Raw genomic sequence first — 57,357 nt, 5'->3', positions numbered from 1 at the left:
CCGCTGGCCACGGCCGGGTCGTCGAGCTCGCGGGCCGAGCGGGCCAGCAGCAGGACCCGCAGCCCCTGTGCGTTGAGGCCGTCGACCTCCTCCAGCGCCGGGTCGCCGCTGGGCAGGAGCACGTCGGGGGCGCCGAGCAGCCAGGTGTTGTTCTCGCCGTCGCCCTCGCTGAAGCTGGCTCCGCTGTACTTGCGGGCGGAGGAGAAGGGCAGCGACTCCGTGCAGCGCCACTCGGCGCTGTCGGGGCAGGCGTCGATGATGGCCTGGAGGCTCGCGTTGGGGCGGGGGTCGGACTCGCCGAGGGCGCCGAGCACCTTCTTGACGTACTCCGGCTCCGCGCCGCCGAGCGGGCGCAGCTCGGTGACGTCCATGCCGCCCTCGGTGAGGGTGCCGGTCTTGTCGAGGCAGACGACGTCCACGCGCGCGAGGCCCTCGATGGCCGGCAGCTCCTGGACCAGGCACTGCTTGCGGCCGAGCCGGATGACGCCGACGGCGAAGGCGACGGAGGTGAGGAGGACCAGACCCTCCGGGATCATCGGGACGATGCCGCCGACGGTGCGGGCGATGGCGTCCTTGACGTTGTCCCCCTTGACCACCAGCTGGCTGATGATCAGGCCGATGGAGGTCGGGACCATCATCCAGGTGACGTACTTGAGGATGGTGGAGATGCCCGTGCGCAGCTCGGAGTGGACGAGGGTGAAGCGGGAGGCCTCCTCGGCGAGCTGCGCGGCGTAGGCCTCGCGGCCGACCTTGGTGGCGGTGAAGGCGCCGCCGCCGGCGACGACGAAGGACCCGGACATGACCTGGTCGCCGGGCTTCTTCAGGACGGGGTCGGCCTCGCCGGTGAGGAGGGACTCGTCGATCTCCAGGCCGTCGGCCTCGCCGACCGTCCCGTCGACGACGACCTTGTCTCCGGGGCCGAGCTCGATGACGTCGGACAGGACGATCTCGGAGGTGGAGATCTCGGCGGTGGTGCCGTCGCGGCGCACGCTGGGTTTGGCCTCGCCGATGACGGCGAGCCCGTCGAGGGTCTTCTTGGCGCGCAGCTCCTGGATGATGCCGATGCCGGTGTTGGCGACGATCACGAAGCCGAAGAGGGTGTCCTGGAGGGGCGCGACGCACAGCATGATCACCCAGAGGACGCCGATGATGGCGTTGAAGCGGGTGAAGACGTTGGCGCGGACGATGTCGGCGGTGGAGCGCGAGGAGCGCAGCGGTACGTCGTTGACGTCGCCGCGCGCGACGCGCTCGGCGACCTCGGCGGTGGTCAGACCGCCCGGCTTGAAGCGGGGGGCGGGGGGTTTCACGGGGTGGACGGGGTCCAGCTCGGCCCCCGCGTCGATGGCGGCGCCGGGCCGCTCGGGCCCGTCATGGTCGATCCTCGCCCACTGGGTCATGTTTTCGACGGTAAAGGGCGTTCCGCCCCTCCACCTGCCGAGAGGCGGGAAGATCCGACCTCAGGATGAGGGGAATCCTCCCGGGGTCGGCCCCGCGGGTCCTACTCCGGCTGCTCGCCCTGGGCGGCCCGCGCCGCCCGCGCGGCCTGTTCCGCCGCGTGGGCCTTGATCGCGGCGTCGCGGCCGCGGACGTACCAGATGCCGATCAGGCCGAGGCCGCCGCCGGCCGCGCAGGTCCACAGCCACCACAGCAGCTCGCGGTCGGCGAACCAGCCGTAGAAGGGCAGCTGGACGACGAACAGGGCGAACCAGAGGATCGTGCCGCCGGTGATGGTGGCGACAACCGGCCCCTCCAGGGGCTCGGGCGCCTCGTGCGTAGGGGTCCACTTCGCCATGCGGACCAGTCTAGGCGGCGGAATTCGGGGTCTACGCGCGCAGATGGACTGGCATCCGTTCATGTGTTCATACTGAAACGGTTTGCCTACGGCCGGATTCCCTCGTAGGAACCACTAATTCGACCCAGTTTGAGGACCGCATGAGCACCTCGGCACCCGCCGCGGCCCCCACCAGCGGGCTGGACCGCTTCTTCAAGATCTCGGAACGCGGCTCGACCGTGGCCCGCGAGGTCCGGGGCGGCTTCGCGACCTTCTTCGCGATGGCCTACATCATCGTGCTGAACCCGATCATCCTCGGCAGCGCCAAGGACATGTACGGGCACCAGCTCGACGGAGGCCAGCTGGTCACCGCCACCGTCCTGACGGCCGCCTTCTCCACCCTCCTCATGGGTGTCATCGGAAACGTCCCGATCGCCCTGGCCGCCGGCCTCGGCGTGAACACCGTCGTCGCCCTCCAGCTCGCCCCGCGGATGAGCTGGCCCGACGCCATGGGCATGGTGGTCCTGGCCGGCTTCGTCGTGATGCTGCTGGTCGCCACCGGTCTGCGCGAGCGGGTCATGAACGCCGTCCCGCTCGGCCTGCGCAAGGGCATCGCGATCGGCATCGGCCTGTTCATCATGCTGATCGGCCTGGTCGACTCCGGGTTCGTCACCCGCATCCCGGACGCCGCGCACACCACGGTCCCGCTCCAGCTCGGCGGCAACGGCCACCTGCACGGCTGGCCCGTCCTGATCTTCGTCGTCGGCGTGCTGCTCACCATCGCGCTGCTGATCCGCAAGACGCCCGGCGCCATCCTGATCTCCATCGTCGCCATGACCGTCGTCGCGGTCGCGGTGCAGCTGATCGCCGGCCTGCCGGACCTCGCCTGGGGCCTGACCGTCCCGCAGTGGCCCGGCAACCCGGTGTCGGCGCCCGACTTCGGGCTCGTCGGCCAGGTCAGCCTCTTCGGCGGCTTCGGCAAGGTCGGGGTGCTCACCGGCATCCTCTTCGTCTTCACCGTGCTGCTGTCCTGCTTCTTCGACGCGATGGGCACCATCCTCGGCGTCGGCGACGAGGCCAAGCTCACCAAGCCCGACGGCACCTTCCCCGGCATCAACCGGGTCCTGCTGATCGACGGCCTGGCCGTCGCCTCCGGCGGCGCCACCTCGTCCTCGGCCACCACCTGCTTCGTGGAGTCCACCGCGGGCGTCGGCGAGGGCGCGCGCACGGGCCTGGCCAACGTGGTCACCGGCGGCCTCTTCACGGTCTCGCTCTTCCTCACCCCGCTGGCCACGATGGTCCCCTCGCAGGCCGCCACCCCCGCCCTCGTCGCGGTCGGCTTCCTGATCCTGGCCGGCTCGGTGCGGGACATCGACTGGAGCGACTTCACCATCGCCGTCCCGGCCTTCATGGCCATGGTGATGATGCCGTTCACCTACTCGATCACCAACGGCATCGGCATCGGCTTCGTGAGCTTCTGCGTGCTGCGCCTGGCGACGGGCCGGGGCCGCGACGTCCCGGCCGCGATGTACGCCGTCGCGGCGGTCTTCGTCTTCTACTACGCGATGCCGGCCCTGGGCCTCACGTAAGCCCGTAGAACTTCTCCGTCTCGTCGACGGCGGCCTTGAACCGCTCGTCGAAGTCATCGCGAATGAGCGTCCGGACGACATAGTCCTGGACGCTCATTCCGCGTTTGGCGGCATGGTGCCTCAGCCGCTCCAGCAGCTCCCCGTCTATGCGCATGCTCAGCACATGTGTCCCCATGCCGAAAGGGTCGGGCCAGAGGGTCCGCGCGTGCGCCCCTTTTCACGCCGGACTCACCCGTACGAGTGATCCGGTCGGATCCCGTCTCCGGGCCCTTCCCCGGCCGTCCGTCAGCCCCCGCGTTCGTTAGCCAGAGTAATGAGTTATTCTAAGTACATGCCAGACCTCTCCCATGGCGACGACGCTGCCGCCGTGAACGATCTCCGCTCCGCCGTGATGCGGCTGGGCCGGCGCCTGAAGCACCAGCGCGTCGACGAATCGCTGAGCCCGACCGAGATGTCGGTCCTCGGCACCCTCGCCCGCTGCGGCCAGGCCACCCCCGGTGAGCTCGCCCGCAAGGAGCACGTCCAGCCGCCGTCGATGACCCGCATCGTCGCGTTGCTGGAGGCCAAGGGACTGGTCAGGCTGGAACCGCACCCCGACGACCGCCGCCAGAAGGTGGTCAGCCAGACGGAGGAGGCCGAGGCGATGCTCGAAGAGAGCCGCCGCAAGCGCAACGCCTTCCTGGCCGGGCTCGCCGCCGAGCTCACCGAGGACGAATGGGCCAAGCTCCGCGCCGCCGCCCCCGTCCTGGAGAAGCTCGCGCACCTTTAGGAACGACGCCAGGAGGCGAACGCTTTTGAGTACCGGAACCGGAGGGAACTCCGCACCCGGCCACCTACCCACCCCCCAGACCCCGAGCGGGAACAGAGGACCGGGCACCCGCTCGAACTCCATGTTCAGCTCACTGAAGATCCGGAACTACCGGCTCTTCGCCGCGGGCCAGGTCGTCTCGAACACGGGCACCTGGATGCAGCGCATCGCGCAGGACTGGCTGGTCCTCTCCCTGACCGGCTCCGCGTCCGCCGTGGGCGTGACCATCGCCCTGCAGTTCCTGCCGATGCTGCTGTTCGGCCTCTACGGAGGCGTCCTCGCCGACCGGCTGCCCAAGCGGCCGCTGCTGATCGCCACCCAGACCGCGATGGGCCTGACCGGCGTCGCGCTGGCCGCCCTCACCCTGGCCGGGAACGTCCAGGTGTGGCACGTCTACCTCGCCGCGTTCCTGCTCGGCCTGGTCACCGTCGTGGACAACCCGGCCCGGCAGACCTTCGTCTCCGAGATGGTCGGCCCCGCGCAGGTCGCCAACGCGGTCAGCCTGAACTCCGCGAACTTCCAGTCCGCGCGGCTGGTCGGCCCGGCGATCGCCGGTGTGCTGATCACCGCCGTCGGCTCCGGCTGGGCCTTCCTGCTGAACGGGCTGTCCTTCGCGGCGCCGATCGCCGCGCTGCTGATGATGCGCACCCGCGAGCTGTACCGGGTCGAGACCCAGCCGCGCGCCAAGGGGCAGCTGCGGGAGGGCCTGCGCTACGTCGCCGGCCGGCCCGAGCTGGTCTGGCCGATCGTCCTGGTCGGCTTCATCGGCACCTTCGGCTTCAACTTCCCGATCTGGCTGTCGGCCTTCGTCGACGACGTCTTCCACGGGGACGCGGGCACCTACGGCGTGTTCAACACCCTGATCGCGGCCGGTTCCCTGGCCGGCGCCCTGCTCGCCGCCCGCCGCGGCAACACCCGGCTGCGGCTGCTGGTGACGGCGGCGGTGCTGTTCTCCGTCCTGCTGCTGGTGACGGCGTTCGCACCCGGCTTCTGGCTGTTCGCGGCGCTGCTCGTGCCCGTCGGGATGTTCGGGCTGACGGTCAACGTGGTGGCGAACTCCAGCGTCCAGATGGCCACCGACCCCGAGATGCGGGGCCGGGTCATGGCCCTGTACATGATGGTGTTCACCGGAGGCACCCCCGTCGGGGCCCCGCTGGTCGGGTGGATCACCGACACCTACGGCGCCCGGCTGGGCATGGCCGCGGGCGGCCTGGTCTCCCTGGCGGCCGCGGTGGCCGTGGGCCTGATCCTGCGCCGCGTCGGCAACCTGCGCCTGCGCGTCGGCCGCCACGGGCTCACGTTCGTCCCGGCGACCCCGCAGCGCGAGCTGGCCCCGGCGGCGTAGGCCGGGGCCGTCCCTGGGGGGTTGCCTAGTCGAACCACCTGTCCCGCGCGAGTTCCGCCGTGCGGGACGGGTCCTCCAGGAGGGCCGCGACCTCGAAGCGGCGGGGCCACTGGGACGCCGCCCAGGCCAGGCCCGCCGCCACGCCCTCCAGGGTGGCCGCGTGCAGCACCCCGTCCGGGGTGAGCCGCCAGTCCAGCTCGGTGCCGCCCGCCACCAGCTCCTCGTGCTCCACGTACGTCTCCGGGGTGGCCGGGCCCAGCAGCACCCGTACCGGGTCCGGGACCTCGTGGACCTCGCCCGGCGTCGTCACCTCCGCCGGGACCGTCTCCGACAGCCGCCGCACCTGGAACAGCTCCGCCAGGTCCGCCGCCCGGGCGGGGGCCACCGGCAGCAGCGGCAGGCCCTCCGTCAGGGGCAGCAGGTCGGGGGCGTCGCAGACGACCGCCTCGGCCGCGTCCACCACGACCACCTCCCCGTCCACCACCGCCCGCAGCTCGTCCGGGAGCGTCACCTGCTCCGGGTCCAGGTCGGCCAGCGCCCCGTACAGCCCGTGCAGCTGCCGGCCCGACACCTCGCGGTCGGGGTCGGCGAGGCGGCCCAGCAGCTCGGCCGCTCCGCCCGGCTCCTCCAGCAGGGCCCGCACCGTGGTGCGCACGCCCAGGGCCCGCAGCACCTGCTCGTCCTCGAAGCCCGTCGCGTCCGCCGGGGTGTACAGGCCCGCCAGCAGCGGGTCGCCGCCCGCCGCGCGCAGCCCCGCCGGGCGGCGGCCGTCGAGCACCGGGTGGTCGCGCAGCCACCAGGCGGTGTACGGGCGTACCGACTGCGTCGTGCCGTCGGGGAGCAGGACCCGCACCGGCTGGGTGAGGGCGTCGCGCAGCGGGGGCTGGGCGAGCATCGCCAGGGCCTGGGGCCAGCGGTCGTCGTCGACGAGGTCGAGGTCCCGTACGGCGACCAGTTCGGTGGCGACCGGCGGCACGGGGGAGTCGGGGAGCTGGTCGAGGATGTCCTCGCACCACACGTCGACGGCGTCGAGCAGTCCGGCGTCGTCGGGTTCGGCGTAGTCGCCCTCGCGGGGCTCCAGCTCGTCGGGGTCGAGGACGACGTCGGTGGCGCGCACCAGCTGGAAGGTGGTCAGCACCCCGCAGGCGGCCAGGGTGTCGGCGTCCCAGCGGGCGGCGAGTTCCGGGTCCAGGTACGGGATCTCGTCCTCGCGGACGACGGAGGCGAGCGGGCTGCCGGCGAGGAGGAGTTCCCCGGCCGGGGTCGGTTCGCCGTCCTCGTCGGGCAGGGCCAGCGCACCCAGCCAGGGTTCGTCGCCGGGGGCCAGGCCGGCGTCGCGGACCAGGGTCAGGACGATCTCGGCGAGCTCGTCGGCGTCGGGGGTGTCGGAGTCCTCGTCCCAGATCTCGCCCGCGTCCAGCGAGCCGGCCACCGCGGCCCGGATCTGCGGGGTGGTCAGGACGGCGCGGGCGGTGGCGGGGAGGGCGCCCAGCTTCTCCAGCAGCAGGTGCGCGGCGTCCGGGTGGGCCACCTTCAGGCCGAGGCGGGCCAGGTCCGCCGGGGTGTCCGTGCCGGGCAGCAGGATGTGGCGCGGGCCGATGGCGGTACGGCCGTCGGCGAGGGGGACGGGCAGGCCCGAGAGCCGGTCCGGGTCGACGCCGGCCAGGGTGTCGTAGAGGTCGTGCCACCACTGCGGGGTGCGCTCGATGCCGGCGATCCGCTCGATGGCCTCGCCGAGCGGGAGCCGGCCCACGCCCAGGGTGCGCAGCTCGGGCCGGCGCTCCAGCCCGGCGGGCAGCAGGGTGGGGAGGACCTCCGCGAGGACCCGTACGGTGTCGGCTCCGGCGCCCTCGACCACCTCGGCCTCGAAGGGGCGCAGCCGGGTGAGCTCCTCGGACGGGGCGGCGGGGGCGAGGAAGCCGGTGCGCGGGAGCCGCCGCAGGACGGCGGCGCGCAGGGCTCCGTCGAGCTCGCCCTTGCCGAGGGGGCCGGGGACGAGGTCCACGAGGGCGGGGGTCACCGGGTCCCAGGCGGCGAGGAGTTCGGCGTAGGCGTCGGCGGCGCGCTCCACGAGGAACTCGGCCAGCGGGCCGGGCGCGTGGTGGCGGCGGGAGGTGTCCATCGGCAGGGAGGCGATGAGCAGGGCCGGGATGCCGAGGGGTTCGTCGGTGGGGGTGGGGGCGTGGACGACGGGCGCGGTGCGGGGGCTTCCGGGTGCGCCGTCGGAGTCGACGGGGACGGCCCAGGTGACGCTCCAGGTGGGCCGCAGCCGCTCCTCGACGGGCCGGTCGGCGAGGAGTTCGCGCTCGATGGGGCCGGTGCGGCGGACGGTGCGCCAGCGGTGGGTGCCGGAGGCGGAGTCCTCGATGACGGTGTAGGGGCCGTCGGTGTGCCGGTAGAGGGTGCGGGTGCCGCCGGCGGGGGTGTCCACGACGACTTCGGTCAGCCCGGGGAGGGTGAGGAGGAGGGCGTCGTCGACTTCGTGCAGGAGGCGTTCGGCGAGGGCTTCGGCGGCGGCGTCGCGCAACGGGAGGACGACGACGGTGTCGTAGCCGTCGGGGGCGGTGCCCTCGGCGGGCAGCGGCAGGCGCAGGAGCGGGACGTGGCCGTCGCGGCGGCGGAGTTCGTCGCCGAGGCCGGGGCTGAAGTGGGCGGCCTCGCGGGCCATTTCGCGGGCTTCGGCGAGGGACCAGCGCACCCCGCCGTGCCGGCCGAGGACGGCGGGCTCGTCGGAGACGGCGAGGACGGCGGCGAAGCCGACGCCGAACCGGCCGACGGTGTCGGCGGCGGAGGCGCCCTCGCGCTTGGCGGAGGCGCGCAGGGTGCTGAGCGACTCGACGCCCGTCGCGTCGAGCGGGGCACCGGTGTTGGCGACGGCGAGCACGCCGTGGCCGCCCTCGCCGGGGACGGCGGGGTGCAGGGTGAGCCGCAGCCGGCCGGGGACGCGGCCGCGGGCGGCGGCGTCGGAGGCGTTCTGGGCCAGCTCGACCACGAGCCGGTCGCGGTAGCCGCCGAGCGCCAGGTCCTCCTCGGCGTTGGCGTCCTCGCGGAACCGGGCGGGTCCGGCGGCCCACGCGTCGAGCACCGCCCGCCGCAGCCGGGCGGTGCTGAAGGGGTCCAGGCCGCTCTGGGCCGCCGTCACTCGCACGTTCACGCCGCTGCCTCCATGCTGTGCTGCCTCCACGTCCTGCTGTGAAGGTATCGCGTGGGCGACTACGTCTTGGCCGTGAGGTGGGCGAACACGACGACGTCGGAGTCCCAGTGGCGGTCCGCGGTGAGGGCGCCGCCGCAGGTGATGAGGCGGAGTTCGGCCTTGCCGTGGGTGTCCCCGTAGACCCGGGAGGTGGGGAAGGCGTCCTTCTTGAAGGTGTCCACGGCGTCGACGGTGAAGACGGCGGTGGTGCCGTCGGTGCGGTGGACGTCGATCTCCCCGCCCCGGGCGATGTCCTTGAGGCGGAAGAAGACGGCCCGGGGCGCCTGCGGGGTGTCCATGTGCCCGACGATCGCGGCGGCGCCGGGTTCGCCGGGGGTGGGGCCCTCCCGGTACCAGGCGGCGTCCTGGGGTCTGGCGAAGTCGGGTGCGCGCATGACGCCTTGGGGGTCGAGGCCGACGGCGTCGAGGGGGGCGTCGATGTGCAGGGAGGGGATGGAGACGCGGTCCGGGACGGAGGGCGGGAGGGCGGAGACGGCGGCGGGGGCGGCCTCGTTCCCGGAGGCGTCGTCGCCGGCGGCGCAGCCCGTGCCGAGGGCGGCGGCCAGGGCGGCGGCCCCGGCCAGGGCGGCGGCGCGGCGGGCGCGGCCGCCCTGGCCGCGGGCGGGGGCGGGCTCAGGCACCGGCGGGGGCCTGGCCGGTGTTGACGGAGCCCTTGGGCGTCCTGTGCTCGCCGGGGGTCAGGGGCCGGAGGGGCTTGGCGCCGGGGCCGGCCTTGGCCTCGACGGAGAACTTCACGGTGTCGAACTTCTTGCCGCCGGCGAAGGCGGCGGACTTCACGTACGCCTCCTTCTCGGAGCTCTTCACGGTGATGACGACCTTGTCGCCGGGCCGTCCGAAGTCGGTGGACAGCCGGAGGGCGGAGGGCGCGGGGGTCGGCTCGGGCTGGGGGGAGCCGGCCTTGACGGTCAGCTGCGTGGTGGCCCGGAGCTTGGCGCCGTCGGGGGCGGAGCCGGTGAGGGCGACACCGTAGCCGCCGTCCTTGACGTGGGCGACGGTGGCGGTGGCGGTCCAGGTGCCGTCCTGGCCGGGGCTGAGCCTGACGGCGCCGAGCGCGGACGAGGACACGGCCAGGCTCTTCGATCCGGCGGGGGCGGTCACCGTGACGCTGATCGCGTCGCCGGGCTTCACGGCGGAGCTCGGGACCGTCACGGACGCCTTGGCGGCGGGGGTGCTCGCGGACGGGGAGGGGGACGGGCCGCTCTCGGCGGCGAAGGCGGTGGTGGCGGCGCCGCCGGCGACGGCCAGCGTGGAGGCGAGGGCTATCGCCGAGAGGGTGCGTACGGTGCGTGCCTTGCGCATGGGATCTCCTCCTGAACGGGCGGCCGGGATTTTTCCCGGCACACCAGACATGAGGGACATTCCACCGGCTCGGTTGCGCCCGCCTCCCGCCCCCGGCGGGCCCCCTGCCGAAGGTCCCGCGCCGGGAACATGCAGGCGGCAGGGCGGATGGAGGAGGTCCGTTTGCATGCTCTTTGCCCTGATTTTTGGGACCAAGGTCCCGGCGCCCGGGCCCCTGGAACGGAGCCCCGGAACCTGGAACGGCAGGAGCCCCCGGCGCCGGAACGGCACCGGGGGCTCCCCGCGCGTCAGCGGACGCGGACCACGGTCAGAGGCGCTCGATCACGTAGTCGACGCACGCCGTCAGCGCCTGCACGTCCGCCGGGTCGATCGCCGGGAACATCGCGACGCGGAGCTGGTTGCGGCCGAGCTTGCGGTACGGCTCGGTGTCCACGACGCCGTTGGCGCGCAGCACCTTCGCCACCGCCGCCGCGTCGATCTCGTCGTCGAAGTCGATCGTGCCGATGACCGCCGAGCGCTTGTCGGCGTCCTGCACGAACGGGCTCGCGTACTTCGACGCCTCCGCCCAGCCGTACAGGTGGGCCGCGCTGGCCGCCGTACGGGAGGTGGTGAACTCCAGGCCGCCCTGGCCGTTCATCCACTCCAGCTGCTGGTCCAGCAGGAACAGGGTGGCCAGAGCCGGGGTGTTGTACGTCTGGTTCTTCAGCGAGTTGTCGATCGCCGTCGGCAGCGAGAAGAACTCGGGGATGTGCCGGCCCGACGCGTGCACGCGCGCGGCGCGCTCCAGGGCGGCCGGGGAGAACGCGGCCAGCCACAGGCCGCCGTCCGAGGCGAAGGACTTCTGCGGCGCGAAGTAGTAGACGTCGGTCTCGGTGATGTCCACGGGCAGACCGCCCGCACCCGAGGTCGCGTCCACCAGCACCAGCGAACCGGCGTCGGCGCCCGCGACGCGCTTGACCGGCGCCGCGACACCCGTCGAGGTCTCGTTGTGCGTGTACGCGTACACGTCCACACCCGCCTCCGCCACCGGCTCGGGGTGCGTGCCCGGCTCGGAGGAGATGACGGACGGCTCGTCCAGCCACGGCGCGAGCTTCGCGGCCTTGGCGAACTTGGACGAGAACTCGCCGAAGGTCAGGTGCTGGGACTTCCGCTCGATGAGACCGGCGGTCGCGATGTCCCAGAAGGCGGTGGAGCCGCCGTTGCCCAGGATCACCTCGTAGCCCTCGGGGAGGGAGAAGAGGTCCCGGAGGCCCTGGCGCACCGAGCCGACCAGGTTCTTGACCGGGGCCTGGCGGTGGGAGGTACCGAGCAGGGAGTTACCGGTGGCGGCGAGGGCGTCCAGCGCCTCGGTCCGCACCTTGGAGGGGCCCGCGCCGAAGCGTCCGTCGGCGGGCTTGATGTCAGCGGGAATCTGGATCTCAGCCACGAGCGGAGCGTATCGGGTCCCGGACCGGGCGTCGGAAGCGCGTCCACCCGGTGAGACACGGGCGGGTGATACGCGGGGGATGGGAGGGTGTGTCCGTGACGTCTCCAGGCGAACTCGAACGGACCCTGCGGGCCGAGCTGCGCGGGGAGGTGGACTTCGGCGCCGCCGCACGCGCCCTGATGACCATGGACGCCTCCAACTACCGGCGCGTACCGGTCGGCGTCGTCGCCCCGCGCGACGCCGAGGACGTGGCGGCGGCGCTGCGGGTGTGCGCCGAGGCCGGCGTCCCCGTCGTCCCGCGCGGCGGCGGCACCTCCATCGCCGGGCAGGCGACCGGCACCGGGGTGGTCCTCGACCTCACCCGGCACATGGACGCCTTGGTGTCGGTCGACCCGGCCGCCCGCACCGCCGTCGTCCAGCCCGGTCTCGTCCTCGACCGGCTCCGGGAGGCGGTGCGCCCGTACGGGCTGACCTTCGGCCCCGACCCGTCCACGCACTCCCGCTGCACCCTCGGCGGCATGATCGGCAACAACGCCTGCGGAGCCCACTCCGTGGCCTGGGGCACCACCGCCGACAACGTGGCCGAGCTGGCGGTGACCGCGTACGGCGGCGCCGCCCACCGCCTCGCCGACGGCTGGACGGGAGCCCCGCCGGGCCTGCGGGAACTGGTCGACGGGAACCTCGCGGTCCTGCGGACGGGACTGGGCCCCGGCTTCTCCCGGCGCATCTCCGGCTACGGCGGCCTGGACGCCCTCCTCCCCGAACGCGGAACCCGCCTCGCCCGCGCCTTCTGCGGCAGCGAGGGCACCCTCGGGGTGGTCACCGAGGCGGTGGTGCGCCTCGTGGAACTCCCGCCCGCCCCCGCCCTCGCGGTGCTCGGCTACCCCGACGAGAGCGCCGCTGCCGACGCCGCCGCCGGGCTGCTGCCGTACGGGCCGCTCACGGTGGAGGGCATGGCCCGGGACCTGGTCCGCGGCGCCGCCGGACTGCCCCGCGGCGGGGCCTGGCTGTTCGTCGAGACCCGGGACGAGGGGGCCGCGCGCGCCCTCGTACGGGCCGCCGACGCCCTCGACGCCCTGGTCGTCGCGGACCCGGCGGGGCAGCGGGCCCTGTGGCGGCTGCGCGAGGACGCCGCCGGCACCGCGACCCGGATGCCCGACGGGAGCATGGCCTGGCCCGGCTGGGAGGACTGCGCCGTCCCCCCGGCCCGGCTGGGCGCCTACCTGCGGGCGTTCCGCGCCCTGCTCGCCGCGCACGGGCTGCGCGGCACCCCGTACGGGCACTTCGGCGAGGGCTGCGTCCACGTCCGCATCGACTTCGACCTGGCCTCCGCCGCGGGCGTGTCCCGCTTCCGTGCCTTCTCCGGCGACCTCGCCGACCTGGTCGTCGCCCACGGGGGCTCCCTGTCGGGGGAACACGGCGACGGCCAGGCCCGGGCGGAGCTGCTGCCGCGCATGTACCCGCCGGAGGTGATCGGCCTCTTCGCGGCGTACAAGGACGTGTGGGACCCAGCGGGCGGCATGAACCCCGGCGTACTGGTCCGCCCCGCGAGGCTCGACGAGAACCTCCGCTTCGCGGTCCTGCCCCCGACCCCCTTCGGCGACGGGGTCGCCCGCTGCGTCGGCGTCGCGAAGTGCCGCACGCGCGAGACGGGCGGGCCCGGCGTGATGTGCCCGTCGTACCGGGCCACGGGCGAGGAGAGGCACTCCACGCGCGGCCGCGCCCGGCTCCTCCACGAGATGCTCGCCGGGGAGATCGTCCGCGACGGGTGGCGCTCGCCGGAGGTGGCCGAGGCACTCGACCTGTGCCTGGGCTGCAAGGGCTGCCTCAGCGACTGCCCGGTCGGGGTGGACATGGCCACGTACAAGTCCCAGTTCCTCGACCACCACTGGCGCGGCCGCCCGCGCCCCCTGTCCCACTACCTCCTGGGCGGCCTGCCGACCTGGCTCCGGCTGATCGCCGCCCTCAGGGCGGCCCGCCCGGCCAACGCGGCCGGCCGGCTCCTGCGGGTACCGGGGCTGACCCGGGAACGGCCGCTGCCGCAGGTGGCGGGGACGCCGTTCCGGCGGTGGTGGCGGTCCCGCCCGACGTCCGCCGAGGGACACCACGGGCAGGGGCGGGGCGGGGCAAGCCGCCCGCAGGGCAGCCCGCCCCCGCCCCGGGTCACCCTCTTCCCGGACACCTTCACCAACCACCTCACCCCCGAAACGGCCCGCGCGGCCCTCCGTGTGCTGGCCGCCGCAGGCCTCCCCACCACCCTCCCCGCCGGCGGCCACCCCTGCTGCGCCCTCACCTACATCTCCACCGGCCGCCTCACCACCGCCCGCAAGGTCCTGCGCCGCACCCTCGACACCCTCGGCGAGGTGGAGGGCGTCGTCCTCGTCCTGGAACCCAGCTGCGCCGCCGCCCTCCGCACCGACCTCCCCGCCCTCCTCCCCGACGACCCCCGCGCCCACCGCCTCGCCGCGGCGGTCCGCACCCTCGCCGAAACCCTGGAGGAGCACGCCCCCCACTGGACCCCGCCCCGCCTGGACCGGCCCGTCGCCGGGCAGACCCACTGCCACCAGCACGCCGTCCTCGGCGACACCGCCGACCGGCGGCTGCGCGAACGCGCCGGCCTCACCGGCGAGCTCAGCGGCGGCTGCTGCGGCCTCGCGGGCAACTTCGGCTTCGAGCCGGGCCACCACGCCGTCTCCGTCGCCTGCGCGGAAGAACAGCTCCTGCCGTCCCTGCGCGCCGCCACCCCCGACACCGCCGTCCTGGCGGACGGCTTCTCCTGCCGCACCCAGATCGCCCAGCTCTCCGGCCACCGCGCCCGCCACCTGGCGGAGCTCCTCGCGGAAGCCCTTCCGCCGGACCCGATGTAAGCCAGCACACGCAGGCACGACCCTTACCTACCCCTTAATCTGGAGAAATGCCCGCACTCTCCCCGTCCCCCGCGACCACCCCCACCCCCGCACGGCCCTCCACCTCCGCCGCCGCCCCCGCCTCCGCCCGCGTCCCCGCCCGTGTCCCGCGGGGCGGCGGGCGCTTCGGCCCGGTGGCACTCGTCGTCGCGGCCGGCGTCTCGGTGCAGTTCGGCGCCGCCCTCGCGGTCATGATCATGCCCAGGGCGGGCGCGGCCGGCGTGGTCACGCTGCGCCTCGCGGCCGCCGCGCTGGTGCTCCTGGCCGTCTGCCGGCCCAAGGTACGGGGCTACACGCGCGCCGACTGGGGCACCGTCGTCGCCTTCGGCGTGGCCATGGCGGGCATGAACGGCCTCTTCTACCAGTCCATCGACCGCATCCCCCTCGGCCCGGCGGTCACCCTGGAGGTGCTCGGCCCGCTGGCCCTCTCGGTCGTCGTCTCCCGCCGCCTGGTGAACCTCCTGTGGGCGGCCCTGGCCCTGGGCGGCGTCGTCCTCCTCTCCGGCCACGGCGGCGGAGGCCTCGGCTTCGGCTCCCTGGACCCGCTCGGCGCGGCCTTCGCGTTGGGCGCCGGCGCGATGTGGGCGGCGTACATCGTCTTCAGCGCCCGCACCGGCCGCCGCTTCCCCCAGGCGGACGGCCTGGCCCTGGCGATGGCGGTGGCGGCGGTCCTCTCCCTCCCCCTGGGCGTGGCCCAGGCGGGCTCCGCCCTCCTGGTCCCGAGCACCCTGGCCCTGGGCCTCGGCGTGGCGGTCCTCTCCTCGGTACTCCCCTACACCCTGGAACTCCTCGCCCTCCGCCGCCTCCCGGCCCCGACGTTCGCGATCCTGATGAGCCTGGAACCGGCCATCGCCGCCACGGCCGGCCTCCTGGTCCTCCACCAGTCCATGTCCCTGCTGGACGCCTCGGCGATCGCCCTGGTCATCGCGGCCAGCATGGGCGCGGTACGGGCCCAGCGGGGCTGAGGGGAGGGGCGGGGCGGGGCCGGGGGTGGGCGGGGCCCCCTTGAGCGGTCTCAGGGAGGGGTTGGGGCTTTCCCGTCAGTCTCATCGTCCTTCCGTGTCGGGCCGGCCTGTCAAGGGCGCTCCCTTCGGTCGCGTCGCTACGCGATGGCCTTCGGCCACCCTTGACAGGCCGTCCCGCCACGGAAAAACGAAGACTGCCGGGAAACCCCCAAAGAAACGGGACGGATGTACCTGAGACATCCGGCCGTGTCAGGGAGCAGGCGAGGTCGTCGGGGGCCGCCTGACCGGGCATCCGGCCCCCTCACGAGCGCAATCGGGGACGACCCACGCGTCAGATCGCTACGCGCTCCTCATTTCTCAGCGTCCGGCGGCCGTCCGGGGCCGCTGCCCGCAAGAAATGCCAGTCAGAGAGGCATAGAGGGGCATGCGCTCAGGTGAGGGACTTCTCGATGGTCTCGAAGATGTCCGCGTCGGTCTCTTGCTGCCAGGACGGCAGCTCGGGCCAGTCGGCCACGTAGCCCGGCTTCGGGGCGTCGAAGTGCTTGAACATCTGGGCGGTCCAGCAGGTGGCGACGAACCGGCCCTTCTGTTCGCGGGAGAGCCGGTCGGTCTTTCCACCGCTGATCTCGACGAAGTGGCGCACCTGCGCGTACACGGCACCTGCCGCCTCGCGCTCCCACTCCGGCGTGTCCGCCCATGGGGTCACATACCCGGCCTTCGGTTCACCGGGGAAGTGCTGCTGCACTCCCGCGATCCAGGCTTCCCGGAACAGTCGTGCGCCTTCGGTCTGCGACATACCAACCCCTCTCGTCACGATGAACTGAGCGCGGCGATCTCCGCCCCCAGCTCCGCAACGCGGTGATCTCGACTCAGCGGGCCGAACTCGTCGCACAGGCTCCGGAGTCTACGGAGGATGTAGCCCGACGATGAGGCTCGCGCCAGATCCAATGCCTCACGGGCATAGGTCAGGACCTGCTCGGGGTCTCGGCGCTTGGCCCCGATCACCGCCAGGTCGGCCAGTACGGCTCCCCTTCGGCGATACGAATGCCCGAAGGCCAGCGCCTTCTGGCCCAGGGCATTCTGGAGCGCATCCTCTGCCAGATCGAAGCGTCCTAGCTGTACATATCGGGCGCCGCGCTCCTCGGTCAGCCGTGTGCCGTCGAAACGGAGCCAGCCGCCATTCGAGCTTCCTTCGGCAAGATGGTGAACTTCCTCTGCCCGGGCAAGGGCCTTCTCGCATCCGGCCAAGTCCCCCATGCCTGCCAGTACCTCCGCCTGCACCGAGGCGACCCAGTGCCGTGTGGACACGGCGCTGTCGCCCCGATCCGCGACACGTTCCGCAGCGCGCAGCACCTCGGCCGCCTCGCGATACCGCTGCTCGGACACGTCCAGGTAGGCGTGACGCACGAGTGCGCAGGCCCACAGGTCGTATGCGCCGGCTTCCTTGCTCACGGAGGCGGCCAAGGCGTAGGAGGCTGCCGCGTTCCCGTACCGGTTGGCATCGAAGGCCACTTCGCCGGCCAGTTGGAAGAGGTCGGCCGCTGCGTTGAGGAGCGGGAGCGAGCTCCCCGCCCGTGCAGCGGACATGGCCTCCTGCAGAGTTGCCAGCTGGTCCCGAACCACGGGGTAGACCGTGCCCTTGGTTCGCGCGCGTTGGTAGACCTGCCAAAGGTGGTTGTTCATCCGGGCGAAGTCCGCCGGGTTGCCTCTGTGCACGCCGTCGGCCAGCGCCTCCGCCTCGCCGGGGGGAAAGGCGGTCAGCGCGCCGCTGATGGCGAGTATGCGGAGAAATTCACGGCGGATCATCTCGTCGGGGTCTCCCGCGCTCGCATGGTCGCTGGACTTCGGCCGTCCGGCCCCTCGCTCCACGGCTCGTGACGTCGGCAGGAGGGTTTCCAGCTCTTGAAAGCTGATGTCCAGGGTGTTTGCCAAGGCTGGTCGCCGACATGGCTGCGGCGAGATCTCGCCTCTCTCCCAGCGTCCGACCGTTGTACGGTCCACGCCGAGCAACTCGGCCAATTTCTCCTGACTGTAGCCCAGGGTCCTGCGCCGTTCCGACAGTCCCATACGACCTCTTCTTGTGCCCCTGAGCCGTGCACGGATCTGCCTCAAGCCTGCCGCATGGGTGCCGTGGAGGTCCGCTACTTGGACGGCTTTCCTGGGTGTTGCGGCAAACGACTTGGTTGCCGAACCGACGGAAGGGTGCAGACATGGGAACGTCCGACGTCGATCGGGATTGCGGCTCGACCGACCCCTTGCCCAGGGTGAAGGCCCCCGGCGACCCCGGTGCCGATCTCCTGGACCGCGCGCTCGCCGGTTGGGAGCGCTTCCTCGACACCTTCGAGGTCACGACCGATGAGTGAGCAGTACGAGTACGTCCCCCACCGCCTCCTGCGCCGCCGTGTCCGAGACGTCGCCTCCGGCGCCGAGGGCGTACTGATGGCCGTCGTCAACGAGAACGTCTCGGACTGCGCCACGTACGAACGTTGGATGGAACTCGCCTACATCCGGGGCGCATCCGGCCGCGAGTTCACCACCGCCGTCGACAACATCGTCCCCGCCTACGACCAGCCCAAGTCGGCCGCCGGGCGCCGGAATGGGAGAAGCGCGTAGCGATCTGCTGCGCCCCACCGTCCCGGATGACGCTCTCATCGTCCTTTCGTGCGGGTAGCGGCCCCAGACGGGCGGCGGACGCTAAGCCGGGAGGAGCGCGTAGCGATCTGATGCGTGGGTCGTCCCCGCTTGCGCTCGCGAGGGGGCCGGATGCCCGGTCTGCCGGCCCCCGACCACCTCGCCTGGTCCCTGAGTCCGCCGCATGCCAACCAATCCACCGTCCCGTTTCTTTGGGGGTTTCCCGGCAGTCTTCGTTTTTCCGTGGCGGGACGGTCTGTCAAGGGTGGCCGAAGGCCATCGCGCAGCGACGCGACGAAGGAGCGCCCTTGACAGGGCGGCCCGACGCGGAAGGACGATGAGACTGACGGGAAAGCCCCAACCCTCCCTGAGACCGCCCCGCCGGGACCCCGCCCACCCCCGACCCCGCCCCCCGTGCCGTCGTACAGCGCCCTCCTCACCCCACCGGCAGCTCCACGTACGACGGCGTCGGCTCCGGTGACGTGAACGACAGGGTGGCCCTCGGGAGGTTGGCGTCCGCGTAGAAGGGGTCGCGGGGGGTGAGGGCCAGCATCGGGCGGTGGCCCGGCGGGAGGTCGTACGCCGTCGGGTGGAGGTCGACGTCCGCGGTGATCAGGCTGTCCGGCGGGGCGTCCAGGTCGCTGAACGGGGCGTGGGTGATCAGGCGGGCCGAGCCGTCCGGGGCGAGGTCCAGGAGGTACGCGACGACGGTGGAGCCGGAGTTCGCCGCCCGGTAGGTGACGCGCAGGCGCGGGGTGCCGCGCAGGCGGGTGGTGTCCGCCGCCGGGGCGGCGGTCCAGACGGCCGTCGCGGTGCGGTCCACGGCGGCCGCGTCCGGGTAGCGCTTCGGCCGGCCCTCCAGTTCGGCGGACCCGGAGCGGGCGACGGTGTCGGCGACGGTGACCGGTGTCCCGACCCCGCACAGCACGACCGCCGCCCAGCCCGGGTCGGGTGCGTCGGCCAGTTCGCCGGTGCCGGTGAGGTGCAGGCGGCGGACGCGGCGGGTGGGGAGGGGCCAGGCGGGGGAGGGTTCGAGGGCGCGGGTCCACATCACCTCGGAGAGGACCTCCCCCTCCCCGTCGATGCCGTTGTCGACGCCGGCGAGGTGGTGGTCGAACCAGCGCAGGGCGTCCGTCCAGATCCGGTTCGGCAGTCCGGGCAGGCCGGTCATCTCGGGGCCGCAGTGGTCGCCGATGGACAGGTCGACGCGTTTGGGGCCGGTCAGCTCCCGGAACGTCCGCAGCACCTGGCCGGCCGGGAAGAGGGTGTCGTGCCAGGCCTGCGCGCAGAAGACGGGCACCCGTCGCCGGCCCAGCTCCTTGACGTGCGTGAACGGTGAGCGCTGCTCCGCCCACGCCAGGGCCTCCCGGAGGTCGCGGCCGGCGAGGACGTCCTCCAGGGCGCGCTCCGTCGGCCGGCTCAGCCGGGCCCGGGGGGAGGCGGTGAGGAGGGCGTGGACGGCGGCGGTGCGGCGGGTGCCGTTCTCGCGGAGCACCTCCCCGAGGTCGCCCCAGCCGCTGAGCGCGGCCACCGCGTCCACCCGGGCGTCGTGCGCGGCGACGAGCTGGGCGATGCCGGCGCCGTAGGAGACGCCGAGGAAGCCGATCCGGGTGACGGGTCCGGCGGCGCGTTCCAGGAGGTGGTCCAGGGCGTGCCGGCCGTCGGTGACGTCGAGCGGTCCGGCGCAGTCGGCGTGGCCCTCGGAGGCGGCGAACCCGCGCGGGCTGTAGGCGAGGACGTCGTAGCCGCGGACCGCGAACCGGGAGGCCTGGACGGCGTACGCGGGCCAGCCCAGGTCGCTCCACGGCGCGGGCATCACGACCACCGGCCGCGGTCCGGATCCGGTGTGCCGCCAGAGCGCGGCGTCGAGGAGGTCCCCGTCGGCGCCGGTCACCTTGCCCCGGCTGAAGACGGTGGCGGCCCGGACGGCCGTGGCCTCGGCGGCGCGTGCGGGCGGCAGACCGGCGGTCTCACCGGTTTCGAGGGCGGCGGCGAAGGCGGTGAGCGCGGTCGCGTCGAGTTCGGGGTACAGGGAGTGGGCGGCAGGGTGCACGTCGGATCATCCTCGTCATCTCGTCATCTCGACATTTCGTCGTCTCGTCATGTCGTCATGTCGTCGACTCTGCGTCGCGCGGCAGGGACGTGTGCGGATGCGGGGGGCGGCGGCGCTGCTTCTGCTCCGGTGGTACGGGCGGCGCACTCAGTATCGGCGTGGTGCGCGGGGTGTGCCCGGGGGCCGGGGGCCGTACGGCCGGAATCGGCCGTGGGGTGGGGGTGGCGGCGGGCCCGTGGGCCTCGGGGAAGAGGACGGTGGGCTCAAGTGCCGTCCTGTGGGCTCCGGTTGGGTGGTGGCGGGAATCCTGCGGGATCGAATGAAAATCATGCAAGCGTGCTTGATTGTTTCTCGGGTGACTGCCAGGCTTCCCCTCACGCCGAGAGGGGAGCACGCCGTGCCCGAGCCGTCCGTCGTCGCCGTCTTCGCCGATCTCCGCGAGGAGGGCCGTGAACTCGACGCCCTGGTAGGGGGGTTGGCAGAGTCCGACTGGGCGCGGCCGACGCCCGCCGAGGGGTGGGGCGTCGCCCATCAGATCGCGCACCTGCACTGGACCGACCGGGCCGCGCTGCTCGCCCTCACCGACGCCGAGGGGTTCGCTCGGGAGGTCGAGGCGGCCCTCAAGGCGCCGGAGTCGTTCGTCGACGAGGGCGCGGAGGAGGGGGCCAGGCTGGCGCCGGCCGAGCTGCTGGCGCGGTGGCGGGCCGGGCGGGAGGCGCTGGACCGGGCTCTGGCCGCCGCCTCGCCCGACGCCCGGTTCCCCTGGTACGGGCCGCCGATGAAGGCCGCCTCGATGGCCAGTGCCCGGCTGATGGAGACCTGGGCCCACGGCCAGGACGTCGCCGACGCGCTCGGTGTGCGCCGGGCCCCGACCGCCCGGCTGCGGCACGTCGCGCGGATCGGGATCCGGGCGCGGGACTACGCGTACGCCGTCCGCGGACTGGCCGTTCCGGACGGGGAGTTCCGGGTGGAACTGACCGCTCCGGACGGGGCGGGGGTGTGGGCGTACGGGCCCGAGGACGCGGGGCAGCGGATCACGGGGCCGGCGCTGGACTTCTGCCTGCTGGTCACCCAGCGCGCCCACCGCGCCGACCTCGGGCTCACCGCCGCGGGTCCCGACGCCGACCGCTGGCTGGACATCGCCCAGGCCTTCGCCGGTCCGGCGGGCCCGGGCCGTGCGCCCCGGGGGACGCGGTGAGCGCCCGGCGTCCCCTGCGCATCGGCAACGCCTCGGGTTTCTACGGCGACCGGCTGGGCGCGGTGCGGGAGATGCTGACCGGCGGCCCGCTGGACGTCCTGACCGGCGACTACCTCGCCGAGCTGACGATGCTGATCCTCGGCCGCGACCGGCTGAAGAACCCGGACCTCGGGTACGCCAGGACCTTCCTGCGGCAACTGGAGGAGGGGCTCGGGCTCGCGCACGAACGTGGCGTACGGATCGTCACGAACGCCGGCGGGCTGAACCCGGCCGGGCTGGCGGACGCGGTGCGCGCGCTGGCCGGCGAGGTGGGGGTGCCCGTACGCGTCGCGCACGTCGAGGGTGACGACCTGATGCCGTACGGGGACGCGGCGACGGGCGAGGGGGCGCTGACCGCCAACGCCTACCTCGGCGGCGCCGGGATCACGGCCTGCCTGCGCGCGGGCGCGGACGTGGTGGTCACCGGCCGGGTCACCGACGCGGCGCTGGTCAGCGGGCCGGCCGCGTGGTGGTTCGACTGGGGGCCGCAGGAGTACGACCGGCTGGCGGGGGCGGTGGTCGCGGGGCACGTCCTGGAGTGCGGCACGCAGGCCACCGGTGGCAACTACGCGTTCTTCACCTCCCACGACGTGCGCCGGCCCGGCTTCCCGCTGGCGGAGGTCTCCGAGGACGGCTCGGCGGTCGTCACCAAGCACCCCGGCACGGGCGGGCTCGTCTCCCCGGGCACGGTCACCGCGCAGCTGCTGTACGAGACCCAGGGCGCGCGGTACCTGGGCCCGGACGTCACGGTCCGGCTGGACACGGTCCGGCTCACCCCGGACGGGGAGGACCGGGTCCGGATCAGCGGGACCCTGGGGGAGCCGCCGCCGGACACCCTCAAGGTGGGGGTCACCCGGGTCGGGGGCTGGCGCAACGAGGTCGTCTTCGTCCTGACGGGCCTGGACGTCGAGGCGAAGGCGGCGCTGGTGCGCGAGCAGCTGGCGGACGCCCTGGCCGGGGTGGCGGGGGTGTCGTGGACCCTGGCCCGCACCGATCACGCGGACGCGGACACGGAGGAGGAGGCGAGCGCCCTGCTGCGCCTGGTGGTCCGCGACCCGTCGGCGGACCGGGTGGGGCGGGGCCTGACGGGCGCGGCGATCGAACTGGCCCTGTCCAGCTACCCGGGCTTCCACGTCACGGCCCCGCCGGGGGCCGCCCAGCCGTACGGGGTGTTCACCTCCACCCTGGTCCCGGCGGGCTCCGTCCCCCACGTGGCGGTCCTTCTGGACGGCACCCGGGTGGAGGTCCCGCAGGCCGGGGCCCGGCCGCTCGGCGGGGCCGGCGACCCGGATTCCCCCACCCCGCCCCTTCCCGAAACCGGGGCCCCGCCCCGGCCCCCGTCCGGGGGCTCCGGGCCCGGCCCCCTGCCCCCGGGCCCCGGCCCCGGTGCCACCATCCGTGCCCCGCTCGGGCTGGTGGCCGGGGCCCGGTCCGGGGACAAGGGGGGTGACGCCAACATCGGGGTCTGGGTCGAGAGCGACGCCGCCTGGGAGTGGCTGCGCGACACCCTCACCGTCGAAGCCCTCCGGGCGCTGCTGCCCGAGACCGCGCCCCTGGCCGTCGTCCGCCACGAGCTGCCCCGCCTCCGGGCGCTGAACTTCACCGTCGCCGGGATCCTCGGCGCCGGGGTCGCCTCCGGCCACCGCTTCGACCCGCAGGCCAAGGCCCTCGGCGAATGGCTCCGCGCCCGCCACGTGGACATCCCGGCCCACCTCCTGCCCGCCACCCCGCCGGCCGCACCGCCCACCCCCGAGCCCACGCCACCCGCCCCGGAGGGGATCCGTCCATGACCCGTCTCGGTACCGCCGTCGACCCCCTCGCTTCCGAGCATGCGCAGGCCCGTACCGCCGCCCTGGAGCGGCTCGCCGCGCTGGACGGCGAGCACGCCAAGGCCCTCGCCGGCGGCGGGGAGAAGTACACCGCCCGCCACCGCGACCGCGGCAAGCTGCTGCCCCGCGAGCGGGTCGAGCTGCTGCTCGACCCCGACACCCCGTTCCTCGAACTGTCCCCGCTCGCCGCCTGGGGCAGCGACCACCCCGTCGGCGCCTCGATGGTCACCGGCATCGGCACCGTCGAGGGCGTCGAGTGCCTGATCACCGCCAACGACCCGACCGTGCGCGGCGGTGCCAGCAACCCCTGGACCCTGAGGAAGGCCCTGCGGGCCAACGAGATCGCGCTGCAGAACCGGCTCCCCTGCATCAGCCTCGTCGAGTCCGGCGGCGCCGACCTCCCCTCCCAGAAGGAGATCTTCATCCCCGGCGGGGCGATCTTCCGAGACCTCACCCGGCTCTCCGCCGCCGGGATCCCGACCGTCGCCGTCGTCTTCGGCAACTCCACCGCCGGCGGCGCGTACATCCCCGGGATGTCCGACCATGCCGTCATGATCAAGGACCGTTCCAAGGTGTTCCTGGGCGGTCCGCCCCTCGTGAAGATGGCCACCGGCGAGGAGAGCGACGACGAGTCCCTCGGCGGCGCCGACATGCACGCCCGCGTCTCCGGCCTCGCCGACCACTACGCCCTCGACGAGTACGACGCCATCCGCCAGACCCGCCGCATCGTCGCCCGGCTCAACCACCGCAAGCCGTACCCCGAACCGCCCCGCGCCGAGGAGCCGCTGTACGACGCGGAGGAGCTCCTCGGGATCGTCCCGCCGGACCTGAAGACCCCCTTCGACCCGCGCGAGGTCATCGCCCGCATCGTCGACGGCTCCGACTTCGACGAGTTCAAGCCCCTCTACGGCCCGAGCCTGGTCACCGGCTGGGCCACCCTGCACGGCTACCCGGTCGGCATCCTCGCCAACGCCCAGGGCGTGCTGTTCAGCGCCGAGTCGCAGAAGGCCGCCCAGTTCATCCAGCTCGCCAACCAGCGCGACATCCCGCTCCTCTTCCTCCACAACACCACCGGCTACATGGTCGGCAAGGAGTACGAGCAGGGCGGCATCGTCAAACACGGCTCGATGATGATCAACGCGGTCTCCAACTCGCGGGTCCCGCACCTGTCCGTCCTCATCGGCGCGAGCTACGGCGCCGGCCACTACGGCATGTGCGGCCGCGCCTACGAGCCCCGGTTCCTCTTCGCCTGGCCCAGCGCCAAGTCCGCCGTCATGGGCCCCCAGCAGCTCGCCGGAGTGCTCTCGATCGTGGCCCGGCAGTCCGCCGCCGCCAAGGGACAGCCCTACGACGAGGAAGCCGACGCGGGGATGCGGGCCTTCGTGGAGGCGCAGATCGAGTCCGAGTCCCTCCCGATGTTCCTGTCCGGGCGGCTCTACGACGACGGCGTCATCGACCCGCGCGACACCCGTACCGTCCTCGGCCTGTGCCTGTCGGCCGTCCACAACGCCCCCGTCGAGGGCGCCCGTGGCGGCTTCGGCGTCTTCCGGATGTGAGCCCGCCCATGACGAACCCGATCACCTCCCTCCTCGTCGCCAACCGGGGTGAGATCGCCGTACGGATCTTCCGCACGGCCCGCGCCCTGGGCCTGGCCACGGTCGCCGTCCACTCCGACCCCGACGCCGACGCCCTGCACGTCCGCTCGGCCGACACCGCCGTCCGGCTGCCGGGGGCCGCGCCCGCCGACACCTATCTGCGCGCCGACCTGCTGATCGAGGCGGCCCGCGCGGCCGGCGCCGACGCCGTCCACCCCGGGTACGGCTTCCTCTCCGAGAACGCCGGCTTCGCCCGCCGGGTCGAGGCCGCCGGCCTGGCCTGGGTCGGCCCGCCGCCCGGGGCCATCGAGGCCATGGCCTCCAAGACGCGGGCCAAGGACCTCATGCGGGCCGCCGGGGTGCCGCTGCTGGAACCCGTCGACACCGCCACCGCCACCGCCGCGGACCTGCCCCTGCTGCTGAAGGCCGCCGCGGGCGGCGGCGGGCGAGGGATGCGCGTCGTACGCGACCTCGACTCCCTCAAGGAGAACCTGGACGCCGCCCGCGCCGAGGCCCTGTCCGCGTTCGGCGACGGAGAGGTCTTCGCCGAGCCGTACGTGGAGCGCGGCCGCCACGTCGAAGTGCAGGTCCTCGCCGACGCCCACGGCACCGTCTGGGCGCTCGGCACCCGCGACTGCTCCCTCCAGCGCCGCCACCAGAAGGTCATCGAGGAGGCCCCGGCCCCCGCCCTGCCCGAGGAGCTCCGCACCCGCCTGCACGCCGCCGCCGTGGCCGCCGCCCGGGCCGTCTCCTACCGGGGCGCGGGCACGGTCGAGTTCCTGGTCGGCGCCGACGGCCGCCCGTACTTCCTGGAGATGAACACCCGTCTCCAGGTGGAACACCCCGTCACCGAAGCCGTCTTCGGCCTCGACCTCGTCGCCCTCCAGCTGCGCATCGCCGAGGGCGAGGCCCTCCCGCCGGCCCCGCCCGAGCCCTCCGGCCACGCGGTGGAGGCCCGCCTGTACGCGGAGGACCCCGCCCTCGACTGGCGTCCGCAGACAGGCGTCCTGCACACCCTCTCGCTCCCGGACCACGTCCGCGTCGACACCGGGTTCACCTCCGGCGACACCGTCTCCGTCCACTACGACGCCATGCTCGCCAAAGTCGTCGCCCACGCCCCCACCCGTGCCGAAGCCGTCCGCGTCCTCGCCGACGCCCTCTCGCGGGCCCGGATCCACGGCCCGGCCACCAACCGGGAGCTCCTCGTACGCTCCCTGCGCCACCCCGAGTTCGCCGCGGCCCGGCTCGACACCGGCTTCTACGACCGTCACCTCGACGCCCTCACCGCCGGCGCCCCCGACCCCGCCCTCGCCTGCCTGGCCGCAGCCCTCGCCGAGGCCGCCCCGGCCCCCGGCGCGCCGCTCGCCGCCCGCCTCGGCGGCTGGCGCAACCTCCGCTCGCAGCCGCAGACCCGCCGCTACACCGTCTCCGGTACCGAGCACGAGGTCCGGTACCAGCCCGTCGACCACCCCGGCGTACGCGTCCTGGCCGCCGCACCGGAGCTCGTCACCCTCGAAGTCGACGGGGTCCGGCGGATGTTCCACGTGAAACGAGAATCGAACACGGTCTACGTGGACTCCATGCTCGGCTCCCACACCCTGACCGCCGTCCCCCGGTTCCCCGATCCCCAGGACCGCACCGAACCGGGCTCCCTGCTCGCCCCCATGCCCGGCACCGTCGTCCGCGTCGCCGAGGGCCTCACCCCCGGCACCGCCGTCACCGCCGGGCAGCCCCTGCTCTGGCTGGAGGCCATGAAGATGGAGCACCGCATCCTCGCCCCCGCCTCCGGCACGCTCACCGCGCTCCACGCCGCCACCGGCCGACAGGTCGAGTTCGGCGCCCTGCTCGCCGTAGTCCAGGAGGAAACGCCGTCATGAGCCCCACCGAAACCGAAGAGCACCAGGCCCTGCGCACCGCCGTCGCCGCCCTCGGACGGCGCTACGGCCGCGACTACCTCGCCCGCCTCGCCCGCGAGGGCGGCCACCCCGACGAACTGTGGGCCGACGCCGCCAAGCTCGGCTACCTCGGGGTCAACCTGCCCGAGGAGTACGGGGGCGGGGGCGGGGGCATCGCCGAACTCTCCCTCGTCCTGGAGGAACTGGGCGCCGCCGGCTGCCCGCTCCTGATGATGGTGGTCTCCCCGGCCATCTGCGGCACGGTCATCGCCCGCTTCGGCACCGAGGCCCAGAAGCGGGCCTGGCTCCCCGGACTCGCGGACGGCAGCCGCACGATGGCCTTCGGCATCACCGAACCCGACGCCGGCTCCAACTCCCACCGCATCACCACCACCGCCCGGCGCGACGGCGACGACTGGATCCTCACGGGCCGCAAGGTGTTCATCTCCGGCGTGGACATCGCCGACGCCACCCTGATCGTCGGCCGCACGGAGGACGCCCGCACCGGCCGGCTGAAGCCCTGCCTCTTCATCGTCCCCCGCGACACCCCGGGATTCTCCCGCTCGGTGATCGACATGGAACTCCAGGCGGCGGAGAAGCAGTTCGAACTGGTCCTGGACGAGGTCCGCCTCCCCGCCGAAGCGCTGGTCGGCGACGAGGACGCCGGCCTGCTCCAGCTCTTCGCCGGCCTCAACCCCGAACGCATCATGACGGCGGCCTTCGCCATCGGGATGGGCCGCTACGCGCTGGGCCGGGCGGTGGACTACGCCCGCACCCGCCAGGTGTGGCAGGAGCCGATCGGCGCCCACCAGGCCATCGCGCACCCCCTGGCGGCGGCGCACATCGACCTCGAACTGGCCCGGCTGATGATGCAGAAGGCCGCACGGCTGTATGACGCGGGGGACGACACGGGGGCCGGGGAGGCGGCGAACATGGCGAAGTACGCGGCCGGGGAGGCTTGTGTACACGCGGTGGACCAGGCGGTGCACACCCTCGGCGGGAACGGGCTCACCCGTGAGTACGGGCTGGCCTCCCTGATCACGGCGGCCCGTGTCGCCCGGATCGCTCCGGTCAGCCGCGAGATGATCCTCAACTTCGTCTCCCACCAGACCCTGGGACTCCCCAAGTCCTACTGACCCGAAGACGGTCCCGCCGCGGCGGCAGCCGTAGACCTGGACGTCCCCGACCCCGGCCGACCCCCGACCCCCCGCCCCCCGACCGGGTGAACGGCAGACCGGCCGTGCCCCGCCCCGGCCGGGCGGGGGTCCGGGTGGGGCGCGGGGCCCGCGAGGGGTGCCGCGTACCCTCCCCGGAGGGGGCCGGCGCCCCCTCGACAGACCCCTCCGGAGGAGACATGGCCCCACTCGTGCACGCCGCCCGGGCGACCGGCATCACCACCCTGACCCTCGACTCCCCGGCCAACCGCAACGCGCTCTCCGCGCAGCTCGTCGGCGAGCTGCGGGCCGCGCTCGCCGACGCGGGCGAGGAGCCCGGCACCCGCGCCGTCGTCCTCACCCACAGCGGGAACACCTTCTGCGCCGGCGCCGACCTGAAGTCGCCCTGCGACCCCGCCGACTTCCTCGCCCTCCTGCGCGAGCTGACCACGCTCCCCAAGCCGGTCGTCGCCCGCGTCACCGGCCACGTCCGCGCCGGCGGCCTCGGCCTGCTCGGCGCCTGCGACATCGCCGCCGCCGGCCCGCGGTCCTCGTACGCCTTCACCGAGACCCACCTCGGCCTGGCCCCCGCCGTGATCTCGATGACCCTGCTGCCCCGCCTCGACCCCCGCGCGGCCGCCCGCTACTTCCTGACCGCCGAACCCTTCGACGCCGCCGAGGCCACCCGGATAGGGCTGCTCACCCTCCACACCGACGGCGACCCCGACACCGCCCTCGCGCCCGTCCTCGACGGGCTGCGCAAGGCCTCCCCGCAGGCCCTCGCCGAGACCAAGGCGATGGTGGCCGCCGGGGTTCGGGAGGCCCTGGAGCGGGACGGCGACCGCCTGACGGAGCTTTCCGCCCGGCTCTTCGCCTCCGCCGAGGCCCGCGAGGGCATCACCGCCCGCTTCGAGCGCCGGGACCCGTCATGGGTGCGCTGACCGAAGCCGGGAAGGACACGGCCCCCGTCCGGCGCGGCCTCCCCAAGCAGGCCCGCAGCCGGGTCACCCGCCGCCACCTCCTGGAGGCGGCCGTCTCCTGCCTCGCCGAGCACGGCTGGGCGGGCTCCACCGTCGCCGTCGTCGCCGAGCGCGCCGGGGTCTCGCGCGGCGCGGCCCAGCACCACTTCCCGACCCGGGAGGCGCTCTTCACGGCCGCCGTCGAGTACGTCGCCGAGGAGCGCTCCACCGCCCTGCGGGAGCTGTTCCAGGCGGCGCCCGCCCCCAGACCGGCGGTCGTCGCGGCCCTCGTCGACCTCTACACCGGCGCCCTGTTCCGGGCCGCCCTCCAGCTGTGGGTCGCCGCCTCCAACGAGGAACAGCTGCGCCCCCAGGTGACGGAGCTGGAGGCCAGGGTCGGCCGGGAGACGCACCGCATCGCCGTCGAGCTGCTCGGCGCGGACGAGTCGGCGCCGGGCGTACGGGAGACCGTGCAGGGCCTCCTGGACATGGCCCGGGGGCTGGGCCTGGCGAACGTGCTGACCGACGACACCGCCCGCCGGGACCGCGTCGTCGCCCAGTGGTCCGGGATCCTCGACGCCGCCCTGGGCTGAGGGAGCGGCGACGGCGAGGGCGCCGCACCCCCGCGCGGGGGTGCGGCGGCCGGGGACCGCGACGGTCAGGCCGTCGACGCGATGTCCGCGTAACCCTCGATGTCGCGCGGGTCGCGCCGCCCCGGGCCGATGTAGCGGGCCGAGGGGCGGACCAGGCGGCCCGTGCGCTTCTGCTCCAGGATGTGCGCGGACCAGCCGGCCGTACGGGCGCAGCTGAACATGGACGTGAACATGTGCGCCGGGACCTCGGCGAAGTCCAGCATGATCGCGGCCCAGAACTCCACGTTCGTCGCGAGCACCCGGTCGGGGCGGCGGGCGTGCAGTTCCTCCAGCGCCGCCTTCTCCAGCGCGGCGGCCACCTCGTAGCGCGGGGCGTCGAGCTCCTTGGCGGTGCGCCGCAGGACGCGGGCGCGCGGGTCCTCGGCGCGGTAGACGCGGTGCCCGAAGCCCATGAGCCGCTCGCCCTTGTCGAGGGCCTTCTTCACGTAGGCCACGGCGTCGCCGGTGCGCTCGATCTCCTCGATCATGCCGAGGACGCGCGAGGGCGCTCCGCCGTGCAGCGGTCCGGACATGGCGCCGACGGCACCCGACAGGGCGGCGGCGACGTCCGCGCCGGTCGAGGCGATGACGCGCGCGGTGAAGGTGGAGGCGTTCATGCCGTGCTCGGCGGCCGAGGTCCAGTAGGCGTCGACGGCCTTGACGTGCTTGGGGTCGGGCTCGCCGCGCCAGCGGATCATGAACCGCTCGACCACGGACTCGGCCTTGTCGATCTCCCGCTGCGGCACCATCGGCAGGCCCTGGCCGCGGGCGGACTGGGCGACGTACGAGAGGGCCATGACGGCGGCGCGGGCGAGGTCGTCGCGGGCGGTCTTCTCGTCGATGTCGAGGAGCGGTTTCAGGCCCCAGACGGGGGCGAGCATGGCGAGCGCGGACTGCACGTCGACGCGGATGTCACCGGAGTGGACCGGGATCGGGAAGGGTTCCGCGGCCGGCAGGCCCGGGTTGAAGGCACCGTCGACCAGCAGGCCCCAGACGTTCCCGAAGGAGACGTGGCCGACGAGGTCTTCGATGTCCACCCCCCGGTAGCGGAGCGCTCCGCCCTCCTTGTCGGGCTCGGCGATCTCCGTCTCGAACGCGACGACCCCTTCGAGTCCGGGTACGAAGTCGGACATGCGGCGGCTCCCTCAGATAGTGCGAACACGCGCGGTTCCGGCGTGATTCGCGGTCCGGCGCGGTCATCACCGTTGATGCCCGGCACGGCCGATGGTCATCCGTGCGGGGACCCTCGGACCGGCCCCAAGATTTTGTCCGTTCGGCCGGACCTTCGGAAGCGTGACATACGGCACACCCGTCGCCGGGTTGCTGCGGCAGGATGACCGTGTGACCGATGAGGACATTGACCCCGCCGCCATGCGCAAGCAGTACCGATCCGAGATCGTCGAGGAGGCGGGTCTCGACGGGGACCCGATGGCGCAGTTCGCCCGGTGGTTCCAGCAGGCCGCCGACTCGCACCTCTTCGAACCGAACGCGATGGTCGTCTCGACCGCCGACGCCGCCGGCCGGCCCAGCTCCCGCACCGTCCTGCTGAAGCGGTTCGATTCGCGCGGCTTCGTCTTCTTCACCAACTACGGCTCGCGCAAGGCGCGCGAGATCGACGAGAACCCGTACGTCTCGCTGCTCTTCCCCTGGCATCCGATCGCCCGGCAGGTGATCGTGACGGGCCGGGCGGCCCGGATCGGCCGTGACGAGACGGCCGCCTACTTCCGGTCCCGGCCGCACGGCTCGCAGCTGGGGGCCTGGGCGAGCGAGCAGTCGCGGGTGATCGCCTCGCGCGCGGAGCTGGACCGCCGTTACGCGGAGCTGGCGGAGCGCTACCCGGAGGGGGAGCAGGTGCCGGTGCCGCCGGAGTGGGGCGGGCTGCGGGTGGAGCCCGACGCGCTGGAGTTCTGGCAGGGGCACGAGAACCGGCTGCACGACCGGCTGCGGTACGTCCTCGACGGGGGCAAGTGGCGGATCGAGCGGCTCTGCCCGTAGGGGGCGCGGAGACGCAGACGACCCGCGGGCTCGGGTTCCTCTCCTGCAGTGAGAGGAGCCGGCCGGACGTGCCGGCGAGCCCGCGGGTCGGGTGACTGCTTGGGATTGGCGCCGGGCGGCTAGCTTCCGCCGGGCACCGCACTGGGTGCGTTGCTGACGACGGGCCCTTAGCCCGCAGCCACCTCACGCGTCCGGTTTCCGTACATTTCGGGAACCACCTCCCTTCTCGTGTACGGCAGAGCCTAGGCCGCCTCCCGCGGGGCCTCAACTTGTTTATCGGACCCCGCGCGGACACCGGGCAACTCCCCTGTCCGGACGGCCGGTTACTCCCTACACTGGCCGTCCGCCATCGGGGGAGGGGTGCCATGGGCGCCGAGGTGCTGCCGCGCGACTACCGGATCCGGTCCCAGCAGATGACCGCCGTCTACGTCGCCGTCGGCGTCGGACTGCCCGGTATCGCCCTGTCCGTGCTGAACCTGGACGACGTCCCCGGCTCGGTGAAGCTGGTGATCATGGCCCTGGTCCTGATGCTCTTCGGCTGGCTGGTGTGGGCGTCCAAGCGCTGCGCGACCTCCGCCGACCTCAAGGGCGTCCGGGTCCGCCGGTTCACCGGGAGCAGGCGGCTGGCCTGGGAGGACATCCAGGAGATCCGGGCCGTGCGCAACCCGAGCGCGGGCATGGGGCAGAACCAGCCCACCCTCATCTCGTACGCCTACGACGGCGAGGGCCGCCGGGTCCAGCTCATGTACGTGGACGACAACCACGTCGACGTCGAGCGCGAGATCGCCGCGATCCGGGGCGCCTGGGAGGAGCTCCGCGGCCCCGACTGGGCGCCGGACCCGCGGGCGCGCGAGCGGATCGAGCGGCAGGCGGTGCGCGAGGGGCGGATGCTGAAGGCGACGTTCTGGGGGTGCGGGATCTTCTTCGTGCTCTTCGTCGTCGTGATGGTCGTCCTGGTCGTCGGCACCTGAGCGACGCCCCGACGCCTGCCCCTATCGGACATTCAGGGAGGAATCCGAGAAGCGGGTGTGGTCTGTGTCACGTTCCAGTTCAATGATCTGACGTGCCGCACACGCGAACACCTGCAGGGGGTGCCAGGTGAGTGCTTCCGGACGTGGTGAGACCACCGACGATCTGCTCGCAGCGCTGCTCGACGGGATGGACGCCGCCTTGTGCGCGTTCGACTCCGACGGCGTGATCACGCACTGGAACCGCGAAGCCGAGCGGATCCTCGGCTGGAGCGCTGCCGAGGCGGTCGGCCGGCGCGGGTTCGCGGGCTGGGCGGTGCGGGCCGCCGACGCGGACGACGTGCAGGAGCGGCTGATGTCGGCGCAGGACGCGCCGGGCCGCCAGGTGCACGAGTTCGCCTTACTGACCAAGGAGGGCGGCCGGATCCTCGTACGGACCCAGTCCGCCGCGGTGCCGGGCGCCGACGGGAAACCGGCCGGGGTCTACTGCGCCTTCAGCGAGGTCCACGCCCAGATCGACCTGGAGCGCTCCATCGCCCTCAGCGAGGCCCTCATGGACGACGCCTCCTGGGGCGTCGTCCTGGTCGACGTTGACCTGCGCCCGGCGGTGGTCAACGCGCACGCCGCCCGCGCGTTCGGCGCCGGTCGCACCACCCTGCTCGGACGGCCGCTCGGCGATCTGCTGGCCCGGGGCGTCGAGGAGCTGGAGGGGGCGCTCCAGCACGTCCTCGCCGAGGGGGCGCCGCCGGGGCCGGTGGAGCTGTGGGTGTCGGTGCGCACCCCGGAGGGGGAGCGGCGGCGCTGCTGGCGGTGCGGGTTCCTGCGGCTGGCCTCGCCGCTCGCGGAGGAGCCGGTGCCACTGGGGGTGGGGTGGCTGTTCCAGGACGTCACCGAGGCCCGGCAGGCCGAGCTGGACGGCGGGCAGGTGCGGTTCCGGGCCAACCAGCTGCACCGGGCCGGGCGGGCCGCCGCGGAGTGCGCGGACCCGGCGGAGGCGGCGGCCGTACGGCTGGACTTCGCGCTGGCGGGGTTCGCGGAGCACGCGCTGGTCGACGTCCTCGCGGCGGACGGGCGGCGCCTGGTCCGCGCGACGGCGACCCCGTCCGGGCTGGCCCTCCTGCTGCCCGGGCCGGGGGCGATCCCGGTCCGCTACGAGGCCGCGCACCCGGCGCTCCAGGCGCTGGACCGGATCGGCCCCGTCCGAGCGAGCGCGCCGGGGGCGGCGGGCAGCGAGGCCGCGGAGGGGTGGGCCCGGGCCCGCCAGTGGCCGGCGGGGGCCGCGCACGGCCTGTGCACGGTGCTGCGCAGCCGTGGCCGCACGCTGGGCATCCTCACCTTCGTCCGCGGCCCGTCGCGTCCCGCGTTCGACCGCGCGGACGCGGCGTACGCGGAGGAGGTCGCGGCCCGGGTCGCCGCCGACCTGGACCTGGCCGCCACCCACTGACACACGCGGGCGGGGCGGGGAGACGGCTCCGCGCGGCGGCCCCCACGGCACCCCCGGCCCCGTCCGCCCCGCAGGGCTCCGGCTCAGTGCCGGAAGAAGATCCGGTCCCCGTACTCCCGCATCACGCGTCCGTTCCACTCGTGCCCGCCGTCGACGTTCCCCGACCGCAGCAACGGCGGCTCCACGCCCCGCGCGGCCAGCTCACCGGCCGCGGCCGCCATCACCGCCTGCATGATCGCGCTGGTCACCACCGTCGACGCGGGAGCGAACGGCGCGTCGATGCCGTCCGCCGTCAGCTCCGCGTCGCCGACCGAGATCTTGCTGTCGAGGACGATGTCGCAGTGGTCCTTCAGGAAGGTCCCCGACACGTGCCGGGACTTCGTCTCCGTCGTGTACGCCACCGACGTCACGCCGATCACGGTCAGCCCCAGCGCCCGCGCGTTCATCGCCATCTCGACGGGCAGTGCATTGCGCCCGGAGAGCGAGATGACGACCAGCACATCGCCGTCGGAGGCGGGGCTGCTGTCCAGGACCGCCCCGGCGAGCCCGTCGACCCGTTCCAGCGCGCTGCCCAGCGTGGCGGGCATGACGTCCACCCCGGCCGTGCCCGGCACCGCGAGGAAGTTCATCAGGGCCAGGCCGCCGGCCCGGTAGACCACGTCCTGCGCGGGCAGCGAGGAGTGGCCGGCGCCGAAGGCGAACAGCCGGTGTCCCGTCGCGACGGCCTCGGCGATCGCCGTCCCGGCCTCGGCGATCCGTACGCCCTCCTCGTCGCGCACCCGCTCCAGCAGGCCGATGGCGGCGTCGAAGAACTGCCCGGCCAGCTTGCTCTCGCTCATACGCCGAAGGCCCTTCCAGTCGTCGGTGGTCCGCCGCTCACCGTGCGGTCTGGACCAAGGAGGTGTCAATACGGGCGTCAATCCCGGCACCGAAGCCCTGCGCACCGGGCGTCCCGGGCGGCGGCCCGGCGCTCGGGACGGATGTCCCGTACATGCCTTGACGTCAGGCGCGGGACGGTTGTCGGCCCGATGCGTCAGAATTGGGGACAGGGCCAGCGCACGCAATCCGAGGGGCACGAATGTCCGGACTGATCGATACCACGGAGATGTATCTCCGCACCATCCTCGAGCTGGAAGAGGAAGGCGTGGTCCCCATGCGCGCCCGGATCGCGGAGCGGCTGGACCAGAGCGGCCCGACGGTGAGCCAGACGGTGGCGCGCATGGAGCGCGACGGGCTGGTGGCGGTGGCCAGTGACCGGCACCTGGAGCTGACGGACGAGGGCCGCAAGCTCGCGACGCGCGTGATGCGCAAGCACCGCCTCGCGGAGTGCCTGCTCGTCGACGTGATCGGCCTGGAGTGGGAGCAGGTGCACGCCGAGGCCTGCCGCTGGGAGCACGTGATGAGCGAGGCCGTCGAGCGGCGCGTGCTGGAACTGCTGCGCCACCCGACCGAGTCCCCGTACGGGAACCCGATCCCGGGTCTGGAGGAGCTGGGCGAGAAGGCCGAGGCCGACCCGTTCATCGAGGACGGCATGGTCAGCCTGTCGGACCTGGACCCGGGCAGCGAGGGCAAGACGGTGGTCGTCCGCCGCATCGGCGAGCCGATCCAGACGGACGCCCAGCTGATGTACACGCTGCGGCGCGCGGGCGTGCAGCCCGGCGCGGTGGTGAGCGTGACGGAGTCCCCGGGCGGGGTGCTGGTCGGCAGCGGCGGCGAGGCCGCCGAGCTCGACTCGGACATCGCCTCGCACGTGTTCGTCGCCAAGCGCTGACGCGGCGCGGCCCCTGTGGGGGCCGTCGCAGTCCCCTGAAGACGAGTGGTCCCGGCGCCTCGCGGCGCCGGGACCGTCCTCCCCTGGCTGACCTGGAGCCCCGAGCTCTCAAGGTCATCCCCTTCGGACCGTCTTCCCCGAGCGGCCCGCCTCCCTGTTGAAAGGATCTCCATCGGCAGCGGCCGCCAATCCTTGAGCAAGGTCACTCGAAAGAGCGGTGTTGTCGGCGAGACGCCCGTTTTCGAATACGGGTTCGATAGTCTGGCCGGGAGCGAAGGGGGTGCATCCTCGGTGGTTCAGCGCATCGATGTCACTGCAGCCGACGGCGTCCGACTGGCCGCCTGGGAGTTCCGCGATCCGCCCGCCGAGCCACGGCAGCCGGCGGTCCTGTTACTGCACGGCCTGATGGGCCGGGCCCTGCACTGGGCCGGCACCGCGAGCTGGCTGGGCGAACACCGCCGCGTGGTGGCCCTGGACCAGCGCGGGCACGGCCAGAGCGAGCATCCGGCGGCCAACGGCGCGGCCCGTCCCGGCCCCGTCCTTCCCGCCCTCGGGCGTGAGGCCTTCGTGCGCGACGCCGAGGCGGCCGTCGAGCAGCTCGGTCTCGGCCCGGTCGTCCTCATCGGCCACTCCATGGGTGCCCTCACCGGCTGGCAGCTCGCGGCCCGCCGCCCCGACCTCGTCCGCGCCCTGGTGATCTGCGACATGCGGGCCTCCGCGCTCGGCGAGGCCTCGCAGCAGGAGTGGGAGGAATGGTTCCGCCGCTGGCCGCTGCCCTTCCCCACCCAGGACGCCGCCCGCCGCTGGTTCGGCGAGGACGACCCCCGCGTGGAGCGCCCCGACCCCGGCCGGGGCGCCTTCTTCGCCGAGGTGATGCACCAGGCCCCGGACGGCTGGCGCCCCCTCTTCTCCCGCCGCCAGATGCTGACGGCCCGCGAGACCTGGGTGTACGACGCCCACTGGGAGGAGCTGGCCAAGGTCCGCTGCCCCACCCTGGTCGTCCGCGGCCTGGACGGCGAGCTCGGCCGCGCGGAGGCGCAGGAGATGGTCCGCGTCCTCCCCGCCGGCCGGTACGCCGAGATCCCCGACGCCGGCCACTACGTCCACTACGACCAGCCGGCCGCCCTGCGCGCGGCGCTGGAACCCTTCCTGGAAGAGGTCGCGGGCATGGCCTCCAGATGACCCGCCCGGCCCACCGCCGGTGCGCCGCTCACTCGATGGGGTGGATCGCCGCCTGCCACTGAGCCCAGCGCGGCCCGCCGTACGCGCGTGGCCGCGGCGCCCCCAACAGGCTGTGGCCTGTCCAGTGGGAGCCGCCGGCCCGCTGCGCCCCGGCGGTGAGCAGACGAAGGGTCCCCATGTCCACGTCCCCGTCCACAGCCACGTCCACCTCCACGTCCACGTCGACGTCCGCGTCCATCCCGCCCGCCCCCTCCGCGGGCGCGCCCGCGTCGGCCTCCGGGCGCGGCAGGACCCCGCGCCGCAACGCGCTCGCGGCCGCCGCCGCCGGACTGGCGCTCGTGCTGGCCCTGCCCGCGACCGCGCTCGGCGCCCCGGGCGACCTCGACCCCACCTTCGACGGGGACGGCAGGGTCGCCACCGACTTCGGCGGCGGGAACTACGACGAGAGCCTCGGCATGGTCATCCAGGCCGACGGCAAGATCGTCACCGTCGGCACCACCGTCCCCGCGGCGGGCGGCTCCTCCGACATGGCGCTGGCCCGCTACAACCCCGACGGCAGTCTCGACCCCACCTTCAACGGCGACGGCGACAACGACGGCCTGATCACCACCGACCTGCGCGGCGGCGACGACGTGGCCGACGCGGTGGCGGTGCAGCCGGACGGGAAGCTCGTCGTGGCCGGCTACAGCTCCGAGGCCGACACCCCCGGGTCGTTCACCGTCGCCCGGTTCAACCCCGACGGCAGCCTCGACACCACCTTCGGCAACGGCGGCTCCACGTTCACCGACTTCGGCACCACCGGCCCGCAGCACGCCTTCGGGGTGGTGATCCAGCCCGGCGGGGCCATCGTGGCCGCGGGCGAGAGCGGCGCCGACGTCGCGCTGGCCCGCTACAACGCCGCCGACGGCAGCCTCGACACCACCTTCGACGGCGACGGCAAGGTCACCACCACCTTCCCCGGGGGCTCCGCGAGCGCGTACGACGTGACGCTCCAGTCCGACAACAAGATCGTCATCGCGGGCCGCTCCGGGTACAACTACCCCTCCAACGCCTCCGACTTCACGCTCGCCCGCTACCAACCGAACGGCAGCCTCGACACCGGCTTCGACGGCGACGGCAGGCTCACCACCGCCTTCCCCGGGCCCGGCGTGGCCAACGGGGTCAAGGTCCAGCCCGACGGAAAGATCGTCGCGGCGGGCAACAGCGGCTTCGACGTCGCGCTGGCGCGCTACAACCCCCTCGACGGCAGCCTCGACACGACCTTCGACGGCGACGGCACGGTCACCACCGACTTCGGCACCAACACCGTGGACGGGGCCGCCGACCTGGCCCTCCAGCCCGACGGCAAGATCGTCACCGCCGGCATCAGCCAGGCCGACTTCGGCGTGGCCCGCTACAACCCCAACGGCTCCCTGGACAACGGCTTCGGCACCGGCGGCAAGGTCCACACCGACGTGTCCTTCGGCTTCTACGACACCGCCAACGCGGTGGCCCTGCAGTCCGACGGGAAGATCGTCGTCTCCGGCAACACCGGTGACGACCGGGGCCTGGTCCGCTACCAGGCGACCACGCCGCCGCCCCCGCCCGGCGTGGACCTCGCCGTCACCAAGACCGGCCCGGCATCCGTCAGCATCGGCGACCAGGCCACGTACACGGTGACGGTGACCAACACGAGCGCCACCACCACCGCCACCGGCGTCTCTCTGGCCGACACCCTCACCGGCCCCGGCTCCCTCCTGTCCGCCACCCCCGCCCAGGGCACCTGCACCCTCACCGCCACCAGCGCCAACTGCCCCCTCGGCACCCTCGCCCCCGGCGCCCAGACCACCGTCAAGCTCGTCGCCGAACCCCGCGCCACCGGCACCCTCTCGGACAAGGCCACCGCCTCGGCCACCCAGACCGACCCCGCGACCGGCAACAACACGGCGACGGCCGCCAGCACCGTCAACAACGCCCACGGCTGCACGATCGTCGGCACCAGCGGCGCCGACACCCTCAACGGCGGCTTCGGCAACGACGTCATCTGCGCCCTGAGCGGCAACGACACCGTCCGCGCGGGCTACGGCAACGACACCGTCTACGCCGGCCCCGGCAACGACAACGTCGACGGCGGCTACGGCAACGACTACCTGATCGGCGGCCCCGGAAACGACACCCTGACCGGCAACTTCGGCAGCGACCGCCTCGACACCGTCGACGGGGTCTCCGGCAACGACCGCGCCGACGGCGGCTACAACACCGACACCTGCACCACCGACCCGGGCGACACGCGCATCAGCTGCCCCTGATCCCCTGACCCCCTGGGCGGCGTCCGGGAGACCCTTCACCAGGCCTCGCGGACGCCGCCCTCCCCGCATTCCGCCCCCGAGCGCCCCTCAGGCGTGGACCCGTACCCACGCATCCCCGGCCCGCAGCCACAGGACCCCGTCCCGGCCCTGGCCGCACCGCAGGTGGACGGGCCCGGGCAGGCGCAGCTTCTGCTCGCCGGCGACGGTCCACGCGCCGTCGGTGCCGAGGCCGACGCGGATCAGGGTGGTGGAGCCCTTGCCGTGGTCCCGGCGGCTGAGGACGGCCCGGTCGCCCCTCACCGCGATGCCGTCGATCCCGTGCGCCGGGCTGCGGAAGGTGGTGACCTCCCCGGTCGCGGGGGTGACGCGGCTCAGGTGGGTGCCCTCTGCGCTGCCGCCGTACCAGGCCAGCCACACCGCCTCCCGCTCCGTGGCGGCGGCGAGCCCTTCGAGGGGCCACGCCGGCAGGCGCCCGTCCGGCCCCCACATGTGGACGCCCTTGCCGCTCCAGCCGGCCAGCCCGGCGGCGGTCTGCGGGTGGTGCCCGTAGATGCCCTCGTCCCCGTACGCGGTCCAGATGCCGCCCCGCCGGTCGGTGACCAGCGCCGGGATGTCGTCCCCGACGCAGAACGCGCGCTCGACCGTGGCCCCGTCGGCGCCGAGGACCACCGCGTTCGGTTCCCACCGGCCCCCCTCACCCTGGCGCGTACGGCCACGCACCAGCAGGAACCGGTCGCCGGGCAGCACGGCGAAGTGCCCGGCCCCGGGCTCCACTCCACGCAGCGGGACGCGCCGCTGCACGGCCCCTTCCCCGGACACGAACACCACTTCGGCGTCACACCGTTCCTGCGCCGCCAGCAGTACGGCGATCCCGCCCTCCACCCGAGCGGTCCACAGCTCCGCCCGCCACCCGGCGGCCGCGTCCGCACCCGGCAGACTCCACACGACGTCGGGTTCCCCCACACCAGCCACAGCCGCCCACCTTCAGGACTCCGACGACCCCCGCCACCGAAGACCGCCACGCTACCGTGGCCCTCATCCGAGGCCGGGGCGCGGTATGAGCGCGAGCCGACCGTCACCCCGCGGCCAGGCCCCAGCGGTTGAGGGTCTGCGTCGTGCCGTCGAAGGTCAGCCAGGTGCCGTCGCCGAGCGGGCGTACGTCGCCGTCGACGGCCGCCCCGTCGGGATACGAGACCCGGCCCCGCTCCTCCAGGGTCCGCGCGTCGAGGAGCCGGTGGCCGGCGAGGTCCGGGAACTCCTCGTAGTCCGAGATCGAGACGATGACGGTGTCGGCGTCGACGAAACCGCACCCGTAGTCCCAGCACGGCCGGTCGTCGAACTCGTCGGCCGGCGGCCGCGCCGTCGCGAGGACGTCACCGTCGAGGGCGTGGAGCCGCAGGTCGGCCCCGTCGTGCTCGATGGTGAGGAAGCCCGGGTGCGCCGGGTGGACGTCGACCAGAATCCGGTCCAGGTCCTCGTTGAGGTCCCATGCGGTCAGCTTCTCGCCGTCCCAGCGGGCCCAGTGCAGCAGGATGCCGTCCTGGCCCATGCCGATGGACAGCCCCATGTGGATGCCGTCGGGATGGGAGAGGTGGTACGAGCCGGCCGTCGCGCTGTCCAACGGCAGCCGGGCCAGCTCCCGCCCGTCCGCGGCGTCGAGGACGACCCACTGCTCCTGCCAGTCGTCCTCCCCGTCCCCGGTCACGATGTGCGCCCAGACGAACCGGCCGTCGTCCGAGACCCGGCACGACCCGTGCTCCAGCCCCCGGCACACCTCCTGCTCGTCCCCGCTGTGCGGATGCCCCAGCTCCGGCCCCCAGCACCCGTGCCGGTACTCCCAGAGCACCTCCCCGCCCCGACCCACGGCCCGCACGGCCCGCTGCCCGGAGAACACGGCGAACGCCCCGTCGGGACTGACGGAGTGCACCCCCCGCTCCCACCCCGGCCAGGGCACCCCGAACACGACCTCCGGTGCCAGCTCCCCACCGAACAACGCGTCGAGCCGATACACCTCCAGCTCCACCCCGTTCCGCACCAGGGCCCGCGGCCCGTGAGCCCCCCGCCCCTCAAACCCGAACCCATGGACGAGCCCCCCCGCCCCCACCAACCGCACCGAACCCCGCAACTCCACACTGACCGACATCCCCCGAACCTAGCTCCCGCTTCTGACAGCGGGGGCGCCGGTCGGTGGAGGAGGCGAGCCGTTCAGTGCCGCTCCTGCCCCCGGGCTCAGCGTCGAACAGCTCCCTGGCCCTCAGGAGAGCAGGGTGTGCTCCAAGATTGAAACATGCGGGAAAATCTGGACCTCAAGACGTCCTTTCGTATCCCTGGTGTCAAATTCCGCGAGCAGCTTTGACCCCTCGGCGCTATCTGCGATGCGAAGAAGTGTCGCCCCTTCGCGAAAGAGGCTGAGAAGTTCTCTTCCCGTAGTCGCGCGCCACGATACTGCAACGGATCTACCGATGGCGTCGTAGGAAAACTTGAGCTCCTCATCGGTAACCTCGGAGAAGTCCAGCTCGTATTGGAAGTCGCCTACGAGAATCGCCTGGACGCCGAACGTGTTGGCAAAGTCTTGAGGATCTGGAGTGGTAAATATCGCGCGACCTCGCTCTGTCTGCGTGCGGGTAAAATCGGCGGCCCTTGCTATTTGAGGATGTTCGCCCACCAGCCGCCGCCCTTGAAGATGACCGTGGTAAGTCGCTTCGTTCCGTCCGGCATCAAGTGCCAGGTTGCTTCAACCTGGCGCATCCCGGTGGGGCCCGTGAGGACGGAGTATGTTGTTCCGAAGTCCCCCCACTCGTTCGTGAAGCGCTCCTCGAAGCCGTTCTTTATCGCTTCTTCGAGATGCTGGCGGACGTATTCCCTGGAGGCGGGCGTGTCGTGGAAACCGATGCTCTTTAGCTGCTCCGCGTTCTGGTTGGCTCTTGGTGTATTGTGGCCGTCGGACTTAATCTCTTTGTCGAACAGATAATTGAGCTTTCCTTCGGAGATTTCAGGACAGCCCTCGGGTGCCAGCCCAAGGGGGTCCGACCAGGTGTGCGGGTTGCCGACGTACATCGCCGGGTTGGGATCCGGCGCCAGGCCCAGGGGGTCCGGGGAGAGGTAGCGGGCTGTTTCGGGGTCGTAGGTGCGGAAGTAGTTGTGGTGGAGGCCGGATTCCGGGTCGTAGTACTGGCCCGGGAAGCGGAGTGGGGTGTAGGCCGTGGCGTCGCGGTTCCAGGTTGTGGTGCCCCACAGGGTCGTGCGGGTGTGCCACGCCGTCGTGCCGTCCTCGGCCAGGAGGTGGGTCGGGGTGCCGATCAGGTCGGTGACGATCGCGAAGAAGCGGTCGTCGACCGTCGCGTCGTCGAAGTGCTCCGTCTGGGTGACGGGGTGGAGGCCCTGGTGGGTCCAGGTCAAGGTGATCCGGCCAGTGGTCTCCTCGCAGAGGGTGGCATCGTCCCAGCTGAAGAGGGTCTCTTCGACGATCTCGCCCGACGCCGACAGGCGTTGCTTGGACGTGCGCCGGCCCAGGGGGTCGTACGTGTAGTGCCAGCGCGTGCCGTCCGGGGTGGTGACGGCCGTCAGGCGGTCCTCCGCGTTCCACTCGTACCGCCAGGTGTCCGGCTTGCGCGAGAGGCGGGTCTTCTGGCGGAGGGTGACGCGGCCCAGTGCGTCGTGTTCGTAGCGGACGGAGCCGGCGTGGGTGATGCGGGTGCCGGTGTAGGCGCGGCTGCCCTGGGCGTCCGCACCGGGGTGCTGCGTCGGCCAAGAGGCGCTCGTCTGGTTGCCCGCCTCGTCGTACGCGTAGCGCTCCGACCAGTTCCCGGCCTCCACGGCCGTGACGCGGGCGGCCGCGTCGAGGGTGAAGGTGCGGGGGCCGGTGAGCGAGTCGTCGATGCCGGTCAGGTAGCCGTCGGCGCGGTAGCTGTAGCCGCGCCGCTGCAGGGTCCGGCCGTCCTCGCCGATGACGGACTGCGCGGTGCGGCGGCCCGCCACGTCGTACTCGTGGGCGAGGGAGAGGGAGGGGCCCAGGGCCCGGGTCAGCTCCTGGCCCGCCGCGTCGCGCTCGAACGTGAGGGTGCGGCCCGCCGTGGTGAGGGAGGCGCGGTGGCCGACGGCGTCGTACGTCCAGTGGGACGCGGATCCGGAGGGGGTCGTGCGGGTGGTGCAGCGGCCCAGGGCGTCGTAGCCGTACGCGACGGTGCGGCCGTTCACCGTCTCGGAGAGGAGGCGGCCCGTGGCGGCGTCGCGGAGCCAGGTGGCGGTGGACTCGGGTGAGGTGGCCGCCGTCAGGGCGTCGAAGGCGTCGTACGCGTACGTGGTGACCCGGCCGGCCGCGTTCTTGAGGATCGGCTGGCCGAGTGCGTTGTGCGCGTAGGTGGTCGTCTCGCCGAGGGCGTTGGTACGGGCGGTCAGGCGGCCCGCCGCGTCGTACTCGTAGGTGAGCGTACGGCCGTCGAAGTCCGTTTCCGAGGCGAGGCGGCCGGCCGGGTCGTAGGCGTAGTGCCAGGTGAGGCCCTGGGGGTTGGTGACGCCGGTGAGGCGGAGCTGGGTGTCGTGGGTGAAGGTGTGGCGGGTGCCGTCGGGGCCCGTGCGGGCGGTGAGGAGGTCGAAGTCGCCGTACTCGGAGGCCGTGACGCCGCCGATCTCGTCGGTGTGGGTCAGGCAGTTGCCCTCGCCGTCGTACGTCCAGGACTCCTGCGTGCCGCCGGGGTTCAGGCGGTGCAGGAGGCGGCCTTCGACGCTCCAGGTCAGGCGGGTGGTGCGGCCCAGGGGGTCGGTGAAGGAGACCGGGCGGCCGAAGGCGTCCCGTTCGTAGACGGTCGTGGCACCCAAGGGGTCCGTCGCCGAGACGATCCGGCCCGCCCCGTCGCAGACCACCGTGGTCGTGTGGCCCAGGGCATCCGTCACCGAGGACAGGTGGTTGCGGGCGTCGTAAGCGAAGCGGGTGGTCGCGCCGTCCGGGGCGGTCACCGAGGTGCGGTTGCCGGCGGCGTCGTACGTGGTGGTGACGGTGCGGCCGTCCGGCCGGGTCACCCGGACCGGTAGGCCGAGCGCGTTGTACTCCGCCCGGGTCTCGCGCCCGTCGGGTCGGATCACCTGCGTGAGGCGGCCGTCCTCGTCGTAGGTGAAGCGCGTCGTGTGGCCGAGGGGGTCCGTGCGCGTCAGGAGCCGGTGGTAGGCGTCGTAGGTGGACTGGGTCGTTGCGCCCGTCGGATCGATCTCCGCCATGACCTGCGCCCGGTCGTTGATCAGGTAGCGGGTGGTGTGGCCGAGGGAGTCGGTGAGGGTGGTGACACCCTCCTCGTACGCGAACCGGATGTTCAGGTGTCCGTTGGTGCCGGACTGGGCGACGCAGCGGTGCCGTTCGTCGTAGACGTAGTCGAAGTGACGGTCGTTGGTGTCGGTCCAGGAGGTGATCCGGCCGAGTTCGTCGTAGCCGAAGCGCAGGGGTCGGCCGGAGGAGTTGGTGACCGAGGTGAGGTGGCCGTCCGTGTAGGCGTACCGGAGCACCTCCGTGCCGTCAGCGAGGGACAGGGCCGTGATCCGCCCACCGGAGGAGGAGAGGTGCACCCCGTAGCCGGCGCTGTGGGTGAGGGCAGTGGGGGCGCCGGACGCGTCGTAGTCGAAGGTGATCCAGGCGCCGGAGCGGTCCTCCAGCTGGATGAGGGCGCCGTCGTCCGCGAAGTGGCGGACCTGCCCGGACCCGGGGTCCGTGACCGTGTAACCGCCGTCGGCGTCCATGGTCAGCGGCCAGCGCTGACCGTGGGAGGGGAGTACGGCGACGCCCGGCTCGGGGTGCGGATAGGCGAGCAGGCTGCCGTCCTCGCGGACGAGCACGAGCCCTTCGTCGTCGTGCTCCAGCCGCTGGTCGACCGTGGAGGCCCAGGTCGGTCCGAACCAGCGGCCGGCGCGGTACGAGGACTCGAAGGTGCGGGAGAAGACCAGGGGCAGGGAGCCCGGCAGGACCAGGTCGGTCTGGGGGAGGACCATGCGTCCCGTCGCCACGTCGACCGGATCCCCGTCGCACTTCTTCTGGTCCTGGGAGCGGGACGCGGCTTCCGGCTCCGCCTGCTGGGCGGCCCTGGCCTCCTTGGACGCCGCGCTCTCCGCGGCCTCCTCCGCCACCCGGGTCCCGGCCCGCGTGCCCGTCTTCGCCGCTCCGCCGAAGCCCTCCGTGCCGATGAGTTCGGGCAGGAGACGGCCCGTTCCCTCGGCGAAGTCCTTGCGGAAGGGGTCGATGAAGGCGGCGGCGACGCGGTCCGGGTGCGTGGGGGCGGCGACCAGGCCCGCCAGGGTCATGCTGGCGTTCTGCTGGTACTCGGCGGGGTGGGTGAGGTTGTACGTGTCGTACGGGGTGATCCCGCGCAGGAAGTTGACGACGCCGGCGGTGCCCTTGACGACTCCGCCGGTGAGGTGGGTCAGTTCCGTGTTGCCGGTGGCCGCGGCATCGAGGGCCAGCGCCATGGCCTGCTCGTGGGGCGGCGGCTTGGCCGGTGCGTGCTCCAGTGCGGCCGTCAGGGCGCGGCCGGCCTCGGCGGCGGCGTCGTCGCGCTGGCGGCGGGCCTCCGTGAGGACCTCTTGGGCCCGCTTGGCCTCGGCGGCACCCGCGTCGTCGGGCCTGACGGGCACGGGTCCCGGGTTCTTCCCGGCCAGGGCGGTGGCGTTGTAGGTGTCCACGGCCTTGGCGTACGCGTCGGCGGCGTCCTGGTGGACCTTGAGCGCCGTCTTGTGGAGCACGATGGCCTGCAGGGCCTCCTTCTGCGCCCACTCCACCGTGTCGGCGTAGCGGGTCAGGGCGGCGCCGGCCTTCTGGCAGGCGTCGGCCGCGTGCAGCCACTGCGTCGGGTGCAGGGCGAAGGCCTTGCGGAACGCGTCGGCGGCCGCCCCCTTCCAACTGCCGGCGTCCAGGCCCTTCATGCCCTGGCCGACCCGGTCGAAGGAGGCCTGGAAGTCCTTCAGGTGCGCCGCGGCGGCGCGGATGTCGGCCGGGGAACCGTGGACGAGCTCGTTGGCCTGTTCGGTCTGGCCCAGCTGCTGTTCCGCGACGGACGCGCCGAGGTGGGAGGCGACGCTGTCACCGAGGTCCTCGATGTCGTCGGCCCAGCGGTCCTTGCCGACCTTGTGGAGGATGCCGCCGATCTCGTCGGTGGCCTTGTCGATGCCCTCGCCGGCCTTCTTCTTCGCGGCGGTCCAGGTGTGCTCCAGCTTGTCCAGACCCTTGTCGGCCAGCGACTCCCAGTCGGTCACCGGTGTTCACCGCCGTCAGCCCGGTCGTGGTCTCGCTTGAGGTCGACGAGCTTCCGCTCGATGTCCGGGTCGGGGTTGACGTCGTCCCAGGTCTGCTGCCACGCCTGGTCGGTGTTCGCCGCCGACTTGAGGGCGGACTCGGCGCTGTAGTCGGCGTCCCGGAGGTTCGTGTACGGGTTGGTGGCCAGGATCTGGCCCCAGTCCTTGTCCGTGACCTCCTGCTCGGACGCGTACGGGCTGCCTCCGAGAGCGGCGTTGGCCAGTACCTTGAAACCGCCCTGGACGTACTGGTCCTGCTCGTGCACGAGTCCGGCCGACAGGCCCACGCCCGCCGCGAACCGGTTCGCCTCCTGGACCAGTGAGCGCACGCCCCAGCCCCACCGCTCGCAGAAGGTGTCCAACTGCGAGGTCAGTCCCTCGTGTCCGGTCTGCAGGCCGGTCAGCTTCAGCTGGGTGAAACCGCCGCCCGTGTTCCCCAGTCCGGCCGGGCCGAGCTCCCGCAGCTCCGCCAGCGTGTCCGTGATCCCCTTGGCGATCTGCGCGAGCGCCGCCTGTGACACGTCGAGGTCACCCTGCTCGCCGCTCATGCCGACACCCCCGCGTCGAGCGCTGCGGTGTCCGGCACGATGCCGCGGACCGGCGGGAACAGGACGCCGTCCGGGCCCGCCGCGTCCAGTGCGACCCCGCACCCGAAGTCCAGCGCCGGTATCACGTCGTCCAGCAGCCGCGCGCCGAGTACCTGGTGGTACTCCCAGGCGCGCTGCGTCGCGCCCCTGGCCCGGGCGAACCGGGCCAGCGCCTCCTCGTCCGAGAAGGCGCAGATCCAGTCCAGGCCCCCGAACTGCGAGGTCCAGAGGCCGCCCTGCTCGTCGAACGGCACCAGCACCGGCCGCTCCCGGAACCCGGCCAGCCGGCCGGGGAACTCCGCCACCCGGTTCCGTTCGGGCGCTTGCACCGCTGCCGGCCCGGCAGGCCGTGCGGCCCCTTCCGCACGCAGCTGCCGCCACTCCTCGTCGAACCCCACCCAAAGCCCCCAACCATGTGAATCGAACGCACTTTTGCACGGGGGGAGGGCAGGGGCAAAACCTACTCACGGGACATGCGCAGATCAGGCCATCCGCCGTCCCGACGACCGCAGGGGGCGGCCGGCCTGGGGCCTGCCGCCCCCTGGGGGGTGTTCGGGTGGGGTCAGCCCTTGCTGACCGCCGTCAGGATTTCCGGGAGGGTGCGCGCGACCCTCGGGGCCGCCAGGCGCAGGCCCGCCCAGGCGGACAGGGTGCCCCAGGCGATGCCCGCCGGGAGGGTCAGCCAGGCGAGGCCGGCGGGGGCGTCCGACAGGCTGACGCAGATCGCCAGGGCGATCACGGGGGAGGAGATCACCGCCGAGGTGAGCATGCCGCCGAAGATGCCCAGCCACGCCAGCCCCGCCTGGCCCGGGGCCACGTTCTTGAAGGCGCCCTCCGTCGGGATGGAGTACGGGAAGCGCGCCGAGGCCAGCGCGCCCGTGCACAGCATCGCGCCCAGCAGGCCCAGCCCCAGGCCCAGGGCGGCCGGGAACTGCGCCCAGTCGCCCACCAGCGCGGCGGTGACGACCGTGACGAGGACGGTGTACGGGACGGTGACCAGGGCCAGCGCCCCGGCCCGGGCGCGGAGTTCCACGAAGGCGTCGTGCGGCGAGGAGATCGTCTGGGCGACCATCCAGAAGGCGGAGGTGTCCTGCCCGAACTGGTTGTACATCTGGACGCCGAGCATTCCGGCGCCGAAGCAGGCCAGGTAGACGGAGCCGCTGCCCTGGGCGGCGTTGGCGACGGGGATGATCAGGCCGACGGCCAGCGCCGACACCCACGCCGACTTCGTCTTCGGGTCGCGGACCACATAGCGCAGGGTGCGCTGCATCGCCGCGCCCGTGCGGCCGCCCGGGAGGAAGGCCCAGAAGCCGCCGGTGCCGCGGTCCTTCTCCGGTGCGGCCGCCGCGAGGGTGGAACCGTCCGGGGTGACCATCAGCTTGGTCAGGCTCCGCTCCCAGAACCACAGGAGGAGGAGCAGGGCGGCCAGGGTGAGGGCGAGTTGGGCGGCGGCCTGCGCGTAGGCGCCCTCGCTCGCCGAGTCGACCATGCCGATCGCCGTCGCCGGCGGCAGCCAGCGGACGACCGCCTCGACCGGTTCCAGCGCCGCCAGGCCGCCCTGCTGGAACAGGCGCTGGCTGGCGAAGTTGACCAGCTGGGCGCCGATCGCGATCAGCAGCCCGCTGAGGAGGGCGAGGTCGCGCCCCTTGCGGCTGGTCAGCAGCCGTACGTTGGCCGTGGCCACGGCCCGGGCCAGGGCCACGCAGCCGAGCAGGAGGAGCGGCGCGCCGAGCACCGCCGCCACGACGCCGGCCGCGCCGTGCGTCACCGCGGCCACCGAGCCGACGGCCAGGCAGAGTGTGAACAGCGGGCCGATACCGACCAGCGAGGAGGCCAGCAGGGCCCGTACGAGCGGACGCGGGCGCAGCGGCAGCATCACCAGCCGGCTCGGGTCGAGGGTCTCGTCGCCGGTCGGGAAGAACAGCGGCATCACGGTCCAGGCCAGCGCGAGGATCGCGCCCATCAGGACGACGACCGTGCTCGCGTGGGCGTGGCCGTGCAGCGCGGTCAGGCCCAGGGTGGCGAGTACGGAGAAGGCCAGGGAGATCACCAGGCTGGTGATCCAGACGGCCTTGCGCTTCGAGGACCCCTTCAGGCCGTTGCGCATCAGCGAGAGCTTGAGGCGCACGAAGAGGGGGGTGAGGGACGCCTCGGCGGTGGCGCTCATCGGGCGCCGCCGAGCCAGTCGAGGGAGTCGCCGGCGGCGTGGTCGCGGGCGCCGACGAGTTCGAGGAAGGCGTTCTGCAGGGAGGGCGCGGAACCCCGTACGTCGGCCAGCGGGCCCGCGGCGCGGATCTGGCCGGCCGCCATGACGGCCACCCAGTCGCAGAGCGATTCGACGAGCTCCATCACGTGGGAGGAGAAGACGACGGTCGCACCGGACACGGTGTAACGTTCCAGCACCCCGCGGATGGTCTGCGCCGACACCGGGTCGACGCCCTCGAACGGCTCGTCCAGGAACAGGACTTCCGGGTTGTGCAGCAGGGCGGCCGCCAGGCCGATCTTCTTGCGCATACCCGTCGAGTAGTCGACGACGAGCTTGTGCTGCGAGCCCGCGAGGTCGAGGACGTCCAGCAGCTGCGTGGCCCGCTTGTCGGTCTCCTCGCCCGGCAGTCCGCGCATGCGGCCCATGTAGCCGAGGAGTTCACGGCCCGAGAGGCGCTCGAACATGCGCAGGCCCTCGGGCAGCACGCCGATGCGCCGCTTCACCTCGACCGGGTCGGCCCACACGTCGTGCCCGGCGACCGTGACCCGGCCCATGTCCGGGCGCAGCAGTCCGGTGACCATCGACAGCGTGGTGGTCTTGCCGGCGCCGTTCGGGCCGACGAGGCCGATGAAGCGGCCGGCCGGCAGCTCCAGGTCGATCCCCCCGACGGCGACCTGCTCGCCGAAACGCTTCCACAGTCCTTCTATCCGTACGGCCGCGGCCGCCGGCGCGGGTCGCGCACCGTCCGCCCCGCCCGTACCGCTACCGCCTGCCGCATAGCCCTGGTCCGGCATGCGCCTGCCTCTCGTTCTCGTCCCCGTGGTCGTACTTTCCTCACCATAGGAGGACGGGGAGAGGGCGCAGCAGTTACGAATGTCATGAACTTGCGGACACGTATGTCAGCCGGGTCGGCGGCCGTCGCGGGTGGTGCGGCCGTCGCGGGTGGTGCGGCCGTCCCGGTCTACGCCTTGCGCCGGCCTCGGGCCGCGGCCGCCTCGCTGCCGCACGCGTACGCGAGGGCGTCGATCAGCTCCTCGGTGTCCGGCAGCCACCGGTTCGCGGGCGTGGGCTTACGGGCCCACTGCACCGGGCCCTTGCCGCCGTAGCGGGTCGGGGGCGCCGCCACGTACTCGCCCTCGCCGCGCGCGGTCAGGTCGAGGGCGTGCGGCAGCCAGCCCAGCTTGCGCACCAGGTCCGGCACCTTCGCACCGGCGCCCGGCAGCACGAAGAACAGCATGCGGTGGTCGGGGGTGAGGGTGACCGGGCCGAGGGTGCGCTGCATCCGCTCCAGCCGGGCCAGCGCGAGGAAGCCGGCGGAGTCCGGCACGTCCAGGGCGTCGAAGGTGCGGCCCGTCGGCAGCAGGATCGAGGCGCCCGGGTGCTTGCCCCAGATCCGCCGCACCCCGACGGCACTGCCCGAGGCCAGGGAGCGCCAGTCCTTCACCGCCGGGTGCGCACCGGGCGCCGGGCAGTCGGCGACACCGCAGGAGCACAGCTCCCGGCCGTCGCCGGGCTCCAGCCAGGTACCGGCGAAGACGTCCCAGTGCCGCTCTTCCACGTACCGCACGGCATGGTCGAGCAGCAGCTCGCCGCGCTGCTGGGGGATGGGGGCGGTCTCCGTGACTCCGATGGTCTCTTCCACGTGCAGCACAACTCCCGGGGTCACCGGGGGTTACGGGGATAAACGCGCGGGCCGGCGGTGCATCGATCCTGCACGCGGGGCGCACGGATGCACGAGCGGGGGCGCGTAGGAGGCCGGGGCGCGGCCGATGGGTAACGACACGTCGCAGAGAGGAAGATTCTCCGCACTTCAGGCGGGAAGTGATCATTCCAACGATCACCCGCGTCTCAGGGGGTTTTCATGGCAGCCAGGCCTCTCGTCGCCCGCCAGCCGAATGAACGGCTGCAGGCGCTCATCCAGGAAGCCGGGTGCTCCAATGCCGGGCTCGCCCGGCGCGTCAACATGTGCGGGGCCGAGCACGGCCTCGATCTCCGCTACGACAAGACCTCCGTGGCCCGCTGGCTGCGCGGCCAGCAGCCGCGCGGCCGCGCGCCCGGCATCATCGCCGAGGCGCTGGGGCGCAAACTCGGCCGGACCGTCACCATCGACGAGATCGGCATGGCCAACGGCAAGAACCTCGCCTCCGGGGTCGGCCTGCAGTTCTCCCCGACCGTCGTCGGCGCCATCGAGCAGGTCTGCGAGCTGTGGCGCAGCGACGTCGGGCGCCGCGACTTCCTCTCCGGGTCGAGCGTGGCCGCCTCCGCGCTCGTCGAGCCCAGCCGCGACTGGCTGATCACCGGGGCCGATCCGCAGGTGGCGCGCAACGGCGGCGCGCGCGTCGGGATGTCCGACGTGGAGGCCGTGCGGGCCACCACCCAGGCGCTGACCGACCTCGACCACCGCTTCGGCAGCGGGCACGTGCGGCCCGTGGTCGTGCACTACCTCAACTCCGTGGCCTCCGGGCTGATCGGCGGCTCCTACCGGGAGCCGGTGGGACGGGCGCTGTTCGCGGCGGTGGCCCGGCTCACCGAACTCGCCGGGTACATGGCGGTGGACACCGGCCAGCCGGGGCTCGCCCAGCGCTACTACATCCAGGCGCTGCGGCTGGCCCAGGCGGCGGGCGACCGCGCCTACGGCGGCTACGTGCTGGCGGCGTCGATGAGCCACCTCGCGGCCGAGCTGGGCAACCCGAGGGAGATCGCGCAGCTGGCGCGCGCCGCGCAGGAGGGCACGCGCGGGCAGGTCACGCCGAGGGTGGAGGCCATGTTCTACGCGGCGGAGGCGCGCGGGCACGCGCTGCTCGGCGACGCCCGCTCCACGGCGGTGCTGTCGGGGCGGGCCGTGACGGCGCTGGAGCGGGCCGAGCCGGAATCGGGGGACGACCCGGTGTGGATCCGCCACTTCGACCAGGCCTACCTGGCGGACGAGCTCGCGCACTGCCACCGCGACCTCGGCCAGGCCGACGCGGCGGGCCGGCGGGCCGAGGAGGCGCTGCGCGGGCTCCCCGTGACGAAGGTCCGCCGACGGGCGATCGGCCTGCTGCTGCTGGCCGCGGCGCAGGTGCAGCAGCGGGAGGTGGAGCAGGCCTGTCAGACCGCGGCGAAGGCCGCCGACCTGCTGGGATCGCTGCGCTCGCGGCGGGGCGAGGAGTACCTGGACGACTTCCGGGCGCGGCTGGAGCCGTACCGGGAGGAACCGGCGGTGCGGGAGTTCGGGGCGAGGCTGGAGGTTCAGGTGGCCTGACGTCAACACGCGGTGACCGGGTAGCGTGACCCGACGGCTGCGCGGATCCTCCACGGAGCGCGGACGTCGGAGAAGGCGAGAAGGAGTCCCGGTGACGGAGAACGGACAAGGGGGCGTCCCCCAGCCCGGGGCGCCGCAGGCCGGGCAGCCGTGGACGGCGCCCGCGTACGGGACGCCGCAGCAGCCGGGGTACGACCAGGCCGGGCACGACCGGCCCGGGTACGACCAGGCCGGGTACGACCAGCCCGCGTACGACCGGCAGCCGGAGTACGACCGGCGGGGCGGGCCGGTCCAGCCCGCGTACGTCCCGCCGCCGGAGCCCGGCGGCCCGGCGTACGGCTACCCGCAGACCGGGCCGGGCTACGAGGGACCGGGCGCCCCGCACGGCTACGGCTACCCGCCGGCGCCCGACGCGGCGGCGCGGTACGTCCCGCCGGTCCCGGGCGCCGCCGCTCCGTACGCCCCGCCGGTGGCGGACGCGGCCACGCAGTACGTGCCCCAGGTCGGCCCCGCCGCGCCCGCGCCCCCGGGCGCCCCGGCCGGCCCGGGCGCCCCCGGGGCGATGGTGGCGGGGGCGGAGACGCAGGTCGTCCCGACGCTGACGGGAACCCCGGCCGCACCCCCGGCCGCCGCACCCCCCTACCCCGGCACCCCGACCCCGTTCGCCCCGCCGGGCCCGGGCGGCGCCCCGTCGGCACACGCGGCGACGCAGTACGTCCCCACGGTTCCGGCGGGCCCGTCCGACGCCGCCACCCAGTACATCCCGCCGGTCCCGGCCGGCCCGGCCGGTGGTGTGGCGGACGCGGCCAGGCAGTACATCCCGCCCGTTCCGGCAGGTCCGGCCGGTGGTGTGGCCGATGCGGCGACGCAGTACATTCCGCCGGTTCAGGCGGGTCCGGCCGGTGGTGTCGCGGACGCGGCCACGCAGTACATTCCGCCGGTCCCGGCCGGCCCGGCCGGTGGTGTGGCTGACGCGGCGACGCAGTACATCCCGCCGGTCCCGGCCGGTGCGGGTGAGGCGGCCACCCAGTACATCCCGCCCGTTCCGGCAGGTCCGGCCGGTGGTGCGGCCGATGCGGCGACGCAGTACATCCCGCCCGTTCCCGCCGGTCCCGGGACGGGGTCCGGTCCCGGGCCCGGGACGGTCGGGGACGGGTTCGACGGGCTGTTCCGGGACGAGGGCGGGGACGCGGGCGCCGGGCATACGCAGCAGTTGCCGCCCGTCACCGAGCCGGTGGCCCGGCGGACGCCGCCGCCCGCCGAGCCGCAGCGGCGCGGGCCGCGCCGGCCGCAGCCCCGGCCCCAGCCGCAGGCCGCGCCCCCGCCGCAGCAGTTCCAGGCCCCGCCCCCGCCCCCGCCCGCGCGCCGGATCCCGCCGGCGGTCATCGCCGCCGCGGTCTTCGGGCTGGCCGTGGCCGGCCTCGGGGTGGGCGCCCTGCTCGGCGACGGCAAGGCGCAGAACAACGACCCCGCCGCCGTGCCCCCGAAGGCCGACGGGTCGAACGCCGCCGACGCGCCGGGTGGGACCGCGCCGGTGGATCCCGCACGCCCGCAGGCCGTCCAGCTGGACAAGCTGCTCGCGGACGCCAACGACAGCCGCACCGCGGTGATCAAGGCCGTGGAGGACATCAAGGACTGCAAGAACCTCGGCCAGGCGGCCCAGGACCTCCGCGACGCCGCCCGGCAGCGCGACGAGCTGGTCACCCGGCTCTCGGACCTGAAGACGGACCTGCTGCCGAACCACGCCCGCCTCTCGGCCGCCCTCACCAAGGCCTGGAACGCCTCGGCGGACGCCGACAACAGCTACGCGGACTGGGCGGACGCCGCGGGCCACGACAAGGGCGGCTGCAAGGACGGCAAGGCCAAGCCCACCGACGACGCCGCCGACGGCAACAAGTCGAGCGCCGAGGCCACCAGGGCGAAGGACTCGGCGGCGACCATGTGGAACACGATCGCCGCCAAGTACGGGCTGACCCGCCGCGACACGACCCAGCTGTAGCGGCTACGCCGAGCGCGGGGCCGACTCCAGGGCCGAGGTCATGTCCACGTCCTGCTCGCCGAGCTGTGCGACGAGCCGGCCCTGCTGGACGACCTGGAAGCTGACCCGGCCGTTCACCAGCCGCGGGAAGCCGGCCACCGCCCGCATGTCCTGGTAGCGCCAGCTCAGCTCCGGGGTGAGGTTGCCGGTGCCGATGCCCGAGGACTCGTTGAGCACCCGGGCCAGCTTGCGGCCCGTGACCTCCTCGTCGGCCTTGAACTTCTGGACGACCTGGTTGAGCACCGTGTAGGCGATCCAGGTGGTCTGGGCCCCGCTGTCGTCGGCCTCGACGGTGTTGTCGCCGAAGGCGTCGTCGCTGATCACCTTGCGCATCGGCGCCCACAGCGGGTCGGTCGAGACGGGGTACCAGCTGGTGACGTACGCGCCCTCGAAGGGGCTCTCCTTGCCGCCGGTGCGGTCGACCAGGGCCTGGCTGACGCTGCCGAGGACCGAGGAGATCTGCGGGTTCCTGTGGAGGGTGGAGTCGGCGCGGCGGAAGGCGTCGAAGAAGGTCTCGGTGCGCTCGCCGAGCACGGCCGTGACACAGCTCTTGGACGACGACGACGACGAGGACGACGAGGACGACGAGGACGGGGACGAGGAGGGGCTCGGGGACCCCGTCCCCCTGGACGGCCCGTCCCCCTTGGCCGCGGGCGGCGGCGCGGCCGGGCCGGCGTCGGACAGGGCCTCGCGGGCCTGCGGCGTCAGGTCCGCGGCGTCCTCGGCCGCCCGGATGTCGGAGGCCGCCGGGGTGCCGCTGGCCTTCAGCCCGGCGTTCAGCAGCACCGGCAGGGTGTCCCCGGCGAGGGTGTCCGGGCGGACCAGGGACACCTGGGAGCAGGCCTTGCCGAGCTGGTGGCCGGCGCCGGCGAGCAGGGCGGGCTGGCCGCCGTTGACCGGGTAGGACAGGGTGCTCTGGAACTCCTCCGGCGAGACCCCGTAGCCGCCGATGAAGGGGATCCCCGCGGCCTCCAGCGGGGCCATGAAGGCGCGCCCGTACTGGCTGTACGAGCCGACGACGGCCACCGCCTTCTTCGTGATGGCCTCGCGGGCGCAGTCGGCGGCGCCGGTCGCGGTGTTCTTCTCGTTGCAGGTCAGGACGCGCAGTTTGCGGCCCTTGATGCCACCGTTGGCGTTGATCCAGCGTTCGTACGCCTTGGCCATGCCGGGCATTCCGGGCATGTTGGTGGCCTTGGTTCCCATCGGAGCGAACGTCATGACCGTGAGGGTGCCCCCGGAGTCCCCCGGGCTGCCGGGGAGCACCCCGCACGCTGTGGTGAGACACGCGCCTGTCGCTGCGGCAAGGAGCAGTCGGGTCAAGGCGGTTGCGCGTCGGCTTTTGGTCATGTCCCACGACCATTCCGCCACCGGGGTAACTCGATGCTGAGGTGTACACAACATCCGGTGACACCCAGGTGAACGGCCGGGGCCGGGGTGCGGATAGGTGCGTCAAGATCGCATTTGTGGGGAACGTACGATCGAAAGCGTGACATTCGCCCAAGGTTCGAAGAACTCTTCCCGCCGCGGCGGCCGCTCCTCCACCATGGGCGGCATGCCCCTCAACGACATGCCGTGGTGGCGCTGGCGCAGCAACGTGCGCTCGGCGCTGCACATGCTCTCCGACCCCGCCTTCCAGGAGGAGGTCTGGCTCGCCGGAGCCGAAGGGTACGGGGACGTCACCGACGCCGTGTACCGGCTCGTCGAGGACACCTGGCTCGACAGCTGGTCCGCCGACAAGTACATCGGCACGATCTTCCGCGACGCGCAGGAGGCGGCCCTGGTCGACCTCGCCGTGCTGCGGGTGCTGCGGATCCTGCACCAGGTAGGCCCGGACGCGCCCGTGACCGCCTACCTGGAGCACCCCGCCTGGCCCGAGGCCGTCCGGGCGGCGCGCGAGGCGCACGTACGGATGTCCGCCGCCGACGGGGAGGACCCGGACGAGCGGCCGAGCTCCGTCGAAGTGCTGAGGATCCTCACGCGCGCGGTGTGACCTGAGCGGTGTGAAAGGCTATGGGGTCATGAGCGACCCGCAGCCCGGGGCCCAGCCCCTGCCCCAGTACGTCCTGACCGTGTCCTGCCCCGACAAGCAGGGCATCGTGCACGCCGTGTCCAGTTACCTCTTCATGACCGGCTGCAACATCGTGGACAGCCAGCAGTTCGGAGACCGGGAGACCGGCCTCTTCTTCATGCGGGTGCACTTCGAGGCCGAGCCGGAGGTGACGCTGGAGAAGCTGCGCGCCAGCTTCGCCGCCATCGGCGACAGCTTCCGGATGGACTGGCAGATCCACCGCTCCGACGAGCGCATGCGGATCGTGCTGATGGTGTCGAAGTTCGGCCACTGCCTGAACGACCTGCTCTTCCGCGCGAGCATCGGCGCGCTGCCGGTGGAGATCGCGGCGGTGGTCTCCAACCACACCGACTTCGCCGAGCTGGTCGGCTCGTACGACATCCCCTTCGTGCACATCCCGGTGACGAAGGACACCAAGGCCGCGGCCGAGGCGCAGCTGCTGGAGCTGGTGCGCGCGGAGAAGGTCGAGCTGGTGGTGCTGGCCCGCTACATGCAGGTGCTGTCGGACACCCTGTGCAAGGAGCTGAGCGGGCGGATCATCAACATCCACCACTCCTTCCTGCCGAGCTTCAAGGGCGCCAAGCCGTACCACCAGGCGCACGCGCGCGGTGTGAAGCTGATCGGCGCGACCGCGCACTACGTGACGGCCGACCTCGACGAGGGGCCGATCATCGAGCAGGAGGTCGAGCGGGTCGGGCACGAGGTCACCCCGGACCAGCTCGTCGCGGTCGGGCGGGACGTGGAGTGCCAGGCGCTGGCGCGGGCCGTGAAGTGGCACAGCGAGCACCGCGTGCTGCTCAACGGGACCCGGACGGTCGTCTTCGCGTAGGCCGTCTCTTCCGGATCTTGCCCAGTCCCGGCCGCCGCGGGGGGGGGGGGGGGGGGGGGGGGGGGAAGAGGGGGGGGGGGGGGGGGGGGGGGGGGGGGGGGGGGGGGGGGGGGGGGGGGGGGGGGGGGGGGGGGGTTGGTTGTAGTGGGGTGTGGTG

General features: G+C 73.4%; 46 protein-coding genes (1 of these 46 cut by a window edge). 24 read left to right on the top strand and 22 right to left on the bottom strand.

What is annotated here, in order from left to right:
• Together ACZ5NJ_RS25405 and ACZ5NJ_RS25400 are read right to left on the bottom strand one after the other, a co-directional pair.
• Positions 1-1,397, bottom strand: the 5' portion of a protein-coding gene (locus tag ACZ5NJ_RS25405; protein ID WP_468767503.1) for an HAD-IC family P-type ATPase. It extends 1,057 nt beyond the left edge of the window; 1,397 of the gene's 2,454 nt are visible here — the first part of the coding sequence; it begins with the start codon at positions 1,395-1,397; its stop codon lies beyond the left edge, outside the window.
• A gap of 101 nt (positions 1,398-1,498) precedes the next feature.
• A complete protein-coding gene (locus ACZ5NJ_RS25400; protein ID WP_468767502.1) occupies positions 1,499-1,792 on the bottom strand; it encodes a DUF2530 domain-containing protein in 294 nt (97 codons plus the stop codon).
• 140 nt (positions 1,793-1,932) lie between these two features.
• On the opposite strand from ACZ5NJ_RS25400, the gene ACZ5NJ_RS25395 reads away from it, so the two are divergent.
• Positions 1,933-3,360: an NCS2 family permease gene (locus tag ACZ5NJ_RS25395; protein ID WP_468767501.1), complete on the top strand. Its 1,428-nt coding sequence runs from the start codon at positions 1,933-1,935 to the stop codon at positions 3,358-3,360.
• Here ACZ5NJ_RS25395 and ACZ5NJ_RS25390 read toward each other — a convergent pair.
• Positions 3,353-3,535: a hypothetical protein gene (locus tag ACZ5NJ_RS25390; protein ID WP_007265601.1), complete on the bottom strand. Its 183-nt coding sequence runs from the start codon at positions 3,533-3,535 to the stop codon at positions 3,353-3,355. The genes ACZ5NJ_RS25395 and ACZ5NJ_RS25390 overlap by 8 nt on opposite strands.
• Before the next feature lie 156 nt (positions 3,536-3,691).
• Between ACZ5NJ_RS25390 and ACZ5NJ_RS25385 the strand changes: the two genes are divergently transcribed.
• Positions 3,692-4,129 carry a MarR family winged helix-turn-helix transcriptional regulator gene (locus tag ACZ5NJ_RS25385; protein WP_042820695.1) on the top strand — a complete coding sequence of 146 codons (438 nt, stop codon included), beginning with the start codon at positions 3,692-3,694 and terminating at the stop codon, positions 4,127-4,129.
• A 25-nt stretch (positions 4,130-4,154) separates the two neighbouring features.
• Positions 4,155-5,513: an MFS transporter gene (locus ACZ5NJ_RS25380; protein ID WP_468767500.1), complete on the top strand. Its 1,359-nt coding sequence runs from the start codon at positions 4,155-4,157 to the stop codon at positions 5,511-5,513.
• Positions 5,514-5,538: 25 nt separating this feature from the next.
• Here the strand turns inward: ACZ5NJ_RS25380 and ACZ5NJ_RS25375 are convergent, their stop codons facing one another.
• The 4 genes from ACZ5NJ_RS25375 to serC all read right to left on the bottom strand — a co-directional run bounded on the left by ACZ5NJ_RS25375 (position 5,539) and on the right by serC (position 11,452).
• The gene (locus ACZ5NJ_RS25375) at positions 5,539-8,667 is read right to left on the bottom strand and encodes a sacsin N-terminal ATP-binding-like domain-containing protein (protein ID WP_468767499.1); all 3,129 of its coding nucleotides are present in this window, start codon (positions 8,665-8,667) and stop codon (positions 5,539-5,541) included.
• A gap of 59 nt (positions 8,668-8,726) precedes the next feature.
• Positions 8,727-9,347 carry a class F sortase gene (locus tag ACZ5NJ_RS25370; RefSeq protein WP_468767498.1) on the bottom strand — a complete coding sequence of 207 codons (621 nt, stop codon included), beginning with the start codon at positions 9,345-9,347 and terminating at the stop codon, positions 8,727-8,729.
• Positions 9,340-10,026 carry a hypothetical protein gene (locus tag ACZ5NJ_RS25365; protein WP_468767497.1) on the bottom strand — a complete coding sequence of 229 codons (687 nt, stop codon included), beginning with the start codon at positions 10,024-10,026 and terminating at the stop codon, positions 9,340-9,342. Before ACZ5NJ_RS25365 ends, ACZ5NJ_RS25370 begins: the two co-directional genes overlap by 8 nt.
• 307 nt (positions 10,027-10,333) lie before the next feature.
• Positions 10,334-11,452 (bottom strand): phosphoserine transaminase, encoded by a 1,119-nt coding sequence (gene serC, locus ACZ5NJ_RS25360; protein ID WP_468767496.1) that lies wholly within the window; start codon positions 11,450-11,452, stop codon positions 10,334-10,336.
• A 95-nt stretch (positions 11,453-11,547) separates the two neighbouring features.
• Here serC and ACZ5NJ_RS25355 point away from each other — a divergent pair, with 95 nt between their 5' ends.
• Together ACZ5NJ_RS25355 and ACZ5NJ_RS25350 are read left to right on the top strand one after the other, a co-directional pair.
• Positions 11,548-14,319 carry an FAD-binding and (Fe-S)-binding domain-containing protein gene (locus ACZ5NJ_RS25355; RefSeq protein WP_468767495.1) on the top strand — a complete coding sequence of 924 codons (2,772 nt, stop codon included), beginning with the start codon at positions 11,548-11,550 and terminating at the stop codon, positions 14,317-14,319.
• Positions 14,320-14,366: 47 nt separating this feature from the next.
• On the top strand, positions 14,367-15,323 hold the full coding sequence (locus ACZ5NJ_RS25350) for an EamA family transporter (RefSeq protein ID WP_468767494.1): 957 nt from the start codon (positions 14,367-14,369) through the stop codon (positions 15,321-15,323).
• 430 nt (positions 15,324-15,753) lie between these two features.
• On the opposite strand, the gene ACZ5NJ_RS25345 is transcribed toward ACZ5NJ_RS25350, so the two are convergent.
• Both ACZ5NJ_RS25345 and ACZ5NJ_RS25340 read right to left on the bottom strand, forming a co-directional pair.
• The gene (locus ACZ5NJ_RS25345; RefSeq protein WP_468767493.1) at positions 15,754-16,119 is read right to left on the bottom strand and encodes a hypothetical protein; all 366 of its coding nucleotides are present in this window, start codon (positions 16,117-16,119) and stop codon (positions 15,754-15,756) included.
• Between the two features lie 14 nt (positions 16,120-16,133).
• Entirely contained in the window at positions 16,134-17,390 is a 1,257-nt protein-coding gene (locus ACZ5NJ_RS25340) for a helix-turn-helix transcriptional regulator (RefSeq protein WP_468767492.1), read from the bottom strand.
• A gap of 143 nt (positions 17,391-17,533) precedes the next feature.
• Here ACZ5NJ_RS25340 and ACZ5NJ_RS25335 point away from each other — a divergent pair, with 143 nt between their 5' ends.
• Both ACZ5NJ_RS25335 and ACZ5NJ_RS25330 read left to right on the top strand, forming a co-directional pair.
• On the top strand, positions 17,534-17,686 hold the full coding sequence (locus ACZ5NJ_RS25335) for a hypothetical protein (RefSeq protein WP_468767491.1): 153 nt from the start codon (positions 17,534-17,536) through the stop codon (positions 17,684-17,686).
• Positions 17,679-17,936 (top strand): hypothetical protein, encoded by a 258-nt coding sequence (locus tag ACZ5NJ_RS25330; RefSeq protein WP_468767490.1) that lies wholly within the window; start codon positions 17,679-17,681, stop codon positions 17,934-17,936. Before ACZ5NJ_RS25335 ends, ACZ5NJ_RS25330 begins: the two co-directional genes overlap by 8 nt.
• Positions 17,937-18,390: 454 nt before the next feature.
• Here ACZ5NJ_RS25330 and ACZ5NJ_RS25325 read toward each other — a convergent pair whose 3' ends face one another.
• Positions 18,391-20,007, bottom strand: a complete 1,617-nt coding sequence (locus ACZ5NJ_RS25325; protein WP_468767489.1) for a CocE/NonD family hydrolase — start codon at positions 20,005-20,007, stop codon at positions 18,391-18,393.
• A gap of 397 nt (positions 20,008-20,404) precedes the next feature.
• On the opposite strand from ACZ5NJ_RS25325, the gene ACZ5NJ_RS25320 reads away from it, so the two are divergent.
• The 7 genes from ACZ5NJ_RS25320 (at position 20,405) to ACZ5NJ_RS25290 (ending at position 29,269) form a co-directional block, all read left to right on the top strand.
• Complete coding sequence (locus tag ACZ5NJ_RS25320) at positions 20,405-21,205, top strand: TIGR03084 family metal-binding protein (RefSeq protein WP_468767488.1); 801 nt, start codon at positions 20,405-20,407, stop codon at positions 21,203-21,205.
• On the top strand, positions 21,202-23,034 hold the full coding sequence (locus tag ACZ5NJ_RS25315) for an acyclic terpene utilization AtuA family protein (protein WP_468767487.1): 1,833 nt from the start codon (positions 21,202-21,204) through the stop codon (positions 23,032-23,034). Before ACZ5NJ_RS25320 ends, ACZ5NJ_RS25315 begins: the two co-directional genes overlap by 4 nt.
• Positions 23,031-24,629: an acyl-CoA carboxylase subunit beta gene (locus tag ACZ5NJ_RS25310; RefSeq protein WP_468767486.1), complete on the top strand. Its 1,599-nt coding sequence runs from the start codon at positions 23,031-23,033 to the stop codon at positions 24,627-24,629. The genes ACZ5NJ_RS25315 and ACZ5NJ_RS25310 overlap by 4 nt, the downstream gene beginning before the upstream one ends.
• Positions 24,630-24,637: 8 nt before the next feature.
• Positions 24,638-26,545 (top strand): acetyl/propionyl/methylcrotonyl-CoA carboxylase subunit alpha, encoded by a 1,908-nt coding sequence (locus ACZ5NJ_RS25305; RefSeq protein ID WP_468767485.1) that lies wholly within the window; start codon positions 24,638-24,640, stop codon positions 26,543-26,545.
• A complete protein-coding gene (locus ACZ5NJ_RS25300; protein WP_468767484.1) occupies positions 26,542-27,699 on the top strand; it encodes an acyl-CoA dehydrogenase family protein in 1,158 nt (385 codons plus the stop codon). Before ACZ5NJ_RS25305 ends, ACZ5NJ_RS25300 begins: the two co-directional genes overlap by 4 nt.
• Before the next feature lie 218 nt (positions 27,700-27,917).
• Positions 27,918-28,658, top strand: coding sequence for an enoyl-CoA hydratase family protein (locus tag ACZ5NJ_RS25295; protein ID WP_468767483.1), 741 nt, complete (start codon positions 27,918-27,920; stop codon positions 28,656-28,658).
• Positions 28,646-29,269: a TetR/AcrR family transcriptional regulator gene (locus ACZ5NJ_RS25290; protein ID WP_468767482.1), complete on the top strand. Its 624-nt coding sequence runs from the start codon at positions 28,646-28,648 to the stop codon at positions 29,267-29,269. The genes ACZ5NJ_RS25295 and ACZ5NJ_RS25290 overlap by 13 nt, the downstream gene beginning before the upstream one ends.
• A gap of 65 nt (positions 29,270-29,334) precedes the next feature.
• On the opposite strand, the gene ACZ5NJ_RS25285 is transcribed toward ACZ5NJ_RS25290, so the two are convergent.
• Positions 29,335-30,441: a citrate synthase 2 gene (locus ACZ5NJ_RS25285; protein WP_468767481.1), complete on the bottom strand. Its 1,107-nt coding sequence runs from the start codon at positions 30,439-30,441 to the stop codon at positions 29,335-29,337.
• A gap of 238 nt (positions 30,442-30,679) precedes the next feature.
• Here ACZ5NJ_RS25285 and pdxH point away from each other — a divergent pair, with 238 nt between their 5' ends.
• The 3 genes from pdxH (at position 30,680) to ACZ5NJ_RS25270 (ending at position 33,715) form a co-directional block, all read left to right on the top strand.
• Positions 30,680-31,303, top strand: coding sequence for a pyridoxamine 5'-phosphate oxidase (pdxH, locus tag ACZ5NJ_RS25280; RefSeq protein ID WP_468767640.1), 624 nt, complete (start codon positions 30,680-30,682; stop codon positions 31,301-31,303).
• A 365-nt stretch (positions 31,304-31,668) separates the two neighbouring features.
• Positions 31,669-32,274, top strand: a complete 606-nt coding sequence (locus ACZ5NJ_RS25275; RefSeq protein ID WP_468767480.1) for a PH domain-containing protein — start codon at positions 31,669-31,671, stop codon at positions 32,272-32,274.
• 127 nt (positions 32,275-32,401) lie between these two features.
• Complete coding sequence (locus ACZ5NJ_RS25270; protein WP_468767479.1) at positions 32,402-33,715, top strand: PAS domain-containing protein; 1,314 nt, start codon at positions 32,402-32,404, stop codon at positions 33,713-33,715.
• Positions 33,716-33,798: 83 nt separating this feature from the next.
• Here the strand turns inward: ACZ5NJ_RS25270 and ACZ5NJ_RS25265 are convergent, their stop codons facing one another.
• Positions 33,799-34,554: an SIS domain-containing protein gene (locus ACZ5NJ_RS25265; protein WP_468767478.1), complete on the bottom strand. Its 756-nt coding sequence runs from the start codon at positions 34,552-34,554 to the stop codon at positions 33,799-33,801.
• A 239-nt stretch (positions 34,555-34,793) separates the two neighbouring features.
• Between ACZ5NJ_RS25265 and ACZ5NJ_RS25260 the strand changes: the two genes are divergently transcribed.
• From ACZ5NJ_RS25260 to ACZ5NJ_RS25250, 3 genes are all read left to right on the top strand, one after another.
• The gene (locus ACZ5NJ_RS25260) at positions 34,794-35,486 is read left to right on the top strand and encodes a metal-dependent transcriptional regulator (RefSeq protein WP_468767477.1); all 693 of its coding nucleotides are present in this window, start codon (positions 34,794-34,796) and stop codon (positions 35,484-35,486) included.
• A 291-nt stretch (positions 35,487-35,777) separates the two neighbouring features.
• Positions 35,778-36,668 carry an alpha/beta fold hydrolase gene (locus ACZ5NJ_RS25255; protein WP_468767476.1) on the top strand — a complete coding sequence of 297 codons (891 nt, stop codon included), beginning with the start codon at positions 35,778-35,780 and terminating at the stop codon, positions 36,666-36,668.
• Positions 36,669-36,844: 176 nt separating this feature from the next.
• Positions 36,845-38,956 carry a calcium-binding protein gene (locus ACZ5NJ_RS25250; RefSeq protein ID WP_468767475.1) on the top strand — a complete coding sequence of 704 codons (2,112 nt, stop codon included), beginning with the start codon at positions 36,845-36,847 and terminating at the stop codon, positions 38,954-38,956.
• Between the two features lie 87 nt (positions 38,957-39,043).
• Here ACZ5NJ_RS25250 and ACZ5NJ_RS25245 read toward each other — a convergent pair whose 3' ends face one another.
• The 9 genes from ACZ5NJ_RS25245 to ACZ5NJ_RS25205 form a co-directional block, all read right to left on the bottom strand.
• Entirely contained in the window at positions 39,044-39,928 is an 885-nt protein-coding gene (locus ACZ5NJ_RS25245) for a hypothetical protein (RefSeq protein WP_468767474.1), read from the bottom strand.
• Positions 39,929-40,031: 103 nt separating this feature from the next.
• Positions 40,032-40,967 (bottom strand): hypothetical protein, encoded by a 936-nt coding sequence (locus ACZ5NJ_RS25240; RefSeq protein WP_468767473.1) that lies wholly within the window; start codon positions 40,965-40,967, stop codon positions 40,032-40,034.
• A 243-nt stretch (positions 40,968-41,210) separates the two neighbouring features.
• On the bottom strand, positions 41,211-41,621 hold the full coding sequence (locus ACZ5NJ_RS25235) for a hypothetical protein (RefSeq protein WP_468767472.1): 411 nt from the start codon (positions 41,619-41,621) through the stop codon (positions 41,211-41,213).
• A complete protein-coding gene (locus ACZ5NJ_RS25230; RefSeq protein WP_468767471.1) occupies positions 41,600-46,189 on the bottom strand; it encodes a putative T7SS-secreted protein in 4,590 nt (1,529 codons plus the stop codon). The genes ACZ5NJ_RS25235 and ACZ5NJ_RS25230 overlap by 22 nt, the downstream gene beginning before the upstream one ends.
• The gene (locus ACZ5NJ_RS25225; protein WP_468767470.1) at positions 46,186-46,776 is read right to left on the bottom strand and encodes a hypothetical protein; all 591 of its coding nucleotides are present in this window, start codon (positions 46,774-46,776) and stop codon (positions 46,186-46,188) included. Before ACZ5NJ_RS25225 ends, ACZ5NJ_RS25230 begins: the two co-directional genes overlap by 4 nt.
• Positions 46,773-47,120: an SseB family protein gene (locus ACZ5NJ_RS25220; protein ID WP_468767469.1), complete on the bottom strand. Its 348-nt coding sequence runs from the start codon at positions 47,118-47,120 to the stop codon at positions 46,773-46,775. The genes ACZ5NJ_RS25225 and ACZ5NJ_RS25220 overlap by 4 nt, the downstream gene beginning before the upstream one ends.
• 257 nt (positions 47,121-47,377) lie before the next feature.
• A complete protein-coding gene (locus tag ACZ5NJ_RS25215) occupies positions 47,378-48,982 on the bottom strand; it encodes a transporter (RefSeq protein WP_468767468.1) in 1,605 nt (534 codons plus the stop codon).
• Positions 48,979-49,815, bottom strand: a complete 837-nt coding sequence (locus tag ACZ5NJ_RS25210; RefSeq protein WP_468767467.1) for an ABC transporter ATP-binding protein — start codon at positions 49,813-49,815, stop codon at positions 48,979-48,981. Before ACZ5NJ_RS25210 ends, ACZ5NJ_RS25215 begins: the two co-directional genes overlap by 4 nt.
• Positions 49,816-49,982: 167 nt before the next feature.
• A complete protein-coding gene (locus tag ACZ5NJ_RS25205) occupies positions 49,983-50,663 on the bottom strand; it encodes a bifunctional DNA primase/polymerase (RefSeq protein WP_468767466.1) in 681 nt (226 codons plus the stop codon).
• 219 nt (positions 50,664-50,882) lie between these two features.
• Here ACZ5NJ_RS25205 and ACZ5NJ_RS25200 point away from each other — a divergent pair, with 219 nt between their 5' ends.
• Positions 50,883-52,265 carry a transcriptional regulator gene (locus ACZ5NJ_RS25200; RefSeq protein ID WP_468767465.1) on the top strand — a complete coding sequence of 461 codons (1,383 nt, stop codon included), beginning with the start codon at positions 50,883-50,885 and terminating at the stop codon, positions 52,263-52,265.
• Positions 52,266-52,356: 91 nt separating this feature from the next.
• Positions 52,357-54,264 (top strand): hypothetical protein, encoded by a 1,908-nt coding sequence (locus ACZ5NJ_RS25195; RefSeq protein ID WP_468767464.1) that lies wholly within the window; start codon positions 52,357-52,359, stop codon positions 54,262-54,264.
• A gap of 3 nt (positions 54,265-54,267) precedes the next feature.
• On the opposite strand, the gene ACZ5NJ_RS25190 is transcribed toward ACZ5NJ_RS25195, so the two are convergent.
• Positions 54,268-55,650: an ABC transporter substrate-binding protein gene (locus ACZ5NJ_RS25190; RefSeq protein WP_468767463.1), complete on the bottom strand. Its 1,383-nt coding sequence runs from the start codon at positions 55,648-55,650 to the stop codon at positions 54,268-54,270.
• Between the two features lie 196 nt (positions 55,651-55,846).
• On the opposite strand from ACZ5NJ_RS25190, the gene ACZ5NJ_RS25185 reads away from it, so the two are divergent.
• Entirely contained in the window at positions 55,847-56,293 is a 447-nt protein-coding gene (locus ACZ5NJ_RS25185; RefSeq protein ID WP_468767639.1) for an SCO4402 family protein, read from the top strand.
• Between the two features lie 28 nt (positions 56,294-56,321).
• Entirely contained in the window at positions 56,322-57,200 is an 879-nt protein-coding gene (purU, locus tag ACZ5NJ_RS25180; RefSeq protein WP_468767462.1) for a formyltetrahydrofolate deformylase, read from the top strand.
• Positions 57,201-57,357: the final 157 nt, after the last annotated feature.

It is taken from the genome of Streptomyces sp. NPDC032091, assembly GCF_055580265.1.
This window is presented reverse-complemented; position numbering and strand designations above follow the sequence as displayed.

Excerpts from the sequence above, each read along its gene's own strand:
- ACZ5NJ_RS25350 (WP_468767494.1), top strand. The coding sequence starts at position 14,367 with ATGCCCGCACTCTCCCCGTCCCCCGCGACCACCCCCACCCCCGCACGG.
- purU (WP_468767462.1), top strand. The coding sequence starts at position 56,322 with ATGAGCGACCCGCAGCCCGGGGCCCAGCCCCTGCCCCAGTACGTCCTG.
- ACZ5NJ_RS25250 (WP_468767475.1), top strand. The coding sequence starts at position 36,845 with ATGTCCACGTCCCCGTCCACAGCCACGTCCACCTCCACGTCCACGTCG.
- ACZ5NJ_RS25310 (WP_468767486.1), top strand. The coding sequence starts at position 23,031 with ATGACCCGTCTCGGTACCGCCGTCGACCCCCTCGCTTCCGAGCATGCG.
- ACZ5NJ_RS25395 (WP_468767501.1), top strand. The coding sequence starts at position 1,933 with ATGAGCACCTCGGCACCCGCCGCGGCCCCCACCAGCGGGCTGGACCGC.
- pdxH (WP_468767640.1), top strand. The coding sequence starts at position 30,680 with ATGCGCAAGCAGTACCGATCCGAGATCGTCGAGGAGGCGGGTCTCGAC.
- ACZ5NJ_RS25225 (WP_468767470.1), bottom strand. The coding sequence starts at position 46,776 with ATGAGCGGCGAGCAGGGTGACCTCGACGTGTCACAGGCGGCGCTCGCG.
- ACZ5NJ_RS25200 (WP_468767465.1), top strand. The coding sequence starts at position 50,883 with ATGGCAGCCAGGCCTCTCGTCGCCCGCCAGCCGAATGAACGGCTGCAG.
- ACZ5NJ_RS25260 (WP_468767477.1), top strand. The coding sequence starts at position 34,794 with ATGTCCGGACTGATCGATACCACGGAGATGTATCTCCGCACCATCCTC.
- ACZ5NJ_RS25300 (WP_468767484.1), top strand. The coding sequence starts at position 26,542 with ATGAGCCCCACCGAAACCGAAGAGCACCAGGCCCTGCGCACCGCCGTC.
- ACZ5NJ_RS25340 (WP_468767492.1), bottom strand. The coding sequence starts at position 17,390 with ATGGGACTGTCGGAACGGCGCAGGACCCTGGGCTACAGTCAGGAGAAA.
- ACZ5NJ_RS25290 (WP_468767482.1), top strand. The coding sequence starts at position 28,646 with ATGGGTGCGCTGACCGAAGCCGGGAAGGACACGGCCCCCGTCCGGCGC.
- ACZ5NJ_RS25305 (WP_468767485.1), top strand. The coding sequence starts at position 24,638 with ATGACGAACCCGATCACCTCCCTCCTCGTCGCCAACCGGGGTGAGATC.
- ACZ5NJ_RS25345 (WP_468767493.1), bottom strand. The coding sequence starts at position 16,119 with ATGTCGCAGACCGAAGGCGCACGACTGTTCCGGGAAGCCTGGATCGCG.
- ACZ5NJ_RS25365 (WP_468767497.1), bottom strand. The coding sequence starts at position 10,026 with ATGCGCAAGGCACGCACCGTACGCACCCTCTCGGCGATAGCCCTCGCC.
- ACZ5NJ_RS25400 (WP_468767502.1), bottom strand. The coding sequence starts at position 1,792 with ATGGCGAAGTGGACCCCTACGCACGAGGCGCCCGAGCCCCTGGAGGGG.
- ACZ5NJ_RS25330 (WP_468767490.1), top strand. The coding sequence starts at position 17,679 with ATGAGTGAGCAGTACGAGTACGTCCCCCACCGCCTCCTGCGCCGCCGT.
- ACZ5NJ_RS25265 (WP_468767478.1), bottom strand. The coding sequence starts at position 34,554 with ATGAGCGAGAGCAAGCTGGCCGGGCAGTTCTTCGACGCCGCCATCGGC.
- ACZ5NJ_RS25275 (WP_468767480.1), top strand. The coding sequence starts at position 31,669 with ATGGGCGCCGAGGTGCTGCCGCGCGACTACCGGATCCGGTCCCAGCAG.
- ACZ5NJ_RS25190 (WP_468767463.1), bottom strand. The coding sequence starts at position 55,650 with ATGACCAAAAGCCGACGCGCAACCGCCTTGACCCGACTGCTCCTTGCC.
- ACZ5NJ_RS25185 (WP_468767639.1), top strand. The coding sequence starts at position 55,847 with ATGGGCGGCATGCCCCTCAACGACATGCCGTGGTGGCGCTGGCGCAGC.
- ACZ5NJ_RS25285 (WP_468767481.1), bottom strand. The coding sequence starts at position 30,441 with ATGTCCGACTTCGTACCCGGACTCGAAGGGGTCGTCGCGTTCGAGACG.
- ACZ5NJ_RS25215 (WP_468767468.1), bottom strand. The coding sequence starts at position 48,982 with ATGAGCGCCACCGCCGAGGCGTCCCTCACCCCCCTCTTCGTGCGCCTC.
- ACZ5NJ_RS25295 (WP_468767483.1), top strand. The coding sequence starts at position 27,918 with ATGGCCCCACTCGTGCACGCCGCCCGGGCGACCGGCATCACCACCCTG.
- ACZ5NJ_RS25385 (WP_042820695.1), top strand. The coding sequence starts at position 3,692 with ATGCCAGACCTCTCCCATGGCGACGACGCTGCCGCCGTGAACGATCTC.
- ACZ5NJ_RS25335 (WP_468767491.1), top strand. The coding sequence starts at position 17,534 with ATGGGAACGTCCGACGTCGATCGGGATTGCGGCTCGACCGACCCCTTG.
- ACZ5NJ_RS25210 (WP_468767467.1), bottom strand. The coding sequence starts at position 49,815 with ATGCCGGACCAGGGCTATGCGGCAGGCGGTAGCGGTACGGGCGGGGCG.
- ACZ5NJ_RS25390 (WP_007265601.1), bottom strand. The coding sequence starts at position 3,535 with ATGGGGACACATGTGCTGAGCATGCGCATAGACGGGGAGCTGCTGGAG.